This window comes from Streptomyces sp. R302, from assembly GCF_012927245.1.
Classification (GTDB): Bacteria; Actinomycetota; Actinomycetes; order Streptomycetales; family Streptomycetaceae; genus Streptomyces.
Genome location: NZ_JABBGE010000013.1, coordinates 1 through 57,671, shown reverse-complemented (window position 1 = coordinate 57,671; position 57,671 = coordinate 1). Strand labels below are relative to the sequence as shown.

The 57,671-nt window shown below is 73.6% G+C and carries 44 protein-coding genes, 5 tRNA genes, 3 pseudogenes and 1 riboswitch (1 of these 53 running past the window's edge); of the genes and pseudogenes, 33 read left to right on the top strand and 19 right to left on the bottom strand.

Annotated elements, in window-relative coordinates:
• Positions 1 to 3,883, bottom strand: partial view of an ATP-dependent RNA helicase HrpA gene (gene hrpA, locus HHL19_RS32185; RefSeq protein ID WP_169093921.1) — the 5' portion only. It extends 125 nt beyond the left edge of the window; the window shows 3,883 of its 4,008 coding nt (coding positions 1–3,883); the start codon lies at positions 3,881 to 3,883; the stop codon falls past the left edge of the window.
• Positions 3,884 to 3,995: 112 nt separating this feature from the next.
• Between hrpA and HHL19_RS32180 the strand changes: the two genes are divergently transcribed.
• Genes HHL19_RS32180 through HHL19_RS32170 form a run of 3 tightly spaced genes read left to right on the top strand, consistent with a single transcriptional unit; the run spans position 3,996 to position 6,052 of the window.
• Positions 3,996 to 4,352 carry a hypothetical protein gene (locus HHL19_RS32180; RefSeq protein WP_169093920.1) on the top strand — a complete coding sequence of 119 codons (357 nt, stop codon included), beginning with the start codon at positions 3,996 to 3,998 and terminating at the stop codon, positions 4,350 to 4,352.
• Between the two features lie 60 nt (positions 4,353 to 4,412).
• A complete protein-coding gene (locus HHL19_RS32175; protein ID WP_169093919.1) occupies positions 4,413 to 5,216 on the top strand; it encodes a thioredoxin domain-containing protein in 804 nt (267 codons plus the stop codon).
• Positions 5,213 to 6,052 (top strand): cytochrome c biogenesis CcdA family protein, encoded by an 840-nt coding sequence (locus HHL19_RS32170; protein ID WP_169093918.1) that lies wholly within the window; start codon positions 5,213 to 5,215, stop codon positions 6,050 to 6,052. Before HHL19_RS32175 ends, HHL19_RS32170 begins: the two co-directional genes overlap by 4 nt.
• 40 nt (positions 6,053 to 6,092) lie before the next feature.
• On the opposite strand, the gene HHL19_RS32165 is transcribed toward HHL19_RS32170, so the two are convergent.
• From HHL19_RS32165 to HHL19_RS32155, 3 genes are all read right to left on the bottom strand, one after another.
• Positions 6,093 to 6,166 (bottom strand) — tRNA-Phe (locus tag HHL19_RS32165).
• A gap of 22 nt (positions 6,167 to 6,188) precedes the next feature.
• Positions 6,189 to 6,262: transfer RNA gene (locus HHL19_RS32160), tRNA-Asp, on the bottom strand.
• A 40-nt stretch (positions 6,263 to 6,302) separates the two neighbouring features.
• Positions 6,303 to 6,375, bottom strand: a tRNA-Glu gene (locus HHL19_RS32155).
• Positions 6,376 to 6,479: 104 nt separating this feature from the next.
• On the opposite strand from HHL19_RS32155, the gene HHL19_RS32150 reads away from it, so the two are divergent.
• From HHL19_RS32150 to HHL19_RS32130, 5 genes are all read left to right on the top strand, one after another.
• Positions 6,480 to 6,830 (top strand): metallopeptidase family protein, encoded by a 351-nt coding sequence (locus HHL19_RS32150; RefSeq protein WP_030496497.1) that lies wholly within the window; start codon positions 6,480 to 6,482, stop codon positions 6,828 to 6,830.
• Between the two features lie 151 nt (positions 6,831 to 6,981).
• Positions 6,982 to 7,734, top strand: coding sequence for a hypothetical protein (locus HHL19_RS36900; RefSeq protein ID WP_206325613.1), 753 nt, complete (start codon positions 6,982 to 6,984; stop codon positions 7,732 to 7,734).
• Positions 7,735 to 7,948: 214 nt separating this feature from the next.
• On the top strand, positions 7,949 to 10,276 hold the full coding sequence (locus HHL19_RS32140; protein WP_169093917.1) for a DEAD/DEAH box helicase: 2,328 nt from the start codon (positions 7,949 to 7,951) through the stop codon (positions 10,274 to 10,276).
• 218 nt (positions 10,277 to 10,494) lie between these two features.
• Positions 10,495 to 13,662, top strand: a complete 3,168-nt coding sequence (locus HHL19_RS32135) for an FG-GAP-like repeat-containing protein (RefSeq protein ID WP_169093916.1) — start codon at positions 10,495 to 10,497, stop codon at positions 13,660 to 13,662.
• An 82-nt stretch (positions 13,663 to 13,744) separates the two neighbouring features.
• A tRNA-Lys gene (locus tag HHL19_RS32130) sits at positions 13,745 to 13,817 on the top strand.
• Between the two features lie 184 nt (positions 13,818 to 14,001).
• Here the strand turns inward: HHL19_RS32130 and HHL19_RS32125 are convergent.
• The 3 genes and pseudogenes from HHL19_RS32125 to HHL19_RS32115 form a co-directional block, all read right to left on the bottom strand.
• Entirely contained in the window at positions 14,002 to 14,481 is a 480-nt protein-coding gene (locus tag HHL19_RS32125; RefSeq protein WP_169093915.1) for a hypothetical protein, read from the bottom strand.
• Between the two features lie 137 nt (positions 14,482 to 14,618).
• Positions 14,619 to 15,149 carry a hypothetical protein gene (locus HHL19_RS32120; RefSeq protein ID WP_169093914.1) on the bottom strand — a complete coding sequence of 177 codons (531 nt, stop codon included), beginning with the start codon at positions 15,147 to 15,149 and terminating at the stop codon, positions 14,619 to 14,621.
• A gap of 499 nt (positions 15,150 to 15,648) precedes the next feature.
• Positions 15,649 to 15,900 (bottom strand): annotated as a pseudogene (locus HHL19_RS32115) (site-specific integrase); the annotation flags it as partial.
• A gap of 224 nt (positions 15,901 to 16,124) precedes the next feature.
• Here HHL19_RS32115 and HHL19_RS37900 point away from each other — a divergent pair.
• Positions 16,125 to 16,280: a helix-turn-helix transcriptional regulator gene (locus HHL19_RS37900; RefSeq protein WP_240982014.1), complete on the top strand. Its 156-nt coding sequence runs from the start codon at positions 16,125 to 16,127 to the stop codon at positions 16,278 to 16,280.
• 358 nt (positions 16,281 to 16,638) lie between these two features.
• Here the strand turns inward: HHL19_RS37900 and HHL19_RS32105 are convergent, their stop codons facing one another.
• Positions 16,639 to 16,902 (bottom strand): hypothetical protein, encoded by a 264-nt coding sequence (locus HHL19_RS32105; RefSeq protein WP_346768500.1) that lies wholly within the window; start codon positions 16,900 to 16,902, stop codon positions 16,639 to 16,641.
• 88 nt (positions 16,903 to 16,990) lie between these two features.
• Between HHL19_RS32105 and HHL19_RS37895 the strand changes: the two are divergent.
• The 5 genes and pseudogenes from HHL19_RS37895 to HHL19_RS32080 form a co-directional block, all read left to right on the top strand.
• Positions 16,991 to 17,198, top strand: a pseudogene (locus HHL19_RS37895) (tetratricopeptide repeat protein); the annotation flags it as partial.
• Positions 17,199 to 17,415: 217 nt separating this feature from the next.
• Positions 17,416 to 18,036, top strand: a complete 621-nt coding sequence (locus HHL19_RS32095; RefSeq protein ID WP_169093913.1) for an RNase A-like domain-containing protein — start codon at positions 17,416 to 17,418, stop codon at positions 18,034 to 18,036.
• A gap of 26 nt (positions 18,037 to 18,062) precedes the next feature.
• The gene (locus tag HHL19_RS32090; RefSeq protein WP_169093912.1) at positions 18,063 to 18,626 is read left to right on the top strand and encodes a hypothetical protein; all 564 of its coding nucleotides are present in this window, start codon (positions 18,063 to 18,065) and stop codon (positions 18,624 to 18,626) included.
• Positions 18,627 to 18,667: 41 nt separating this feature from the next.
• The gene (locus tag HHL19_RS32085; RefSeq protein ID WP_169093911.1) at positions 18,668 to 18,967 is read left to right on the top strand and encodes an RNase A-like domain-containing protein; all 300 of its coding nucleotides are present in this window, start codon (positions 18,668 to 18,670) and stop codon (positions 18,965 to 18,967) included.
• A gap of 13 nt (positions 18,968 to 18,980) precedes the next feature.
• Positions 18,981 to 19,637, top strand: coding sequence for a contact-dependent growth inhibition system immunity protein (locus HHL19_RS32080; protein WP_169093910.1), 657 nt, complete (start codon positions 18,981 to 18,983; stop codon positions 19,635 to 19,637).
• Positions 19,638 to 19,925: 288 nt separating this feature from the next.
• On the opposite strand, the gene HHL19_RS32075 is transcribed toward HHL19_RS32080, so the two are convergent.
• Positions 19,926 to 20,345 carry an RNHCP domain-containing protein gene (locus HHL19_RS32075; RefSeq protein ID WP_169093909.1) on the bottom strand — a complete coding sequence of 140 codons (420 nt, stop codon included), beginning with the start codon at positions 20,343 to 20,345 and terminating at the stop codon, positions 19,926 to 19,928.
• A 24-nt stretch (positions 20,346 to 20,369) separates the two neighbouring features.
• Positions 20,370 to 20,753: an RNHCP domain-containing protein gene (locus HHL19_RS32070; RefSeq protein WP_169093908.1), complete on the bottom strand. Its 384-nt coding sequence runs from the start codon at positions 20,751 to 20,753 to the stop codon at positions 20,370 to 20,372.
• Between the two features lie 440 nt (positions 20,754 to 21,193).
• Between HHL19_RS32070 and HHL19_RS32065 the strand changes: the two are divergent.
• The 4 genes and pseudogenes from HHL19_RS32065 to HHL19_RS32050 form a co-directional block, all read left to right on the top strand.
• Positions 21,194 to 21,643: pseudogene (locus tag HHL19_RS32065) on the top strand (IS5 family transposase); the annotation flags it as partial.
• Positions 21,644 to 21,678: 35 nt separating this feature from the next.
• Complete coding sequence (locus HHL19_RS32060) at positions 21,679 to 22,425, top strand: hypothetical protein (protein ID WP_169093907.1); 747 nt, start codon at positions 21,679 to 21,681, stop codon at positions 22,423 to 22,425.
• A gap of 462 nt (positions 22,426 to 22,887) precedes the next feature.
• Positions 22,888 to 24,369 (top strand): diacylglycerol kinase family protein, encoded by a 1,482-nt coding sequence (locus tag HHL19_RS32055; RefSeq protein ID WP_346768499.1) that lies wholly within the window; start codon positions 22,888 to 22,890, stop codon positions 24,367 to 24,369.
• Positions 24,366 to 25,034 carry a phosphatase PAP2 family protein gene (locus HHL19_RS32050; protein WP_169093906.1) on the top strand — a complete coding sequence of 223 codons (669 nt, stop codon included), beginning with the start codon at positions 24,366 to 24,368 and terminating at the stop codon, positions 25,032 to 25,034. Before HHL19_RS32055 ends, HHL19_RS32050 begins: the two co-directional genes overlap by 4 nt.
• Positions 25,035 to 25,048: 14 nt before the next feature.
• On the opposite strand, the gene HHL19_RS32045 is transcribed toward HHL19_RS32050, so the two are convergent.
• Positions 25,049 to 25,729, bottom strand: coding sequence for a class I SAM-dependent methyltransferase (locus HHL19_RS32045; RefSeq protein ID WP_169093905.1), 681 nt, complete (start codon positions 25,727 to 25,729; stop codon positions 25,049 to 25,051).
• 23 nt (positions 25,730 to 25,752) lie between these two features.
• Positions 25,753 to 26,655, bottom strand: coding sequence for a sigma-70 family RNA polymerase sigma factor (locus tag HHL19_RS32040; RefSeq protein ID WP_169094065.1), 903 nt, complete (start codon positions 26,653 to 26,655; stop codon positions 25,753 to 25,755).
• 720 nt (positions 26,656 to 27,375) lie between these two features.
• Between HHL19_RS32040 and HHL19_RS32035 the strand changes: the two genes are divergently transcribed.
• The 9 genes from HHL19_RS32035 to HHL19_RS31995 all read left to right on the top strand — a co-directional run bounded on the left by HHL19_RS32035 (position 27,376) and on the right by HHL19_RS31995 (position 35,946).
• Positions 27,376 to 27,879 carry a rhodanese-like domain-containing protein gene (locus HHL19_RS32035; RefSeq protein WP_169093904.1) on the top strand — a complete coding sequence of 168 codons (504 nt, stop codon included), beginning with the start codon at positions 27,376 to 27,378 and terminating at the stop codon, positions 27,877 to 27,879.
• A gap of 74 nt (positions 27,880 to 27,953) precedes the next feature.
• A tRNA-Met gene (locus tag HHL19_RS32030) sits at positions 27,954 to 28,027 on the top strand.
• Positions 28,028 to 28,148: 121 nt separating this feature from the next.
• The gene (locus HHL19_RS32025; RefSeq protein ID WP_169093903.1) at positions 28,149 to 28,889 is read left to right on the top strand and encodes a MerR family transcriptional regulator; all 741 of its coding nucleotides are present in this window, start codon (positions 28,149 to 28,151) and stop codon (positions 28,887 to 28,889) included.
• Between the two features lie 107 nt (positions 28,890 to 28,996).
• A complete protein-coding gene (locus HHL19_RS32020; RefSeq protein WP_169093902.1) occupies positions 28,997 to 29,419 on the top strand; it encodes a hypothetical protein in 423 nt (140 codons plus the stop codon).
• A gap of 80 nt (positions 29,420 to 29,499) precedes the next feature.
• Positions 29,500 to 30,639, top strand: coding sequence for a PLP-dependent cysteine synthase family protein (locus HHL19_RS32015; RefSeq protein ID WP_169093901.1), 1,140 nt, complete (start codon positions 29,500 to 29,502; stop codon positions 30,637 to 30,639).
• On the top strand, positions 30,636 to 31,883 hold the full coding sequence (locus tag HHL19_RS32010; RefSeq protein ID WP_346768498.1) for an MFS transporter: 1,248 nt from the start codon (positions 30,636 to 30,638) through the stop codon (positions 31,881 to 31,883). Before HHL19_RS32015 ends, HHL19_RS32010 begins: the two co-directional genes overlap by 4 nt.
• A 229-nt stretch (positions 31,884 to 32,112) precedes the next feature.
• Entirely contained in the window at positions 32,113 to 33,294 is a 1,182-nt protein-coding gene (locus tag HHL19_RS32005; protein ID WP_169094063.1) for a PP2C family protein-serine/threonine phosphatase, read from the top strand.
• A gap of 240 nt (positions 33,295 to 33,534) precedes the next feature.
• Positions 33,535 to 33,685, top strand: a riboswitch (cyclic di-AMP (ydaO/yuaA leader).
• Positions 33,686 to 33,696: 11 nt separating this feature from the next.
• Positions 33,697 to 34,911, top strand: coding sequence for a M23 family metallopeptidase (locus tag HHL19_RS32000; RefSeq protein ID WP_169093900.1), 1,215 nt, complete (start codon positions 33,697 to 33,699; stop codon positions 34,909 to 34,911).
• 81 nt (positions 34,912 to 34,992) lie between these two features.
• Positions 34,993 to 35,946, top strand: a complete 954-nt coding sequence (locus HHL19_RS31995; protein WP_169093899.1) for an aldo/keto reductase — start codon at positions 34,993 to 34,995, stop codon at positions 35,944 to 35,946.
• Positions 35,947 to 35,956: 10 nt separating this feature from the next.
• Here HHL19_RS31995 and HHL19_RS31990 read toward each other — a convergent pair whose 3' ends face one another.
• From HHL19_RS31990 to HHL19_RS31975, 4 genes are all read right to left on the bottom strand, one after another.
• Positions 35,957 to 37,255 carry a PrsW family intramembrane metalloprotease gene (locus tag HHL19_RS31990; RefSeq protein ID WP_346768507.1) on the bottom strand — a complete coding sequence of 433 codons (1,299 nt, stop codon included), beginning with the start codon at positions 37,253 to 37,255 and terminating at the stop codon, positions 35,957 to 35,959.
• A gap of 176 nt (positions 37,256 to 37,431) precedes the next feature.
• Complete coding sequence (gene trmB, locus HHL19_RS31985; RefSeq protein ID WP_240982022.1) at positions 37,432 to 38,151, bottom strand: tRNA (guanosine(46)-N7)-methyltransferase TrmB; 720 nt, start codon at positions 38,149 to 38,151, stop codon at positions 37,432 to 37,434.
• A gap of 619 nt (positions 38,152 to 38,770) precedes the next feature.
• Positions 38,771 to 39,955: an L-2-hydroxyglutarate oxidase gene (lhgO, locus tag HHL19_RS31980; RefSeq protein ID WP_169093897.1), complete on the bottom strand. Its 1,185-nt coding sequence runs from the start codon at positions 39,953 to 39,955 to the stop codon at positions 38,771 to 38,773.
• A 108-nt stretch (positions 39,956 to 40,063) separates the two neighbouring features.
• Positions 40,064 to 41,518, bottom strand: a complete 1,455-nt coding sequence (locus HHL19_RS31975; protein WP_169093896.1) for an MFS transporter — start codon at positions 41,516 to 41,518, stop codon at positions 40,064 to 40,066.
• Positions 41,519 to 42,272: 754 nt separating this feature from the next.
• On the opposite strand from HHL19_RS31975, the gene HHL19_RS31970 reads away from it, so the two are divergent.
• The 3 genes from HHL19_RS31970 to HHL19_RS31960 all read left to right on the top strand — a co-directional run bounded on the left by HHL19_RS31970 (position 42,273) and on the right by HHL19_RS31960 (position 48,765).
• Positions 42,273 to 44,480, top strand: a complete 2,208-nt coding sequence (locus HHL19_RS31970) for an asparagine synthase-related protein (RefSeq protein WP_169093895.1) — start codon at positions 42,273 to 42,275, stop codon at positions 44,478 to 44,480.
• 97 nt (positions 44,481 to 44,577) lie between these two features.
• Positions 44,578 to 45,174, top strand: coding sequence for a Uma2 family endonuclease (locus tag HHL19_RS31965; protein WP_169093894.1), 597 nt, complete (start codon positions 44,578 to 44,580; stop codon positions 45,172 to 45,174).
• A 72-nt stretch (positions 45,175 to 45,246) separates the two neighbouring features.
• Complete coding sequence (locus tag HHL19_RS31960) at positions 45,247 to 48,765, top strand: BTAD domain-containing putative transcriptional regulator (protein WP_169093893.1); 3,519 nt, start codon at positions 45,247 to 45,249, stop codon at positions 48,763 to 48,765.
• Here the strand turns inward: HHL19_RS31960 and HHL19_RS31955 are convergent.
• Positions 48,752 to 50,764: a sigma-70 family RNA polymerase sigma factor gene (locus HHL19_RS31955; RefSeq protein ID WP_169093892.1), complete on the bottom strand. Its 2,013-nt coding sequence runs from the start codon at positions 50,762 to 50,764 to the stop codon at positions 48,752 to 48,754. The genes HHL19_RS31960 and HHL19_RS31955 overlap by 14 nt on opposite strands.
• Before the next feature lie 230 nt (positions 50,765 to 50,994).
• Entirely contained in the window at positions 50,995 to 51,840 is an 846-nt protein-coding gene (locus HHL19_RS31950; RefSeq protein WP_169093891.1) for a TetR/AcrR family transcriptional regulator, read from the bottom strand.
• 323 nt (positions 51,841 to 52,163) lie between these two features.
• On the opposite strand from HHL19_RS31950, the gene HHL19_RS31945 reads away from it, so the two are divergent.
• On the top strand, positions 52,164 to 53,567 hold the full coding sequence (locus HHL19_RS31945) for an NAD(P)/FAD-dependent oxidoreductase (protein WP_206325611.1): 1,404 nt from the start codon (positions 52,164 to 52,166) through the stop codon (positions 53,565 to 53,567).
• Positions 53,568 to 53,673: 106 nt separating this feature from the next.
• Entirely contained in the window at positions 53,674 to 55,311 is a 1,638-nt protein-coding gene (locus HHL19_RS31940; protein ID WP_169093889.1) for a SpoIIE family protein phosphatase, read from the top strand.
• Positions 55,312 to 55,318: 7 nt separating this feature from the next.
• Here the strand turns inward: HHL19_RS31940 and HHL19_RS31935 are convergent, their stop codons facing one another.
• Positions 55,319 to 56,587, bottom strand: coding sequence for an MFS transporter (locus HHL19_RS31935; RefSeq protein ID WP_206325610.1), 1,269 nt, complete (start codon positions 56,585 to 56,587; stop codon positions 55,319 to 55,321).
• Positions 56,588 to 56,753: 166 nt separating this feature from the next.
• On the opposite strand from HHL19_RS31935, the gene HHL19_RS31930 reads away from it, so the two are divergent.
• Entirely contained in the window at positions 56,754 to 57,320 is a 567-nt protein-coding gene (locus HHL19_RS31930) for a MarR family transcriptional regulator (RefSeq protein ID WP_169093887.1), read from the top strand.
• The last annotated feature ends 351 nt before the right edge of the window (positions 57,321 to 57,671 follow it).

The following is a 57,671-nucleotide window of genomic DNA, read 5'->3' as shown; positions in this document are numbered from 1 at the left end:
TGTCCGTGACCTCCGCCGGCACCGGCCGGCCCTTCGGCAGCTGCTCCAGGAGCCACGCGTACTCGTCGAGCATCTCGTGGACCTTCTCCATCCGGGTGGTGTCCCGCTGGACCCCGGTCGGCATCTGCTGGAGCCGCCGGTCCACCGCCACCAGATAGCGCATCAGGTCCGGCAGCCGCTTCAGGCCCGTACGGGTGACGAAACCGGCCGGCATCAGCCAGTCCAGCTGCTTCCGCACGTCCTGGAGGTTCGGCAGCAGCGCGGGGCTCGTGGTGGCCTTCAGACGCCGCTCGCACGCCTGCCAGGCGGCCAGCACCTGCTGGACCTGGCCCACGGTCCGGATCGTCAGCTCGACGAGGTCGGCGCGGACCTTGTCGTACAGCTTCCGGAAGGACTCCTCGTCCCACACCGGGCCGCCGTGGTCCGCGATCAGCCGGTCGGCGGCGGCGGTGGCGCAGTCGTCGAACAGCGCCTGGATCGAGCCGTGCGGGTTCGCCGACAGGGCCAGCTTCTGCTGGTTGGTGAGCCGGTCGGAGGCGAACTTCGCCGGGTTCACCGGGATGTTCAGCATGATCAGCTTCCGGGTGCCCCGCCACATCGCCTGCGCCTGCTCGGCCTCCGAGTCGAAGAGCCGCACGGCGACGGTGTCGCCCTCGTCGACCAGCGCCGGGTACGCCTTCACCGGCTGCCCGCCCCGCTTGGTCTCGAAGACCCGCACGAGGCTGCCGATCGTCCAGTCCTTCAGGCCCGAGCGCTCCAGGGACGGCCCGGAGCCGTCCGGGCCCGCCGTGGCCGCCTGGGCGGCCTTGGAGAGCGCCTGACGGGCCTTGGGGCGCAGCTTCAGGCGCAGCGTCTCCAGGTCCTTGTCCTCGGCGAGCTTCCGGCGCCGCTCGTCGACGATCCGGAAGGTGATCTTGAGGTGCTCGGGGACCTTGCCCCAGTCGAAGTCCTCCGGCGTCAGCGGGACGCCGACCATCCGCTGGAGCTCGCGCGCGAGCGCCGTCGTCAGCGGCTCCTGGACCGGTACGACCGCGTCCAGGAAGCGGCCGGCGAAGTTCGGCGCGGGCACGTAGTGGCGGCGGATCGGCTTCGGCAGCGAGCGGATCAGCTCGGTGACGACCTCTTCCCGCAGACCCGGGATCTGCCAGTCGAAGCCCTCGTCCGTCACCTGGTTCAGGACCTGGAGCGGCACGTGGACGGTCACGCCGTCCGCGTCCGCACCCGGCTCGAACTGGTACGTCACCCGGAACTTGAGCGCGCCCTGCCGCCACGAGTCCGGGTAGTCGTCCTTGGTGACGGCCCCGGCCTTCTCGTTGATGAGCATCTCGCGCTCGAAGTCGAGGAACTCCGGCTCCTCGCGCCGCTTGTGCTTCCACCACGAGTCGAAGTGGGCGCCGGACACGACGTGTTCGGGGACCCGCCGGTCGTAGAAGTCGAAGAGCGTCTCGTCGTCGACGAGGATGTCCCGGCGCCGGGCCCGGTGCTCCAGCTCCTCGACCTCGGTGAGCAGCTTGCGGTTGTCGGCGAAGAACTTGTGGTGGGTGCGCCAGTCGCCCTCCACCAGGGCGTTGCGGATGAACAGCTCGCGGGAGACCTCGGGGTCGATCCGCCCGTAGTTGACCTTGCGGTCGGCGACGATCGGGACGCCGTACAGCGTCACCTTCTCGTACGCCATCACGGCCGCCTGGTCCTTCTCCCAGTGCGGTTCGCTGTACGTCTTCTTCACCAGGTGCTGGGCGAGCGGCTCGATCCACTCGGGCTCGATCCGGGCGTTCACCCGCGCCCAGAGCCGCGAGGTCTCCACCAGCTCGGCGGACATCACCATCCGCGGGGGCTTCTTGAAGAGCGCGGAGCCGGGGAAGATCGCGAACTTGGCGTTGCGGGCGCCCAGGTACTCGTTGCGGGTGCCCTCCCGCTTCTGGTCCCGGCCCTCCTTGGACTCCTTCACGTCCTTGAGGCCGACGTGGGAGAGGAGGCCGGAGAGGAGGGAGACGTGGATGGCCTGCTCGGGGAAGGTCTCGTCGTCCCGGGGCTCGGTGAGGTGTATCCCCATCTGCTTGGCGACCGTGCGCAGCTGGGCGTAGATGTCCTGCCACTCGCGGATGCGCAGGAAGTTCAGGTACTCCTGCTTGCACATCCGGCGGAAGGAGGACGAGCCGCGCTCCTTCTGCTGCTCGCGGACGTACCGCCACAGGTTGAGGAAGGCGAGGAAGTCGCTGGTCTCGTCCTTGAAGCGGGCGTGCTGCTGGTCGGCCTGGGCCTGCTTCTCGGAGGGCCGCTCGCGCGGGTCCTGGATGGAGAGCGCGGCGGCGATCACCATGACCTCGCGGGCGCAGCCGTTCTTGTCGGCCTCCAGGACCATGCGGGCGAGCCGGGGGTCGACGGGCAGCTGGGAGAGCTTCCGGCCGAGCTGGGTGAGCCGCTGCCTCTTCTTCCCCTCCTGGGGGGACTTCTCTTCGGGTTCGATGGCGCCGAGCTCCTGGAGGAGCTGGACGCCGTCCCGGATGTTGCGGTGGTCCGGCGGGTCGATGAAGGGGAACTTCTCGATCTCGCCGAGGCCGGCGGCGGTCATCTGGAGGATGACGGAGGCCAGGTTGGTGCGGAGGATCTCGGCGTCCGTGAACTCCGGCCGGGTGAGGAAGTCGTCCTCGGAGTACAGCCGGATGCAGATGCCGTCGCTCGTACGGCCGCAGCGGCCCTTGCGCTGGTTGGCGCTGGCCTGCGAGACCGCCTCGATGGGGAGGCGCTGGACTTTGGTGCGGTGGGAGTAGCGCGAGATGCGGGCGGTGCCCGGGTCGATCACGTACTTGATGCCGGGGACGGTCAGCGAGGTCTCGGCGACGTTGGTCGCGAGGACGATCCGGCGGCCGGCGTGCGCCTGGAAGACCCGGTGCTGCTCGGCGTGGGAGAGCCGGGCGTACAGCGGGAGGATCTCGGTGTCGAGGAGCTTCTTCTTCGTCAGCGCGTCCGCCGTGTCGCGGATCTCCCGCTCGCCGGAGAGGAAAACCAGGATGTCGCCCGGTCCCTCCTTCCGGAGCTCGTCGACGGCGTCGCAGATGGCGGTGATCTGGTCCCGGTCGGATTCCTCGGAGTCCTCTTCGAGGAGGGGCCGGTAGCGGACCTCGACGGGATACGTACGGCCGCTGACCTCGACGATCGGCGCGTCGCCGAAGTGGCGGGAGAAGCGCTCCGGGTCGATGGTCGCGGAGGTGATGACGACCTTGAGGTCGGGGCGCTTCGGGAGCAGCTGGGCCAGGTAGCCGAGCAGGAAGTCGATGTTGAGGGACCGCTCGTGGGCCTCGTCGATGATGATCGTGTCGTACGCGCGCAGCTCGCGGTCCGTCTGGATCTCGGCGAGCAGGATGCCGTCGGTCATCAGCTTCACGAAGGTCGCGTCGGGGTTCACCTGGTCGGTGAAGCGGACCTTCCAGCCGACGGCCTCGCCGAGCGGGGTCCTCAGCTCCTCGGCGACGCGCTCGGCGACCGTGCGGGCGGCGATCCGGCGCGGCTGGGTGTGCCCGATCATGCCCCGGACGCCCCGGCCCAGCTCCAGACAGATCTTCGGGATCTGGGTGGTCTTTCCGGAGCCGGTCTCACCGGCGACGATCACGACCTGGTGGTCGCGTATCGCCTCCAGGATCTCGTCCTTCTTCTGCGAGACCGGGAGCTGTTCGGGGTAGGTGACGGCGGGCACGCGGGCGGCGCGCCCGTCGACGCGCTCCTTGGCCTTGGCCGCCTCTGCGGCGATCTCGTCCAGGACGGCCTCGCGGGCCTCGGGCTTGCGGATGCGGCGGGCGCCTTCGAGACGGCGGCCGAGCTGGTGGGAGTCCCGCAGCGAGACCCCGGCCAGGACGGACTGGAGGGCGGCGAAGGAAGTAGACATACGGAATCCAGGATCGCACCTGCGGACGAGAAGCGGCGAACCGATTTACGAAGGGGGCCGACCGGTGGTGCGTAGTATTCCGGGCATCTGCCCCGGACCGGAGAGGTTTCGCATGTTCCGCACCACCCGCGCGTCGGCGGCGCTGACGGTGTTGGCGGCCGTGCTGCTGGGCCTGCTGGGCTGCGGGGCCTCCCACGCGTCGGGGGGTACGGCTCCGAGCGCGGCCCCGGTCGTCATGGGCGCCGCCGTGCCGGGGTGCGACCCGGGGCATCCGGCCGACCTGGGCGACGCGGGTCCCGTCGTACCGCCGAGGGCGTCCGGCTTCGCCGAGCTGCTGCCGGCGCTCGGCGCCGACCGGACGCTGTGCGGGGTCCGGCAGCCGGACCTCCGCGCCGCCGCCACGCCGCCGGGCCGGGAGCCGCCCGCGCGGGTGCCGACACCCGTGGAGCTGTCGGTCCTGAGGGTGTAGGAGGACGGCCGCCTCCGCCGTCCCTTGCCCTTCCCTCTCCTCCCTCAGGAGCGCTTCCGCATGTCCAAGTCCACGTCCAAGCCCGCTTCCAAGCCCGCTTCCAAGTCCAAGCCGATGGTGATCGTCGCCGGGGTGGCGGTCGCCGCCGCGCTGCTCGGCGTCGTCTCGTACACCGCCACCAAGCCCTCGTCCCCCGGCACCTCCGGCTCCTCCGCCGTCGCCGAGGTGTCCGCCGACCCGCAGGCCGGGGTGTACGCGGAGCTGGAGAAGTACGCCCGCCGGGACGCGTCCGACAAGCTCGCCCTGGGCCGCGCCGACGCGCCGGTCGTGCTGATCGAGTACGCCGACTTCAAGTGCGGCTACTGCGGGAAGTTCGCCCGGGACACCGAGCCGGCCCTGGTGGAGAAGTACGTCGAGAACGGCACCCTGCGCATCGAGTGGCGCAACTTCCCGATCTTCGGCGAGGAGTCCGAGGCGGTGGCCCGCGCCTCCTGGGCCGCCGGCCAGCAGGACCGTTTCTGGCAGTTCCACAAGGCGGCGTACGCGGACGGGGCCAAGGAGAAGGGCTTCGGCTCGGAGCGCCTTGCCGCCCTCGCGAAGGAGGCCGGGGTGCCGGACCTCGCCCGCTTCGCGAAGGACAGCGGGAGCGAGGCGGCCCGGGAGGCCGTACGGAAGGACCAGGAGCAGGGGTACGCGCTCGGCGCCTCCTCCACCCCCTCCTTCCTGATCAACGGGCGGCCGATCGCGGGCGCCCAGCCCCTGGAGACCTTCACGGAGGCGATCGAGGCGGCGGCGAAGTCGGCGGCGAAGTCGGCGAAGCCTTCCTCGGACAAGACGGCTCCTGAGAAGGCGGCCGGGCAGTGACCTCCGGGATCGGCTACTTCGCGGCCTTCCTCGGCGGCCTCCTCGCCCTCCTCAGCCCGTGCAGCGCCCTGCTGCTGCCGGCCTTCTTCGCGTACTCGATCGAGAACCGGGCGAAGCTGGTGGCGCGGACCGCGATCCTCTACGCGGGCCTCGCCACCACCCTCGTACCGCTGGGCGCGGCGGGCTCGCTCGCGGGCCGCTTCTTCTACGGGCACCGGGACCTGCTGGTCGCCGCCGGCGGCTGGCTGATCATCGGGCTCGGCGTCCTGCAGATCCTGGGCCTGGGCTTCGCCTCGCGCCGGATGTCGGAGGCGAGCGGCCGGATCCGCCCCACCTCGGCGGTCTCGGTCTACGCCCTGGGCCTCGTGTACGGCCTGGCGGGCTTCTGCGCGGGCCCGATCCTCGGCAGCGTCCTGACGGTGGCGGCGCTGAGCGGCAGCCCGGCGTACGGCGGTCTGCTGCTCGCGGTGTACGCGCTCGGGATGGCGGTGCCGCTGTTCGTGCTCGCGCTGCTGTGGGAGCGGTACGACCTGGGGCGGCGGCGCTGGCTGCGCGGCCGGCCGCTGCGCGCGGGCCGCTTCGAGGTCCACTCGACCTCGCTGGCGTCGGGCCTCTTCTTCATCGCCCTGGGCACGCTGTTCCTGGTCTTCGACGGGACGACGGCGCTGCCGGGGCTGCTCTCGGTGGACGACTCCTTCGCCGTGGAGCGGCGGGTCGCCGAGTGGGGCCGGGCGGTGCCGGACTGGGCGCTGCTCGTCGGCGTCGTGGCGGTGGTGGGTCTGGTGCTCGCGCTGCGGGGCCGGAACCGTACGCGGCGGGCGGAGCAGCCGGAATAGAGGAAGGGCCCCGTTCTCGCGAACGGGGCCCTTCTCCTTGTGGCTGGGGCCGGGGTCGAACCGGCGACCTATCGCTTTTCAGGCGATCGCTCGTACCAACTGAGCTACCCAGCCACGAAGCTGTTTCCAGCTTCAGCGACTCTGACGGGACTTGAACCCGCGACCTCCACCTTGACAGGGTGGCGAGCTAACCAACTGCTCCACAGAGCCTTGCTTGTGTACGAGCACTAGTCTCGCACACGGTTGTGCGTGCCCCCAACGGGATTCGAACCCGTGCTACCGCCTTGAAAGGGCGGCGTCCTGGGCCACTAGACGATGAGGGCTAACGGCCCCACCTGGCGCTTCTCAGCGCGTCGGGGACGTGAGAAGCATATGGGATGGCAGGCGGTATCGCCAAAACGGTTTCGGGGGAGGGGAGAATGGGCCCGTGCTGGAGATGACGCGCGAGGAGTTCGAGGAGCTTGTCGCCGAGGCCCTGGACCGGATCCCGCCGGAGCTGACGCGGCTGATGGACAACGTGGCGGTGTTCGTGGAGGACGAGCCCTCTCCGGACGACCCGGAGCTGCTCGGGCTCTACGAGGGGACGCCGCTGACCGAGCGGGGGGAGTGGTACGCGGGCGTGCTGCCCGACCGGATCACGATCTACCGGGGGCCGACGCTGCGGATGTGCGAGTCCCGCGAGGACGTCGTGGCCGAGACCGAGATCACCGTGGTCCACGAGATCGCCCACCACTTCGGCATCGACGACGAACGGCTGCACGCGCTGGGCTACGGCTGAGCCGGCTTCCCCGGGGAGGCGCGGGGTTCGGCCCGGGCCGGCCGATCGGGTCGAACAAGGGTGTCGCCGTGCCGTGTCCCTTGCGGCGGCTGGGGAGTTGGGCAGGGGGACGCGTTCCATTCCCCGCTTTCTGTGTCCTGGAGGTGCCTCCGTGCGCCCTTTCCCCACCCGCGTTCGATGGGCCGCCGCCGCCCTCGCGGTCGCCGCGTGCGCCGGTCTGAGCGGCTGTATGAGTGTCGGCGACGAGAGCGCCCGGCCGGCGCCCGGAGCGAGCGGGGGTGAGTCGGGGGCCTCGGCCGAGCCGGACGGGGGCGGCACCGGTGAGCCGGACGGGGGCGGCGGGGCGTACGACGGCGGCCGCGGCGGGCACGCAGGCGGCCCCGACGCGGCGGGCGGGGGCGGGAAGTCCCCGGTGCCGAGCGATTCGCCCTCCGCCTCCGCCTCCGCCTCGCCCTCCGGGGACGTGAAGCACCCGACGCCGGGCGAGCCCGGCGGTTCGCCGCCGTCCAGGACGCACCCCGCGGGCGGCGCGGCCGCCGGCGGCCAGGACGGGACGGGCGGCGCGGCCGGGAGCGCGGGCGGCGGGGAGGCGGGCGGTCCCGGCGGGAGCGCCGGGAGCGGCGACACCGGTGGGGGCGGCACGGACGGAGGGGGCGCGGGCGGGACCGGCGGCGAGGCCGGAGGCGCCCCGGGCGGGAGCGGGGGCACCCCTTCGCCGGAGCCCACGCCGACGCCGACCCCGACCCCGACGCCGACCCGGGAGCCGACGCCGGAGCCCACTCCGGAGCCGACGTCGAACCCGAGCGATCCGCCGACCGAGGGGCCCTCGGCGCAGCTGGGCGGGATGCGGGCGGCCGGGGCGGCCACCGAACCGGCGGCATCGCCGCAGGTCAGCCCGGCGTGAGACGGAGGTCACTCCGATCGGCTTGCCAGCGGTGGGGGAGGGTGCGTATGGTGGTAGATCGTTTGATCCCATTTGCCCGGCGCCACCATCGAAGAGCGCCGCGACTGGCGCGTACCTCTCCCCTTGCCGTGGCTGACCGCATTGAGGCGGTCTTTAAGGCGAAACACGGAGTTGACGGGCGCGTGCCGAGACTCCGGAAGGTTTCGCATTTCGCATGTCCATTTCCAGTTCTGACCACACCGTCATGCCCGAGAACGACGAGATCACCACGGTCTCCGAGATCACCGAGATCGCGGAAATCACCGAGATCGTCGAGCTGGCCGACGACGCGGAGATCACCGACGAGGCCACCGAGGCCCTCGACGACTCCGACCTGGCCGACGAGGCCGCCGACGCCGACGACGCCGACTCCGACGCGGCCCCCGAGATCACCTTCGGTGACCTGGGCCTGCCCGAGGGCGTCGTCCGCAAGCTCGCGCAGAACGGCGTGACCACCCCCTTCCCGATCCAGGCCGCGACCATCCCGGACGCCCTGGCCGGCAAGGACATCCTGGGCCGCGGCCGCACCGGCTCCGGCAAGACCCTCTCCTTCGGCCTCCCGCTGCTCGCCACCCTGGCCGGCGGCCAGACCGAGAAGAAGAAGCCCCGCGGCGTCATCCTCACCCCGACCCGTGAGCTCGCGATGCAGGTCGCGGACGCCCTCCAGCCGTACGGCGACGTGCTCGGCCTCCGCATGAAGGTCGTCTGCGGCGGTACGTCGATGGGCAACCAGATCTACGCCCTGGAGCGCGGCGTCGACATCCTCGTCGCCACCCCGGGCCGTCTGCGCGACATCATCAACCGCGGCGCCTGCTCCCTGGAGCAGGTCCAGATCGCCGTCCTCGACGAGGCCGACCAGATGGCCGACCTGGGCTTCCTGCCCGAGGTCACCGAGCTCCTCGACCAGGTCCCGGCCGGCGGCCAGCGCCTCCTCTTCTCCGCCACGCTGGAGAACGAGATCGACAGCCTGGTCAAGCGCTACCTGGTGAACCCGGTCACCCACGAGGTCGACCCGTCCGCCGGCGCCGTCACGACCATGACCCACCACGTCCTCGTCGTGAAGCCGAAGGACAAGGCCCCGGTCACCGCCGCGATCGCCGCCCGCAAGGGCCGCACCATCATCTTCGTCCGCACCCAGCTCGGTGCCGACCGCGTCGCCGAGCAGCTGCGCGAGTCCGGCGTGAAGGCCGACGCGCTGCACGGCGGCATGACCCAGGGCGCCCGTACCCGCACGCTCGCCGACTTCAAGGACGGTTACGTCAACGTCCTCGTCGCCACCGACGTCGCCGCCCGCGGCATCCACGTCGACGGCATCGACCTGGTCCTCAACGTGGACCCGGCCGGCGACCACAAGGACTACCTGCACCGCTCGGGCCGCACCGCCCGCGCCGGCCGCTCCGGCGTCGTGGTCTCCCTGGCCCTGCCGCACCAGCGCCGCCAGATCTTCCGCCTGATGGAGGACGCGGGCGTCGACGCCTCGCGCCACATCGTCGGCGGCGCCGGCGCCTTCGACCCCGAGGTCGCCGAGATCACCGGCGCCCGTTCGCTGACCGAGGTCCAGGCCGACTCGGCGAACAACTCGGCCAAGCAGGCCGAGCGCGAGGTCGTCGACCTGACCCGTCAGCTGGAGCGCCTGCAGCGCCGTGCCGTCGAGCTCCGCGAGGAGGCCGACCGCCTCGTCGCGCAGGCCGCCCGCGAGCGCGGCGAGGACCCGGAGACGGCCGTCGCCGCCGTCGCCGAGGCCGCCGAGGCCGAGGTCACCGCCGCCGCTGCCGAGGCCGAGCGCGCCGCCCGTGAGGAGCAGCGCCGCGAGGAGCGCCCGGCCCGTGACGAGCGCGGCAACTACGAGCGCCGTGACCGCGGTGGTTTCCGCCGCGACAACGACCGTCCGTCGTTCCGCGACCGTGACGACCGTGGTGGCGACCGTGGTGGTCGTTCGTTCGAGCGTCGTGACGACCGTCCGTCGGGTGGTTTCCGCCGCGACAACGACCGTCCGTCGTTCCGTGACCGCGATGACCGTGGTGGCGACCGTGGTGGTCGTTCGTTCGAGCGTCGTGACGACCGTCCGTCGGGTGGTTTCCGCCGCGACAACGACCGTCCGTCGGGCGGTGGCTTCCGTCGCGACAACGACCGTCCGTCCGGTGGTTTCCGCCGCGACAACGACCGTCCGTCGTTCCGTGACCGCGATGACCGTGGTGGCGACCGTGGTGGTCGTTCGTTCGAGCGTCGTGACGACCGTCCGTCGGGTGGTTTCCGCCGCGACAACGACCGTCCCTCGGGTGGCGGCTTCCGTCGCGACAACGACCGTCCGTCCGGTGGCTTCCGCCGCGACAACGACCGTCCGTTCAACCGCGACCGTCGCGACGACCGCCCCTCGGGCGGCGGCTTCCGCCGTGACGACCGCCCGTCCGGTGGCTTCCGCCGCGACGACCACCGCCCGTCCGGCTCCTCCTTCGGTGGTGGCCGCCGCGACGACAAGCCCCGCTGGAAGCGCAACGGCTGAGCCCGCGTGACCTGACCCACCGACGAACCCCCGTGACACCCGCTGTCACGGGGGTTCGTCGCGTCCGGCGTACAACCATCACGGCCCCCCGCCGGTCTCGTACACGGACACGTGCGAGGCTCGTACGTCCGATCACTCGTCACCCGTCACCGTCACTCGTCACCGCCACCCGTCACCGCCACTCGTCACCGCGCCGGAACACCCCGGGGAGGGCTCTCTTGTCTCGTACCGCACCCGCGCGTCGTGGGCGTACCCGCGCCGTCCTGCTCGCCGCCGTCCTCGCCGTCACCGGCGCGGGGCTCGCGCCGGGCGCCGTGGCCGCGCCCGGGACGCCGGTGGTCGGGATCGACCAGCTGGACGTGGAGCCCAGCTGGCGGGCGGAGCCCCGCGCGGAGATCGTGCTGGCCGCGGGCGCGGGCGGGTACGCGCATCGGACCGAGGGCTCCGGGGCGGGCGTGGAGTGGACGGACCTCGCGAGCGGCACCAGCCGGTCGCTGGGGGACGGAATCGCCTCCTTCGCGCGGTTCGGGACCGGCGGCCGGTACGCGTACGTGGCGCCGAACCCCGGTGCGCACGGGGTCCTGGACCTGGAGACCGGTACGACGACGGCCCTGACCATCCCCCAGGACGCCTCCTACCGGGGACTCGTCGGCGACCGGCTGCTCTTCCAGCAGTACGTGCCCGGCACCTCGTCCGGCTCCACCGGCGGATACTTCCTCCGGGCCGCGAGCGCCCCGAACGGCGCCTCCGTCCCCGTCACCGGCTGGCCCGTAGGCGCCGACCTCCACGGGGCGCGGCTGGTGGCCGGCGCGGAGGGCGTGGCCGTACTCCGGTTCACCGTCGGGACCTCGGGCGCGGACCGCGACTCGCTCCTCGGCCTGGTGGACCTGGCGACCGGGCGGATGCGGGTGCTGGCGGCGCCGACGGCGGCGGCGACGACGGCGGCGGACGGGGTGCTCGTCGCGGGCGTCGCCGTCACCGCCGAGCGGATCGCCTGGGTGGACCCCGACCGGAACGTGCACATCCGGCAGCGCGCCGACCTCGACGCACCGGGGACGACGTATCCGCTGCCGGCCGGACTGGACGCCGCCCGGATCGGGCTCGTCGGCGACTGGCTCCTGACCACGACCGAGTCCGCGACCGCGGGCGGCGCGCTCACCCGCCGCCTGGTCGCCGTGAGCCCGGCCGGCGTACGGCAGACGCTGCTCGCGGGGGCGCAGCAGGAGATCACGCAGATCGCGGACGGATCGGGCGTGGCCGTCACCGGCGGCACGTCCGCCACCGACTGGGCGGTGTTCAAGGCCGTACCCGGCAAGGGCGGCGCCGCCCCGGCCCTGGAGAAGCTGCGCCCGGTGGCGCCGCTTCCGGCCGAGGTCGAGTCCCTGGCGCTCGGCATGGGCCGGCTCACCACCCTGGAGCACGACGGGCCGAAGGGCGCCGGCTTCTACAGCCGTACGCTGTCGGCCGGGCCGCTCCACACCGGTCAGTCCGCGGCGGCGTGGGCCGGCGCCGAGACGGGGGCGGAGGCGTCCGAGCCGCCGCTCCTCGACGGCGGCGACGGGCGGGTCGTCTCCTTCCCGAGGATCCCGGGCACCGCGCGCGCGGTCGTCTCCCGCGGGACCACCGGCGCGAACGCCGGGCGGACCACCCGGGTGGCGGTCGACCGGGACGGCCGGATCGCCGACACCTTCGGCCGGTGGACGGTCTTCCAGACCGGCACTCCGGGCCGGCCCGGCGAACTCGTCGTCGGCGGCGAGACGCTCGTCCTCGACCTCGACGGCCAGAAGACCGTCTCCCGCCAGGCCCAGACCGCCGCGGCCGTCTGGGGCGACACCCTCTACACCGGCACCGGCAGCGCGGGTGACGTCGCCCGCAAGGACCTCGCCGGCGGCGGCGCCCTCAGCACGGTCGCGACCGGCGCCGGCTGCCCCCTCACCGAGCTGCAGACGGCCGGCCGCTGGCTCTACTGGGCGTGCGCGCGGTACGAGAAGCAGGGCGTCCTCGACCTCAGGAACCCGGCCGCGCCCGTCCGCATCGCCCTGCCGGCGGGCGCGTACCGGGGCGGACTCCTCGGCGACGGCTACTTCGTGGACCAGAGCTCCGGCTCGTACCTGCGCGTCACCCCCTTCCACACCGGGAAGGCCGGCACGCCCTTCGACCTGACCCGCGCCGAGACCGTCTCCGGCGAGCGCCGCGTCACCTGGACCGTCGACCGCTTCGGCGGCGCCGTCGCCTACCGGGGCGCCGACCAGCGGGTGCACGTCGTCTGGACCGGCGTCCCCACCTCCGACCTGAAGATCGCCGCCGCCTCGACCCCGGCCGGGCTGCGGATGCCCGGCACCTGGAAGGCGTCCTGGACGCTGTCGAAGCCCGCCTCGCAGTACGAGGTGAACGTGATCGACGCGTACAACTTCAAGCCCCTGCGGACCTTCCGCGGCACCGAGACCCGCGAGCGGATCGACGTCACCTGGGACGGGAAGAACGCGGCGGGCCTGCCCGCGCCGAACGGGCCGTACGCGTGGGTGGTGCGCGCCCTCACCGCCGACGGCAACGGCCGCGACCTGTACGCCTCTGGCCGGATCACCGTCTCCGGCAGCCGGCCCGCCTTCCGCGACCTCGTGGGCTCCGACGCCCAGGGCGAGCTGCTCGGCGTGAACACGTCCGGCGCCGTCTCCCTCTACCGGGGCAACGGCCTCGGCGGGCTCTCCGCCCGCACCACCGCCACCGGCGCCGCCTTCCCGGCCGGTACGCTCCTCGTGCCCTTCGGCGACGTGAACGGCGACAGCTGCGCCGACGTCCTCGGCCGCGTCGGCAACGAACTGCGGGCCTACCGGCCGGGCTGCGGCAAGGTCGTCACCGGCTCGTCCCCGTACACCGCCATCGGGTTCGGCTGGGCCCAGTACGACGTGCTCACCCCGCCCGGCGACGTCAACGCCGACGGCCACCAGGACCTGATCGCGCGCCAGACCACCACCGGCGACATGTACTTCTACGCCGGCACCGCCGGCCACCGCCTCGCGCCCCGCGTCCGGATCGGCACCAACTGGAAGCTGTACAAGCGCATCACCGGCGCCGGCGACCTCGACGGCGACGGCCGGGGCGACCTCCTCGGCATCGACGCCTCCGGCGTCCTCTGGGTCTACTTCGGCACCCCGACCGGCGGCGTCACCCCGCGCGCCCGCGTCGGCGGCGGCTGGCAGGTCTACACCGCCGTCCAAGGCACCGGCGACCTGAACGGCGACGGCACCGCCGACCTCGTCGCCCGCGACACCTCCGGCCGCCTCTACGCCTACTACGCCTTCGACCGCGGCCGCACCAACGCCCCCTACGCCCCCCGCGAGCTCATCGGCACCGGCGGCTGGAACACCTTCCGCACCCTCCACTGACCCGCCGCCCGGCGCGGCGGGTTCCGATACCCGATCGGTTCCCCGGGCCCGTCGGGCTATGCTGCACGGAGTGCTCGCACACGGGCCGTTAGCTCAATTGGCAGAGCAGTGGACTTTTAATCCATTGGTTGTGGGTTCGAGTCCCACACGGCCTACCGAGTGGTGGGGGAGGGAAGACCCTCCGACCTGCTGCGGAGCGCCCCGACCGGTTCGTTCCGGTCGGGGCGCTCTGTCGTTCGGGGGTGCTTGCGCGGGCGGTGCGTGAGCGGGTGGGTGGGAATCGGGTCCGGCCCGGTGTTCCTCGTGGACGTCCTCGTCGGGTGCGGGCCGTGAGAGGCGTCATCCGCTGACGGCCCGGATGACCAGGAGCGGGATGGAGAGGACCGCGGCGGCGACGAGCGGGCGGCGCCAATCCAGGGACGCGTGCAGACGGACAGGTCCTGCGCCGCTCCCGTCGCGGAGGGCGTCCCGGTGTGCCTCGCTCAGGATCCTGCGGGCTCTCTGATGGGTCGGGTACTTGGTGAACGCCCCGATCAACGAGCCGCCGAAGGCTATCGAACGGAGGATCCGTCCGTCCCTCAACCGGATGCTCAGCCCGTCGTCCGCAGTCACGCCGGCGACGTCCTTCCACGCGACCGTCGAGGTCACGAGAACGTTGGTGAGGGAGAGACGCGTCGCCGTGAAGCGGATGGCAGAGTTCCATCCCATCAGCCAGAAGAACAGGGTGAAGGCGGCGACGACCAGGGACGGCGCGAACTCATCCTGCTCGAAGGCGGCGAGCGCCATCGCGATCGCGTAGAACACCACCGCCGCTGTCATGGGGAACCAGGTGAAAGACCGCCGCCTGACCACCTCTGCCCGCACCCCCTTCTCGCGAGACGCTTTGAGCACAGCCCCTCCCGGCTCTGTCATTCGTCCGTCCGGGCCGTACGGCCGCCCGCTCCGTTCGCGTCCCGTCACGTCGAGGTCCCGAGGTCCGCGCGGCGCAACTCTCCGGCGGTCAGGGCGCCGTACGCGGCCCCGACGAAGAGCGTGGCTGGGATCGTGAACATGCTGCGCTGATCACTTTCCAGGACGACGACGTACTGGCTTCGGGAGACCTCGATCGTTCCGCGTTCATAGGGGGTCGTGTCGAAGGCGAAGTATCGGCCGTCTTTCGTCTCGGCCGCCTGCAAGTGCCCCTCACCCACCCCGCTCGGGATCGTCAGCACCACGCCCGAGAGGAACAGCGCTCCAAGCGCGACCTGTACCTTGCCCGGCAAGCACCGGAAGGCCAGCCACATGGTGCGTCGGTCTGCTCGCGCCAGCATGAGGCGTGCGAGGGCAGCGCCGAAGACCGGGAAGAGCGATACCGCGATCGCTGCTACCGGCCATCCCGATTCCGCCAGGGGCAACGTCCCCGGCAGCCATGTCAGTCCGGCAAGCACGAGAAGCGTCGCGCCCAACCCGGCTGCGAGGCCCCCGTGCAGTTTGAAGCTCCATCCCATGCACGCAAGGCTGACACAGGGATCGATCCTTGTAATTGCCGTCCCCCGGCAGAGTGTCGGCACCCCGCATTCCAGGCTGCGTCGATTCAGCGGGCCCCGGACTCGGCGAGCGAGCGTACTTGCCGTACCACGGAAGGGAACCGGAGCAGTGCGCGCGATGGTGGATTCGCAGGCCGGTAGGGATTGGGAAGGCCCGGGACCGGGCCATGCGTGCCGGCCCGGGCTTGGCGTCATTACACGGCCGGGGCGATCACGACCTCAAGTACTGACCCAGCCTTATGGCGACTACGGGTACGCCGCCATAGAAGGCGCACCGGGTCAAAGACCACGGATCGTCCAGGAACCGGCCGCCGATCCACCACACCGAGGTCGCGAAGAACCAGCTGGCAATCCAGAGGAGCCAGCTCGGTATTCGGCTCAACCAGTCGTCCACGGGATGAGGTTAGCCGTTCCCCCGAAACGGACGCGAGGGAGGTGACACAGAGGGAAAAGGGCGAACTCAGCCGGGCTCGGGTAGGAATTCGACCCTGCTCGCCCGGGGAACGAGTGCGGCGGCCGCTTCGGCCACGGCGCGGTCGACCTCCGGGAGGAGGCTCGTGCACGTGTCCGAGGCCGGGGTGATCGTGGAGTGGCGGAGGGTCTCCTTGATCGTGTGGATGTCGCAGCCGGCGCTGTGGGTGAGTGTGGCCGAGACGTGGTGGAGGTCCCGCAGGGGGATGGGCGGGAGGCCGGTGGTGGAAACCAGGTCACGGCGCACACCAGCTTCGCCGCTGTCCTCTCGTACCGCCTCGGACCAGGCTCTGCACGTCCCCGTGCATACCGAGGCAGAACCTGTCGAGGACCAGACCAGCGAAGACGAAGCGACCCATTAAGCAAGACCTCATTCCCGGCACGGAAGAACGAGGCACTACGCCGCATGCTGTCTCCGACGGCTTCGATCCCACCCGGCTGACCCAGGCGCGTCGGCTGGCGGAGATGACGAAGAAGGACGTGGCTGCCCAGCTAGGGGTGACTCCTGCCGCCGTGGGACAGTATGAGACCGGGGCGTCCAGGCCACGACCTGATTTGATCCCTGCTTGCGGAGATCCTCGGGGTTCCGGTTACGTTCTTCCTGCTGGGAAGGCTGGCTAATCGGCTCGACGCTTCCATGGCCCACCTCCGGAGCCTGCGTAGCACGCCGAAGTCCCAGCGAGAGCGGGCGCTTGCCTTCGCGGAGCAGGTCTGGGACTTTACGTACGCGCTGGAACAGCGGATTCAGTTGCCTCTGGTCGATCTGCCCGGCTTCGCCGGCGGGGAGGTCCACCCCGGCGAGGAGCTGTCCACCGCCCCGTGTCCGCCGCCCGAGAGCTCCGCAGGCGCGGGGCTTGCTACGCCACAGGTTTCCGGCATCAGATCAGTGGAACGTAGGGGCGTCATCAGGGCCGACTGGTCTCAGACTCGGCCCTGATAGCGCGTTGACGTGCTCCAAGGATCAGAGCGGTGACTCGACTCAGAGGCTTCCTGCGCTTATAACCCCCCGCAGTATGTGGGCGATCTCCTCGGGCTTTAGGTCGATGCCGGAGAGACCCTCCGCGGTCAGCGGGATCTCCTCCAGCGCGTATTCGCCGCGGCCCTCGGCGCTGAACTCGGGTCCGGTGCGGTCGTCGAAGGCCCAGGTGGCGATGCGGGCGAGGTAGAGGAGCTGGCGTTCGCCGGCGGTCTCCATCGTGTGGAGGAGGCGGACGATGTCGGGCCTTCCGCGCGATCTCCTCACGGATCTCCCGGTGGAGGGCCGCCTTCCGGGACTCGTCGCCGGGCTCGACACAGCCGCCGCCCAGGACGACGACCGCCGCATGGTCACCAAGCGCCTCGCCATGTCCGAGACCGCCATCGGCAAGCCGGCCGCCGCGCCCGGCGACTCCTGGGCCGCTCACTACTACCCTGGCCGCTGGGCCCACGAATCACGAATCCGGCATGATCCTCGCCTGCCTCGGCGACCTCGACGCCGCCGAGGAACACCGCCACCTCGCCCTCGACATCGACGGCCTCGACCGCCGCCGCACCCGCGCCGAGCGGTGTGGCGAGTGGGGGACAAGATGCGGAACGCCGATCTGGTGGTCGCGGAGGACGGCCTCACCAAGCTGGCGGACGATCTCGATGGGATGCAGCGGTATCTGGAACAGTAGATCCGCGCCATGGACGAGGTCGTCGACAGGACATCGACACCGCCAAGCTCAACCGGATCGTCGATACCTACACCGGCAGGCTGAGCGGTCTGACCGCCCGTATGGAGGCGCTGAAGGACAAGCTCGACGAGGCATACCTGAGCGCCCCCAAGTTCGAGGCTGGCGTCGCCCGCGCCCTGGAGGAGTTCAAGGACTCGAAGACCTGGCTGAAGATCGACTCCCAGGGCAACTACGACCTGAACCTCGCCGCCAACGAGTACACGTCGGGCGGTCACACCCTCGACAGGCACGTCGGCAAGACCGACGAGCAGCTCGCGCAGCGGCTGCGCGACCAGCAGGCGAACGGTCCGACACAGGCATGGCCGTACGGCAAGCCGGGGATCGGCGGTGCCTCCGCCTTCCCCACCTACCGGCGGGCCGAGGAACTGACCGAGTACAACCTGAACCGGAACAAAGCCGCGATCGACGCGTGGATCAAGGGACCGCCGCCGCCGGCGGATGGCGACGTCAAGTCGTTCTACGCGACGGCCCCCCACAACGAGACCAGCGGACGCAGCGTGAGCAAGCAGCCGGTGGACCCGAACGATCCGCTGTCCGGGTACAAGCAGGGCGGTCTGAACGCCAAGGGATACGACGTGAACGGCATCGACACGAGGATCCGGTACGACAGCGGCCGCACTCCGCCGTTCACCGTCATGACGTCGATGCCCTACAAGTCCTAGCGTCCAGCCGAGAAAGGCCAGCACCCATGTCCGTCGACCAAGCCTCTTGGGAAGCCGCGGTACGCCACCTGTTCGAGGACGCGTACCCGTACGACGCCACGGGCCCGCGCCGCCACGAGGACTGGGTCCTCGACGTCATCGCCCTGATGGCCCGGTCCGTCCCGGACCCCCGGGGCTGGGACGGTCTCGACGACGCGGCGCAGGCACCGGAGCGCGAGGGGTTCCCCACGTACCCCTTCGTCGTCCACCCTCCGGAGTACATCGCCACGCGCCTCAAGGAGATCGACCGGGACAGCGCCGAGAACCTGCTCCTGGCCCTCACGGACGACCGCTGCACCCTGTCGAACCTGAGGCGCTTCACGGAGAGCGAAGAGGAACTGCGGGCGATGGCGCGCACGATCCTCGCGCGGTACGGGGAGGCCGTCACCTTCCACACCAACGTCAACCGGCCCGGCCGCGTCCCCGGCACCCTCGACTTCTCAACGCCGGACTGGGGGTACAGCCCGCTCAGTGTCTACACGGAGGACTGCGGCCTGATCGTCGTCTCCGACATCGAGGTCGGCATGTTCTGGAACTTCTCCGACCACTGAGCCCCCCGCCCTCCGACCGGGCGATTTGAAAGGATGCCCCCGTGCTCACCCGCTCCGCCTCCTACCCCGACCGGGAGACCGCCCACTGGGCCACCCAGCAGGTGGTGACCGCCAACGAGCAGGCGATCCACCGCTGGCTCGCCCAGGGGACCCGGGCTCGGCTCACCATCGAGGCCGCCTGGCCCTCCCGCGAGGAGCCCGTGGGCCGGGTGCAGCTCGCGGCTGATCTGCTGGCCGGGCACGGTCCTGTCGATGTCCGCGCGGCACGCGTGGTGCTGAGCCGCGAACCGGCGAGCCCGCACGGCTTCGTCGTCCACACGACCGTCCCGTTCTACCTGTAGGGGCCGTACGCACATGTCCATGAAGCCGCTCGAACACGACCGCCGCTACGGCGAACTGGACCAGGTGATGCGGGCGTACCTGGGCCGGTCGGCCGACGACACCCCGGAGCGGCGCAGCGACGCGCTCGACGCCTATCTGCGCCACACCTGGCACACTCGCCCCTCGGCGATCGCGGAGGCGGAACGTCAGCTGCGCGCGTACAGCCGCAACCCTCCGGGCCGCCTCCGACATGAGCTGGGCGAGTTCTACGCGATTCCGGACACCGGGATGCCGCAGGCCGCGATCGGCGCTTGGCTGGGGGTGCTGGCCGACCACCTGAAGAGCAGCATCGAGGAGGGCGACGTGCCGGAGCCGTCGTCACCCCGGACCCACTGGGAGTGGCACGCGCGCTTCCCGGAGACCGCGCAGCTGCTGGGGGGCTGGTTCTCGCAGGACGTCGTCGACGAGTTCCCCGACCACGACGCAGCCGTCGCCGACTACGCCGCCACGACCCACCCCCAGCTGGTGGCCCGGCTCGTGGGCGAGCTCCACGAGCTGCTCGCCCTCCCCCTGGACGAGGGCGACTACGCCTTGGCGGCCGCCGAACTCGGCATGGAGGTCGGCCCACCTGACCCGTTCTCGTACGGCGCCTGGTTCCAGTCGGTGGCAACGATGCTGTCGAGCGCCTGACGCGGGAGCGACATCGACGGTGGGCCGCAGCGCCGTCCGTGCGTGAGCGATGCGTGAGTGGACGTTTCGGCACGGCCGGTTCCGTTCGGATCGGGCGGCACCGTTCACCCTGTCCCCGACCAGGCATCCTCGGACGGAGTGGCGCTTTTCGGCACCACCCGGTCGAATCCGGCCCAGGACTTTCAATCCATTGGTTGTGGGTTCGAGTCCCACACGGCCTACCACGAAGCACCCGCAGCCCCAGGTCACCGACCTGGGGCTGCGGCGTTCCCGGTTACTCCTTCCGGGTCACAGGGCGAGCAGGGCGCGGCCGGCGGCTCGGGGGTCGGTGAGGGGGCGGAGGGCCAGGCGGAGGAGGGCGAGCGGGTTGTCGTCGCCGGCGACGCGGTTGGCGCTGAGCTCGTCGCAGGTGGCGCACTGGTGGATGATCAGCCACTCGCCGTCCGGGCGGGCGGACATGCCCAGCGGCTCCATCCGGCCGTGGCAGTCCGCGGCGCGGTCGCCGGGGATCCTGCGGTCGACGTGCAGGCTGGCGAGGCAGTGGGGGCAGTGGTTGCGGTGCGCGGTGCCGGGGGCGACCAGGGAGACGTCGAGCCGGCAGGACGCGCACCGGAAGTGGTCGGCCCGGTGCCCGCCCCGGGTGTGCAGGACGTCCTTGTAGCGCTGCGGCCGGCGCCGGCCGTGGTTGTCGCGGTTGTTGCGCGGCATGGCGGTGTCCTTCCTGTCCGGCGCTCAGAGGGTTCCGAACGCTTCGAGCGGGAAGGGCGGTTGGGCCAGTGGGCGGACCGCCATGCGCATGAGGATGAGTTGGTTGTCGTCGACGCACACCGGGTTGGACGTGAGCTCGTCGCAGCGCACGCAGCGGTGGATCACCCTCCAGTCACCGGTCCGCAGGACGGCGATGGCGATCGGCGACATCCGCCCCTCGCAGTCGCTCGACCCGCCCTCGACGTGGTCGAGGACGTGCCGGGAGTGCAGACAGGACGGGCAGTGGTTGCGCGGCGCGCCGTCGGAGGCGTACGCGGACACGGTGAGCCCGCACCACGCGCAGGCGAAGGTGCTGAGACTGTGGGTGCTGTGGGTGCTGTGGGCGGGGTGGGAGGTGTGGTTGGACACCCGGTTGCTCCTTGCTGAGAAGTCGGTCGAGACAGCAAGAGCAGGCCGAGAGGCCTCGTCGGAAGGCAGCCCGATCGTCGCCACGGAACGGTGGCGTACAGGCAGGTCGAAGCACCGGAGAACACGTCCGGCAGCCACCCGGGGAAACGAGCGGCGAAAGGCGACGGACGGTTACGCGGTACGGCGAGGCGCACTCGGCGCGGGCCGGGGCATAAAACACCTTTTCCCAGGGCGCTCAGGCCCAGAACGAATCACAACGACCTCCGCAGGCTAACAAGGCGTCTGCCGGGGGCGTCAACGGATTATTCGTGTCCCGCACATGGGTGAATGCGTGGGGGCGGCGTTTGGGCTTGGCGGGGTGGGGCGCCTCGCCGGGAGGGTGGTCGTGGGGTGTTCCTCGTGCGGGTGCTGTGGACGTTTCTTCGGGGTCTTCCGGCCAGCCTTCGGTCGGCTCCTCGCCCGTCGACCGCGCTCGCCCCGGCTCCGAGCACCACCTGATCGTCGACCGCCACAGAACCCCGCTTGCGGTAACACTCACCGGCGGCAACCGGCACGACGTCACCCGGCTCCTGCCGCTGCTGGACGCTGTCCCGCCGATCCGGGGCCTTCGCGGACGCCCCCGCCGCAAGCCTCGGCGGCTGTACGCCGACCGGGGCTACGACTTCGACAAGTACCGGCGCCTGCTGTGGAAACGCGGCATCAAACCCGTGATCGTCCGACGCGGCGTCGCCCACGGTTCCGGACCGGGCAAGGCGCGGTGGGTGGTCGAGCGCGCCTTCGCCTGGCTGCACCAGTTCAAACGACTCCGCACTCGCTACGAACGACGCGCCGACCTCCACCAGAGACTGCTCGAACTGGCCTGCACGATCATCTGTTTGCGACGCCTTTGAAAGGCTCTCCGCCCCCAGCAGTAGGATCCCGGCGCATGACGTCCCCTGTGCACGGTGACTCCGAGTTGTCCCGTCAAGAACTTCCTGGCGAACCCGGTGCTGCCGAGGGCGACGACACGCTGATCGACATGCTGTGTACTCGCGCGTGGGACCCGGGCCGACGGTTCGACACGGCACCGGTCCCACGTGCGTGGATCGAGGAACACTTCGGCCCGGAGCATCCGGAGCACATTCGGAGCCAGACGGTCGGCTCCAGCAGCAACGGCGTGATCGTGCTCAAGTCGCAAACCGAGGAGGTGGCGGCCTACTTCGCTGACGTTCCGCGCGGACCGTTGTTTCCGCCGGTCACGCCATCTGAAGTCGAAGCCGCCGAGGACATCATCGGGCGTCCGCTGCCGACACTCCTCCGGAGGATCTACACCGAGGTCGGCGACGGCGGCTTCGGGCCTGACGGCGGTCTGGCCTCGCTCACCGACGGTCGGCGTGCTCCGGGGGACCTGATCGACTGGCCCTGTTCGGTCACCCGGCACGAACACGACTGCGCGGCGGGGCTGCCCGGATCATGGCTGTACCTGGCGTCGGGCGGCTGCACGATGCAGTGGCATCTGTCATTGCTCGCAGCCGGCAACCCCGTGCTGCTCTATGACGCAGACGGCTGGGTGCCAAGCTGGGGTGAGGGCCCCCATGACGGCCTGCGCCACGCGACCGGATCACTGGGGCAGTGGTTGTGGACCTGGGCCGATGGCGGCGATGTCTGGGCCGAGGCACTCAGCCTTCCGTAACCGATGCACAGAGCGGCACTCGGCTCTGCTCGGGACGCGGTTCGGCGTGTCGGCGCTCGTGGTCGCGGTGGCCGTCCTCGGAGCCGTACGGGCCGCGGCCGCCGCCCGGCTTTGGTGCGCGACCACCACGACGGCGGATCAGGGGTGTGGCCGGGGTGACCGGAGCGGGTGCCGGGGGGCTCTGCTCGGTCCTCGCCGCCGGGTCGCTCGGTGGCGTGCTCGGGCTGCCCATCGCCTGTACGGATGCCCTGCCCGGGCCGTGCGAGGCGTTCGCCCTGCTGCTCCTGCCCGCGGCTCGGCAGCCGCGAGGTGCTGCGGCGCGATCCGTATCCGACGGTCCGGGCGCGCACGGCTGGCATCGCCGGTCTCTCGGAATCAGGGAAGTGATCTTCCTTCGAACGGCTGCTGTCGTGGGGTGGTTCGGGGGAGGGTGGGGGAGGCTTGGAAGGTGGAGGTGGGGTCGTGGACGGGGATGTGCGGTGGTGGGGCGGCGGGGCCGGGGCGGGGGGTGCCCGGGAGTTGGCGCGGTGGGCGTTGGGGGCGGCCGCGGGGGCGGTGGTCGTGCTGCTCTCGGCGTTGGGGGGTGGCGGGCTGTATGTGCTGCTGAGCGGGGTCGTGGGGCTGGTCGCGGGGGCCGTGGGGCTGTGGTGGTTCGTGGCGCACCGGGGGGCGCTGCGGGTCGCGGGGGGTATGGTGGCGGTGGGGGCGCCGGTGGGTGTGCTCGTGCTGTACGTGATCGGAGGGTTGTGGCTGTTCGCGCTGGCCGCGCTCGGGTTGTGGGCGGTGGCGCTGGGGTGTGCGCGGGCGGCGCTGCGCCGGCCGGGTGAGGTGGTCGACGCGCCCGCGCCCGCCGTGGCCGCCGGGCGGCCCCGGCAACCGGTGCTGATCATGAATCCGAAGTCCGGGGGCGGGAAGGTCGAGCGGTTCGGGCTCGTCCGGAAGGCGGAGCGGCTCGGGGCGCGGGTCGTGGTGCTCGATCCGGCCGAGCCCGTGGACGTCACGGCGCTCGCCCGGAAGGCCGTCGCCGACGGCGCGGATCTGCTCGGGGTGGCCGGCGGGGACGGCACCCAGGCCCTCGTCGCGGCGGTGGCCGTCGAGCACGATCTGCCCTTCCTCGTGATCTCGGCCGGGACGCGGAACCACTTCGCCATGGACCTGGGGCTCGACCGGAACGATCCGGCGGCCTGCCTGGGCGCGCTCACCGACGGCGAGGAGCTCCGCGTCGACCTCGGCACGGTCGCCGGGCGGCCGTTCGTCAACACCGTCTCCTTCGGGGTGTACGCGGACGTGGTGCAACGGCCCGAGTACCGCGACGCCAAGGCCGAGACCGCCTTCGAGGCGCTGCCCGACCTGCTGCGGGGCGGCCTCGGCGACCGGCTCGACGCGACCGCCGACGCCACCCGGCTGCCGGGCCAGCAGGCCCTGCTCGTCAGCAACAACCCGTACGCCGCGCCCGATCCGTTCGGCGCGGGCGGCGGGCAGCGCCCCCGTCTGGACGGCGGGCGGCTCGGCGTCATCGGCATCCGCGTCGACGGCGCCGCGCACGCCGCCGAGCTGGCCGTCCTCGGCAACCGGTCCACCGCGCTCAACGTCCTGACCGCGCACCGCGTCGAAGTCCACGGAGGGGTCACCAACACCGGGGTGCCGAAGGGGGAGCGGACCCTGCCGGTGGCCGTGGACGGGGAGGCGCTCGTCCTGCCCACCCCGGTCGTCTGCGAACTGCGGCCGCGGGCGCTGCGCGTGCTGGTGCCGAGGGTCCGGCCGGGAGTGGTTCCGCCGCCCCCGCCGTTGGACTGGCGGAGGCTCGTACGGATCGCCTTCCCCGACCCGTACGGGTCCGGCCCCGTGAACAGCCCGGAGAACCTTCCGGCCAACCTTCCGGCCAACCGTCCGGTCAACCGTCCTCGGGCGTCGTCCGAGGACTCCTACAGGAGTGGCGCATGAGCAGCGAGGACGAGAGCAGGTACGACGAGGACGGGCGCGGCGGCACGCGGACCGCGCCCCCCGTGCGGCTGCGGGACCGGCCCCTGGCCGCCGTCTCCACCGCCCAGGCCGTCCTGCACGACCTGCGGGCGGTGGACGGGGCCGTGTACGGGGCGGTGGCCGCCACGCCCACGCCCGCCCTGGACGCCGGCCTGCGCCGCCTCTCGCACGCCGCCGACCACTCCAAGATCTCCTTCGCCGTCGCCGCCGGGCTCGCCCTCTTCCCGGGGCGGCCGCGCCGCGCCGCCGTCGCCGGTGTCGGCGCGATCGCGATCGCCTCGGCCACGGCCAACCTCCTCGGCAAGCGGCTGGTCCGCCGGCCGCGCCCGGACCGGGAGGCGGCCCGGGTGGTGGTGGGCCGGCACGTGCCGATGCCGGAGTCGGCCTCGTTCCCGTCCGGCCACACCGCCTCGGCGGTCGCCTTCGCCACCGCCGCCGGCGTGGCCCTGCCGCCCGCGGCGGTGCCGCTGGGGCTGCTCGCCTGGGCGGTCGGCTACTCCCGCGTCCACACCGGGGTCCACTACCCCGGCGACGTGGCCGCCGGCGCCGTCCTGGGCCTCGCCAGCGGCGCCGCCTCCCTGGCGGTCGGGGCCTCCCTCCTGAAGGCCCGCCAGGCGGCCGCGTAGGGGAAGGGGACGGTCTACGGGATCCGGGTCATCGTCACGCGCCAGAGGCGGCGCGGGAGTTCGCCCTCCTCGAAGGCGGTGACGTCGTCGAGCCGCCAGCCCTCGGCGGCCAGTTCCTCGACGAGCGCGCGGGAGAAGAAGTGCACGGCGAAGCCGCCGTGCTCGTGGATGTCGTCGCCGAGGTCGCGGCCCGTCCCGTAGTGGGCGTCCCCGGTGTGCCGGACGGTGAAGACGAACCGGCCGCCGGGGCGCAGCACCCGGCGCACCTCGGCGGTCAGGGCCCGGATCTCGGCCGTCGACAGGGCCATGCACATCAGCATGTGGGCGAAGACCGCGTCCGCGGAGCCGTCGGCGGCGGCCAGCGGCTCGCGCACGTCCTGGACCGCGGTGCCGATCCGGTCCGCGAGGCCGTGCTCCTCGGCCGCCGCCCTCAGCTGGGCCAGGCCGGTGGCGCTGAAGTCCGTCGCCCGTACGGAGAATCCCGTACGGGCGAAGTGGAGGGCGTCCCGGCCGTGCCCGGCGCCCAGCTCCAGGACGTCCCGGACGCCCGCCTCCCGGAAGAGCCCGGCGGCGTACCGGGCCGGGGCGGAGGGCTCGTCCCCGTACATGCCGGGGTGGGTGGCGTACGTGGACTGCCAGTGGTCCCGGTGGGCCGCGCCCGCCGGGTCGCCGCTCCGCGGTTCGTGGCTGCTCATGGGGCCGACGGTACGGCCCGGGGTCAGTCCGGGTACACGGCGCGGGCCAGGGCCTCCGCCGGGATGTCCAGGGCGGCGAGGCGCTCGGGGTCGGCCAGGACGTGCATCCGTACGATGCGGTCGCCGGCGATCGTGAAGGCGAGGAGCGAGGCCGGCCTGCCGTCGACGACCCCCAGGACGGCGGGGGAGCCGTTGACGACGAGCGGCAGCGCCGCGTTGCGGAAGCTCGCGTACATGAGGGCCTGGCGGACGATCGCCTCGGCGCCGCGCACCACCTTGGAGGCGCCGGCCAGGAGCGGGCCGCCGTCGGCGCGCAGCACCGCGTCCGGGTCCAGGACGGCGAGCAGACCCTCGAAGTCGCCGCCCTGGGAGGCGGCGAGGAAGGCGTCGGCGATCTCCCGCTGGCGGCGCGGGTCGGGGCCGGGGCCCGGGTCGGCGTCCTGGACGCGCCGCCGCGCCCGGCTCGCCAGCTGCCGGGTCGCCGCCGGCGTACGGTCCACGATCCGCGCGATCTCGTCGAAGGAGACGGCGAACATGTCGTGCAGCACGAAGGCGAGCCGCTCGGCCGGCGCCAGCGTCTCCAGGACGACGAGGAGCGCGAGGCCGACGGACTCGGTGAGCTCGGCGGTGTGCTCCGGGTCGCCGACGCCGGGGATGTGCACGACCGGGTCCGGTACGTAGGTGTCGAGCGGGTCCTCGCGCCGGGAGCCGCGCGAACGCAGCATGTCCAGGCAGACCCGGCCGATGACCGTGGTCAGCCAGCCGGTGAGGTTGGCGACCCCGCTCACGTCGGTGCGGCTGAGCTTGAACCAGGTCTCCTGGACCGCGTCCTCAGCCTCGCTCAGCGAGCCGAGCATGCGGTAGGCGACCGCCCGCAGATGGCGCCGGTCGGCGTCGAAGCGACGCGCCAGCGCGTCGGCGGCGATCGCGTCGCCCGCGTCGCCCGCGTCGACCGTGTCGCCGGGGGTGGGCGTGGGCGTGGGCGTGGTCGCGCCCGCGTCGCCGGTCGTGGTCTCCGGCTCGGACTCGGCGTCGACCGGGGTCCCGGTCCCCGTCCCGATTCCGGTGCCGGTCGCGGCTCCGGTCCCGGTCCCGGTCCCGGTTCCGGTCCCGGTCCCGGTTCCGGTTCCGGTCCCGGTTCCGGTTCCGGTCCCGGTTCCGGTCCCGGTTCCGGTCCCGGTTCCGGTTCCGGCCCCGGTTCCGGTTCCGGCTCCGGTCCCGGCCCCGGCCCCGCCTCCGGCTCCGGTCCCGGCCCCGGCCCCGCCTCCGGCTCCGGACCCGGCCCCGGCCCCGCCTCCGGCTCCGGACCCCGTTCCGGTCCCGGTTCCGGCTCCCGTCCCGGCTTCGGCCCCCGTCCCGGTTCCGGCCCCCGTCCCGGTCCGGGCGCCGGCGCCGCTCGCGGTCGTGCCGGCGTCCGTCGTGCCTTCGGTTCGTTTCGGTGTCGTCTCGTCCATCCGCCCGTGTCCCCCTTCGCGTCCCGTCATGCCTCCATGACGGATCAGGATCCCCGGATGTGATGCGCCGCCGTCTCGGGCCGTGAGATCCACGCCGTACGTGTGCGATCGCCAGGGTTTCCCCGGGCCAGGCAGCCGACCCCCGTGGAATGCCACTTCAGCGCGATGATCATCATCCGTAGATTGATCACCATGACGACGACAGACGACCAGGTCAAGCCCATCAACCCCGTCCTGCGCACCCCGCCGGCCTCCCCCGCCGCCGCGGCCGCGTACTTCTCCGCCAGCCTCGCCTTCCACGCGGACGTCTCCGACGTGGCCTCCGTCCTGGCCGGCGCCCGCGAGACCGGCGCCGACCCCGGCTTCGTCCTGATCGACACCCGCTCGACCGCCTCCTGGGACCAGGGGCACGTCCCCGGCGCCGTCCACCTCCCCACCGCGCTCATCCCCGAGCAGGCGGAGCGGATCCTCGACAAGGGCGTCCCGGTCGTCACCTACTGCTGGGGGCCCGGCTGCAACGGCGCCACGCGCGCCGCGCTCGCCCTCGCCGAGCTGGGCTTCCAGGTGAAGGAGATGCTCGGCGGCTTCGAGTACTGGGCGCGCGAAGGTTTCGCGTACGAGACCTGGGAGGGGCCGGCGCGGCGGACCGCCGACCCGCTGACGGCCCCGGTCGACGCGGAGGACTGCGGCTGCTGACCGGCTGCCGGGACTGGATCCTGGATATCGGATTTCGCATTCAGCCGTCCATGCCGTAAGGTCATATTCACCGACGCGGGGTGGAGCAGCTCGGTAGCTCGCTGGGCTCATAACCCAGAGGTCGCAGGTTCAAATCCTGTCCCCGCTACTCAGTAGCCCGAAGGCCCGGATCGTATCCATACGATCCGGGCCTTCGGCGTTCCGTCCCCGGGCACTTCGCGAGCGGCTGGCTTGACCTTTACGCAACGTCAAGTTCTACCGTTCTCGGCATGGAGTGGTCGATCCAGGAGATCGCCAGGAAGGCCGGCACCACCAGCCGCACGCTCCGCCACTACGGCGAGCTGGGGCTGCTGGAGCCGAGCCGGATCGGCGCGAACGGTTACCGGTACTACGACCAGGCGGCGCTCGTCCGGCTGCAGCGGATCCTGCTGCTGCGCGAGCTCGGGCTGTCGCTGCCCGCGATCGCCGAGGTCCTCGAAGGCCAGCGGGACACCTCGGCCGCCCTGCGCACGCATCTGGCCCTCCTCCAGCAGGAGCGCGAGCGCATCGGGCGGCAGATCGAGGCCGTGCGGACCACTCTCCACAAGACCGAGAGAGGAGAACGGCTCATGGCCGAGGAAGTCTTCGACGGCTTCGACCACACGCGGTACGAGGCGGAGGTCACCGAACGGTGGGGCCGCGACGCGTACGAGCGGGGCGACCGCTGGTGGCGCTCGCTGACCGAGGCCGAGAAGAAGGAGTTCATGGAGACGCAGGCGGCCATCGCCCGCGACTTCGGCGCCGCCGCCGCGGCCGGGCTCGCGGCGGACGCCGACGAGGTGCAGGCGCTGGCCCGGAGGCAGTACGAATGGCTGTCGGTCACCACCGCGCCGACGAAGGAGTACCTGATCGGGCTCGGCCAGATGTACGTGGACGATCCGAGGTTCACCAAGAACTACGACCGGCACGGCGAGGGCACCGCCGTCCTGGTGCGGGACGCCCTGACGGTGTGGGCCGAGCGGAACCTGTGAGGCCCGCGCGTCCCCGGCGCCCGAAGTAAACGGCGGCCGAAACCGTACCGCTCCGAGCCCCGCCTCTTTGCGCGGGCGCGAACGCGGAACGTAACGTCGCGAACGCCATGTGTGAGCAGGCCGTGACGGACGCGCGAGGAGCAGCAGGAGGACGGACGCCCGTCCTCCTGCTGCTCCTCGCGCTCCTCGCGCTCTTCGCCGGGCTCTGCCACGGCGTCCCCGGCCCCGCCGGGCCCGCCCTGCCGGGGCACCCGGCGACCGGCGCGGCCGTCGCCGTCGTCGGCCCCGCCCACGGCGCCGCCCCGCACGGCTGCGGGCAGGACGGCGAGGGGCACTCCGCCGAGGTGCCGCCGCCTGCGCAGACAGCCTCCGCCCCGCAGCCCGACCGGCCGGGGCCCGGCGCGGTCGTCACCGTCGGGCACACCACCCCGCTGCCGCCGGCGGCCGAGCTCCGGCACGTCCGCAGCCGGGAGGGGCCCTGCCCCGAGCCCGGACGGCTGCTCGTCTCCCTCGGAGTGGACCGGAACTGAGACCGCCCCCGTCGCGCCCCCGCGCGCGACGGCCCGGCCCTCTCCCTTCCGGAGCACCACCCCCTTCCGAGGACACAGCCATGCCTCCGCACGCTCCTCTGCTCTCCCCCGCGCACCCCACCGTCGGCAACACCCCCGTCCTGTGGACGGACGACGGCTACTGGGCCAAGCTCGAAGGCTTCAACGCCGGCGGCATCAAGGACCGCCCGGCGCTCCACATGGTCGAGGAGGCCCGCCGCCGCGGCGATCTGCGGCCCGGCGCGCCCATCGTCGAGTCGACCTCCGGCACCCTCGGCCTCGGGCTCGCCCTCGCCGGGGTCCTCCACGGCCACCCCGTGCACGTCGTCACCGACCCCGGCCTGGAGCCGATCGTCGAGCGCATGCTCGTCGCCCACGGCGCCACCGTGCACGTCGTCACCGAGCCCCGTCCGCGGGGCGGCTGGCAGCAGGCCCGCAAGGACCGGGTCGCCGAACTCCTCGACCTCCTCGACGGGGCCTGGTGGCCCGACCAGTACGGGAACCCCGACAACCCCGCCGCCTACGCCGGGCTGGCCGCCGAGCTCTCCGGGCAGCTCGACCGGATCGACGTGCTCGTCTGCGCCGTCGGCACCGGCGGCCACTCGGCCGGCATCGCCCGCGCGCTGCGCGCCACGAGCAGCCCCGCCCTGGAGCTCGTCGGCGTCGACTCGATCCGCTCCACCGTCTTCGGCCTGCCCGCCGGGGAACGGCTGATGCGCGGCCTCGGCTCCTCCATCCACCCCGCCAACGTCGACCACGCGGCCTTCGACGAGATCCACTGGGTCGCCCCGGCGGAAGCGGTCCGCTCGGCCCGCCGGCTCGCCGCCCGCCAGTACGCCACCGGCGGCTGGAGCGTCGGCGCGGTCGCCCTCGTCGCGGGCTGGCTCGCCCGCACCCGCCCGCGCGGCACCCGGATCGCCGCCGTCTTCCCCGACGGCCCGCAGCGCTACTTCGACACCGTCTTCAACGACGCCTACTGCGCCGCCCACGGCCTCCTCGACGGACCCGTACGGGACGAACCCGCGCCCTATCAGGGCCCGGAGGGGATCGAGGCGTGGACCCGCAGGGTCCTCGACCGCAGCGGGGCGCCGTCCGCGAGCGCGGAGACCGAGCAGGCCGGGTCCGGGAGCGGGACGGTGGCGGAGGCCGGGACGGTCGCGGCGGGCCGGATCACGGCCGGTGCGGAGGGCGGCGACCGGTGAGTACGAGCACCCCCACCACGCCCGCCCCGGCGGACCCGGCCCGCGGCGGGATCTGGAAGCGGAGCCGCGGCTTCGAACCGGCCGTCCGGCTGCTCTTCCTCAACCAGCTCACCATCAACCTCGGCTTCTACATGCTGATGCCCTACCTGGCCGCCCACCTGGCCGACGGGCTCGGCATGGCGGCCTGGGCGGTCGGGCTCGTCCTCGGTGCCCGGAACCTCTCCCAGCAGGGCATGTTCCTGGTCGGCGGGGCGCTCGCCGACCGGCTCGGCTTCAAGCCGCTCATCGTCGCCGGGTGCGCGCTGCGGACCGTCGGCTTCGGCGCGCTCGCCTTCGCCCAGTCGCTCCCCGTCCTCATCGCCGCCTCGCTCGCCACCGGCCTCGCGGGCGCGCTCTTCAACCCCGCCGTCCGCGCCTGCCTGGCGGCGGAGGCGGGGGAGCAGCGCAGGGTCGAGGCGTTCGCGCTGTTCAACATCTACTACCAGGCCGGCATCCTGCTCGGCCCGCTCGTCGGGGTCGCCCTGACCGGAGTGTCGTTCCGGCTGACGTGCCTGGTCGCGGCGGTGCTCTTCCTGGGCCTGACCCTGGTGCAGCTGCGGCACCTGCCGGTCTCCGCGGGCGGCGGCCGGCCGGAGCCGAAGGACGGCGCGGAGGACGGGACCCGGGGCCAGTTCCGTACCGTCCTCGGCAACCGCACCTTCTGGCTCTTCTCGCTCGCCATGACCGGCTCGTACGTCCTCTCCTTCCAGGTCTACCTGGCGTTGCCGCTCGCGGCGGGCGGCTCGGGCGTGACGACCGCGCTCTTCGTCGTCTCCGCGCTCGTCGCGCTCGCCGGGCAGCTGCGGATCACCGCCTGGTGCGCGGCCCGGCTCACCCGCGAGCGGAGCCTCGTCCTCGGACTCGCCCTGATGGGCGGCGCCTTCCTGCTGCTGGCGCTGCTCGGCCGGGGCGCGCCCGCGCTGCTGCTGTGCGCGGCGGTCCTCGCGGTGGCGAACGCGGTGCTCTACCCGTACGAGATGGACACCGTCGTCGCCCTCTCCCGGGGGCGCTGGGTGGCCACCCACTACGGGCTCTACAACACCGTGTGCGGGGTCGGCATCACCCTCGGGAACCTCGGTACGGGCGTGCTGCTCGACGCCACGGGCTGGACGGCCGTGCCCTGGCTGGCCCTGTGCGCCGTCGGGCTGGGGTGCGCGGCGGCGGTCGCTTTGCTGGGGAGGGGCGGACGACTGCGGACGGAGTAGCCGTACGCCCCCGGGGGCGTACGGGTGCCCTCCCCGGGGGTGTACGGGTGGGTTCCCCGGGCGTACGCCGGTCGGACCCCCGCCGGTCGCCGCGCGGCGGCGGGGCGGGGAGGCTTGAGGGGTGTGCGGTCGCGGGTCCCGGCCCCGGCCCGCACGGCCCGGTGGCGGGCCCCGACCGGTCAGGAGTTCTCAGGTGGCGCACCCTCGGGGCGAGGAGCCCGGCGGCCGTATGGCCGGGACCGGTGTGCCCCGGGGCCCCTACGGGGGCGAGCCGCCGCCCGTCGCCTTCGGGGCGACCCGGAGGTTCCTGCGGGCGCTGCCGCCGCTGATCATCGTGGGCGGGGTCCTCTTCGACCTGGCCACCCCGCCCTCGTACACGGCGTCGCCGCTCTTCTCCGCCGCGCCTCTGATCGCCGCGCCGTTCTTCTCCCGGCTCACGACCCTGCTGACCGGACTCGCGGCGATCCTCGCCTCCGTCGGGCTGCACACGTACAACGACACGCTCTCCGACATCCCCTCGCTCACCGAGACCCTCACCGTGGTGACCGTCTCCGCGCTCGCGATGGTGATCAACCTGGTGGTGCGGCGCAGCGGCGAGCGGCTCGCGTCGGCGCGGGTGATCGCGGAGGCGGCGCAGCGGGCGGTGCTGCCGATGCCGGCGGAGCGGATCGCGGGGCTCCAGTGCGCGGCGCGGTACGAGGCGGCGCAGGCGGACGCGTTCATCGGCGGCGACCTCTTCGCCGTGCAGGACACCCCGCACGGGGTGCGGCTCGTGGTCGGGGACGTGCGGGGCAAGGGGATGGACGCGGTGGAGGCGGTGGCCGTGGTGATCGGCGCCTTCCGGGAGGCGGCCGAGCAGGAGGCGGCCCTGGAGGGGGTGGCGGCGCGGCTCGAACGGGCGCTCACGAGGGAGGGGACGCGGCGTGAGGGCTTCGACGCCTTCGAGGGGTTCACCACGGCGGTGCTCGCCGAGATCCCGCACGAGGGCGGGGTCGTACGGATCGTGAACCGGGGGCATCCGCCGCCGCTGCTCCTGTACGGGGACGGGCGCCTGGAGCCGGTGGAGCCGGCCGAGGCGGCGCTGCCGCTCGGGATGGGGGAGCTGTCGGTGGGGCCCGACCGGGCCGACGAGCGGCCGTACCCGCCGGGCGCGACGCTGCTGTTCTACACGGACGGGCTGTCGGAGGCGCGGGACGGGCAGGGGGTCTTCTACGATCCGGCGGCCCGGCTCGCGGGGGCGGTCTTCCCGGGGCCCGAGGAGCTCCTCGACGCGCTCGTGGACGACGTGCGGCGGCACACCGGGGGCCGTTCGACGGACGACATGGCGCTGCTCGCGGTGAGCCGCCCGGCGGCGGGGGCGCCGGAGCGGCGGCGGACGATGCCGGTGGTGCCGCCGGAACCGGCGCACTGACGCGGGTACCCCGTGCCGGAGCCCGGTCACGGTCCGTGCTCGCGAGGTCTCACAGGGATAACAATTGACATAACGTCAGATTCGAGGGGTGGGGCGAAGGGCCGCTGAAGGGTGCTCAACTCGGGCGATTCCCTGTCAATTCAATGAATGATCAAGGGGAACGGCTTGGAATAGGAGCGCCGTGTCTATTAACGTTCGATAACGCAGCGCGGTCGTCCCAGCCGTCGCAAGAGACGGCTCCGTGCGCACGTGCCGAATCCCGCAAGGGAACCGGGGAACCAACCCTTGGGGTGAATCGGGCCCCTCGCACCTCCCCCGTGCGAAGAGCCCGTAGGAGACCTTCCTGCTCCGAACCCGTCAGCTAACCCGGTAGGCGAGAAGGAAGGAAAGGAGCGCGCCTCCGTGGCGTCCAACACCCCCGTACCCGAAGCCCCCTTCGAACCCTTCGGCGGCCCGGGTGCCGTCGGCGCGGACGACCCGGACGGCTTCGCGCCCGGCGCGTACGAGACGGCCTCCTTCACCCCCGCCCCCGGCGAGTGGAACCCGACCGAGGGCTCCCTGCGCGCCGAGAGCCGCTCCGGCGGCCGGCACCGGGTCGTGAAGCAGCGGTCCAACTTCGCCCGCTCCTCCACCGTCCTCGGCGTCGGCGTCATCGCCGCCGTCGGCGCGGGCGGCCTCGCCACCGCGCAGGAGAAGGCCCCCGTCGCCATCTCCCTCCCCGACCTGCCCGACCTGGGCCTGCCGGACGCCCACGACCTGCCCGGCGTCGGCGACCTCCTGCCCGGCGGCGACGAGGAGAAGGACACCGCCCCGGTCCGCGAGTCCGCGCCCGTCGCCGCCGGCGGTGCCGCCGCGAAGCCGCTGACCTCGGTCACGTACACCGCCCCGGCCGACACCACCGCCGGCACCGAGGCCGAGGAGCGCACCGCCACCACCGCCGACGCCGGCGAGGCCCTGCGCGCCCGCATCCTCCAGCAGGCCGAACAGCAGCAGCAGGCCGCCGTCGACGCCGAGAAGCTCGCCGCCGAGAAGGCCGCCGCGGAGAAGGCCGCGGCCGACGCCGCGGCGCAGGCCGAGGCCGCCGCGAAGGCGGAGGCCGACCGCATCGCCGCCGAGAAGGCCAAGGCGGAGGCGGAGCGGCTCGCCGCCGAGAAGGCCGAAGCCGAGCGCATCGCCGCCGAGAAGGCGGAGGCCGAGCGGCTCGCCCAGCTGGCCGCCAGCTACTCCATGCCGCTCTCCTCCTACACCCTCACCTCCACCTACATGCAGTCCGGCTCGATGTGGTCCTCCGGCTACCACACCGGCCTCGACTTCGCCGCCCCCACCGGCACCCCCCTCAAGGCGGTGCACGGCGGCACCATCAAGTCGGCCGGCTGGTCCGGCTCGTACGGCTACCGGATCGTGCTGGAGCTGGAGGACGGCACCGAGGTCTGGTACTGCCACCTCTCCTCGATGACCGTGGCCGTCGGCCAGACCGTCACCACCGGCGAGACCATCGGCCGCGTCGGCGCCACCGGCAACGTCACGGGACCCCACCTCCACATGGAGGTCCACACCCCCGACGGCTCGGGCATCGACCCGGCCGAGTGGCTGCGCTCCAAGGGCCTGTCGGTCTGACCCCCGACGCGTGAGCGTTCCGGTCGGGGTTCAGGCTCCTCGACCGGAATACGCCCGGCGGCGCAGGGGGTTGAGTACGTCATGTCCTCACCCCTGCGCCCGCTGGGCACCTCGGACCTGCACGTCTTCCCGCTCGCCCTCGGCGGCAACGTCTTCGGCTGGAGCGCCGACGAGCAGCAGTCCTTCGCCGTCCTCGACGCCTACGCCGCCGCCGGCGGCAACTTCCTGGACACCGCCGACGTCTACTCCGAGTGGGCCGAGGGCAATGAGGGCGGCGAGTCCGAGACCATCATCGGCCGCTGGATGGCCGCCCGCGGCAACCGCTCCGACGTCGTCGTCGCCACCAAGGTCGGCCACCACTCCCGCTTCAAGGGCCTGGCCGCCACCACCATCAAGGCCGGCGTGGAGGAGTCCCTGCGCCGCCTCGGCACCGACCACATCGACCTCTACTACACGCACTTCGACGACGAGTCGGTGCCGGTGGAGGAGATCGTCACCGCCCTCGACCAGCTCGTGAAGGACGGCAAGGTCCGGGCCGTCGCCGCCTCCAACATCTCCCCCGAGCGGCTGCGCGCCTCCCTCGACTTCGCCGAGGCCGAGGGCCTCACCCGGTACGTGGCGCTCCAGCCCGAGTACAACCTCGTCGCCCGCGAGAAGTACGAGGGCCCGCTCCTCGACACCGCCGCCGGGGCCGGCCTCGCCGCCGTCCCGTACTACGGCCTCGCCGCCGGCTTCCTCACCGGCAAGTACCGGCCGGGCCGGACCGTCGAGAGCGTCCGGGCCCGCGGCGCCTCCGCCCACGCCGGGACCGCCCGCGGCCAGGCCGTGCTCGCCGCGCTCGACGAGGTCGCCGAGGCCCACGGCGCCGAGCCCGCGACCGTCGCCCTCGCCTGGCTCGCCTCCCGCCCCACCGTCGCCGCGCCGATCGCCTCGGCCCGCACGGTCGAGCAGGTCCCGGCGCTGGTCGCGGTCGCCGACCTGAAGCTGACCGACGGCGAACTGGCCCGACTGACCGCCGCCTCCGAGAGGGCCTGAGGCCCGGAGGTCACCCCTTGTAGGGGTTGTAGCCGGCGTAGTCGAGGTACTGCGGCGGCACCCACACCCGGCCGGTGGCCCGCGCCGCGTACGAGAGCGCCGGCGCGGCCGTCGTCCGGCGCGCCCACAGGTGGTGCAGCAGCTCCTGCTCGCGGGCCGCGAAGTCCGGCACCGGGACCGTGCCCCGGCGGGCCCGCTCGCGCAGGAAGGCGAGGGTCGTGGCGAAGGACTCGTACTCGCCGACCGCCCGCGCGCCCGCCTTCCCGTACGTACGGGACGCCACCGAGCGCGCGGTGCGGCGGGCCCGCATCGAGGAGAGCGCCAGCGGCTCCTCCGGGGAGAGCCAGCCGGCCGCCGCGTACGCCGGGAGCACCCCGGCTATCGTGCGCAGCTCCTTCTGCCGGCTCCACACGGCGAGCCAGGTCAGCAGCCCGAAGGCCGGGACCATGAACATGCCGTAGACGGCGTAGAAGGCGAGCGGGCCGCCGAAGGTCGCCGAGCCGTTCCACAGGGCGTGGACGCCCATCGCGAGCAGCAGGCCCGTGAGCGGCAGCAGCACCTTGCGCGGTCTGCGCACCTTGCCGCGCGGGGCGAGCGCGGCCAGGCCGAAGCCGATGCCGGTGAGCACGGTGAAGAGCGGGTGCGCGAACGGCGACATCACGACGCGGACGAAGAAGGTGCCGGCGGTGACGGCGCCGATGCCGCCGTCGCCGAGGTCCTGGTCCTCGCCGAAGGCGGTGCCGAGGTAGAGGATGTTCTCGGTGAACGCGAAGCCGGTCGCGGTGAAACCGGCGATCACCACCCCGTCGACCAGGCTCCGGAAGTCCCGCCGCCGGAAGAGGAACAGCAGCAGGATCGCGGCGGCCTTCGCGGACTCCTCCACCACCGGGGCGATCACGGTCGCGCCCAGGTCGTCGGCCGAGCGCGGATCGGCGGTCGCCGTGGCGATCCAGCGGACGGCGAAGGAGTTCGCGAGGATCGCGACGAGGGCGGCGGCGAACGCGCCCCACGCGAACGCGAACAGCAGGTTCTTCCACGGCCCCGGCTCGACCCGGTCGAGCCAGCGGAACGCCGCCATCAGCAGCGGTACGGGAAACACCGCGAGGCCCAGGCCGACGAGGAAGCCCTCGGTGCCGGTCTGCTCGCGCACCAGCGCCAGGATCACCAGGGCGCAGAGCGCGAGCAGCGTGATCAGCGCGACGGCCCGGACGATCCGGCTCCGCCAGAACGCCCGCCGCGGCCGGTACCGCCACTGGCGCCGGTCGGCGGCCACGGCGAACGACGGCTCGTCCCCCTCGCGGACGGGCACGTGACTCTCCACCGCGGGCGCCCCGGCCTGCGCGGGCAGGAAGGCGGTCGCGGGGAGCGAGGCGGGCTCGGAGGTGGTGAACGGCTCGGGCGGCGTGGACGGCGGCAGGGGTGACGACACGTCTCGAACCCTAGCGACCGCCACCGACACGGGCGACGTACTTCCCGGGAGGGGCCTTACTTCCGGCGGAAGAGCAGGTCGTGCACGACGTGGCCCTTGTCCAGGCCCTGGCCCTCGAAGCGGGTGAGCGGCCGGAAGGCGGGGCGGGGGGCGTAGCCGCCGTCGGGGGCGGTGTTCTCGAAGTCGGGGTGCGCGGAGAGCACCTCCAGCATCTGCTCCGCGTACGGCTCCCAGTCCGTGGCGCAGTGCAGGACCCCGCCGGGCTTCAGCCGGGTCGCGAGCAGCGTCAGGAACTCGGGCTGGATCAGCCGCCGCTTGTGGTGCCGCTTCTTCGGCCACGGGTCCGGGAAGTAGACGCGGCAGCCGTCGAGGGCGGCGGGGTCGAGCATCTCGCGCAGCAGGATGATCGCGTCGCCGTTGGCGACGCGGATGTTGTCGAGCCCGTTGCGGTCGGCGAGGCCGAGGAGATTCCCCTGGCCCGGCGTGTGCACGTCGACGGCGAGGATGCCGGTGCCGGGGTCGGCGGCGGCCATCTGCGCGGTCGCCTCGCCCATCCCGAAGCCGATCTCCAGGACGACGGGCAGTCCGCCGAACAGCTCGTGGAGGTCGAGCACCCGCTTGCCGTCGATGTCCAGACCCCAGTCGGGCCACCGCTTCAGCATCGCCTCGGCCTGGCCGGCCGTCACGCGGCTCCGGCGCGGCTGGAAGCTCCGGATCCGCCGCTCGAAGTGCGCGCCGGCGGGGTCGGGGCTGGGGCCCTCCCCGGGCGCGAACATACGACTGCCCCGGCGGGCGACGGACTCGCTGTGATTCTCACGCTGCTCAGACACAATGCGCCCCATGGTACGGCGACCCACCACGCCACCACGGCCCCGCGGGGCCCCGCCGACCCGCCGCCGTTCCGCCGCACCCCTGGATCCGCTGGGGCGGTGCCCACCCACCACCGCCGTTCCCTTGCGGACCTACGTTCCGCCAGGGCGGTGCCCACCCGTCGCCGCCGTTTCGTTGTGGGCATACGTTCCGCTAGGGCGGAACGGGTGGGCACAACGGAACGGCACCTTCTGCGGGTGCTTCCGCTTCTGCGCCTGGACCCGCACCGGATGTGCGCCGCATACGGGGTGCGGGTTCAGGCCCGGAAAGCCGAGGCGCGGCAGGGGGGCGCCGTCCCTGTGCCCACCCGTCCCGCCCTAGCGGGACGTATGCCCACAGGGACGGCGGGTGCGGCCCCGCACCGGGGCCAGGCCCCGAGTCGTGCCTGAGGGTGGGCACCGCCCCAGCGGAACGCATGCCCACAGGGACGGCGGGCGCGGGCTCGCGCCAGGGCAGGGACGGCAGGTGCGGCGCGCGTCGGGTTAGGGACGGCGGGTGCGGGCTTGCGGCGGCGTGGGGGTGGTGTCAGAGGAGGCGCAGGGTGCGGTGGGCTATTTCTCGGCCGATGGGGAGGGACGCGGTCGCCGCGGGCGAGGGCGCGTTGAGGACGTGCACCGTGCGGACCCCCTCGCGGATGAGGAAGTCGTCCACCAGCGTCCCGTCCCGCAGCACCGCCTGCGCCCGCACCCCCGCAGCCGTAGGCCGCAGATCGGACTCGTCCACACCCGGCAGCAGCCGCCGCACGGACTCGGTGAAGGCCCGCTTCGAGAGGGAGCGGCGCAGTTCCCCCGCCCCGTACCGCCAGTGGCGGCGCGCGATGGTCCAGGAGCCGGGCCACGCGAGCGTGCCGCCGAGCTCGCCGGGCCGGACGACCCCCCAGTCGTACCCTTCGCGGGCGAGTGCCGGCACCGCGTTCGGCCCGACGTGCACGCTGCCGTCGATGCCCCGGGTGAGGTGCACCCCGAGGAACGGGAAGGCGGGGTCGGGCACGGGATAGACGAGGCCCCGCACCAGCGAGGGGTCGGCCAGTTCGTAGTACTCGCCGCGGAAGGGGACGATCCGCATGCCCGGGTCGTCCCCGGCGAGCCGCGCGATCCGGTCGCAGTGCAGCCCCGCGCAGTTCACGAGCACCTTGCCGCGCAGGATCCGCTGGTCGGCGGTGCGCACGGCGACGCCCCACGGGCGCCGGTCGATCGCCGTGACCTCCGCGCCGTAGAGGATCTCCGCTCCGGAGGCTTCGGCGAGCCGCCGCGCGACCGCCTGGTAGTCGACGATGCCGGTCGTGCCGACGTGGATAGCGGCGAGCCCCCGCACCCGGGGCTCGTACTCGGTGATCTGCGAGGGCCCGAGCTCGCGCACCGGGATGCCGTTCTCCCGCCCGCGCTGGACCAGCGCGTGCAGCCGGGGCAGCTCCTCGCGCTCGGTGGCGACGACGAGCTTGCCGGTCACCTGGTGCGGGATGTCCCATTCCGCGCAGAACTTGACCATTTCGGCGGCGCCTTCGACGGCGAACCGCGCCTTCAGGGACCCGGGCCGGTAGTAGAGGCCGCTGTGGATGACCCCGCTGTTGCGCCCGGTCTGGTGGCGCGCGGGGCCGTCCTCCTTCTCCAGGACGGCGACGCGGGTGCCGGGGGCGGCGCGCTGCAGCGCGTACGCCGTCGACAGACCGACGATCCCGCCGCCGATCACCAGCACGTCACAGTCAAACACCAGCGCCACCTCCCACCCCTGATAGTGCACTGGCCCACTGACAATCCCGCTAAACGCCCACGTCGTGGGATGCGCGTCACGCTTTCGCGCACGCCCCGCCGCACCCCGTCACGCCGGGGTGACCAGCAGCGGCCGGGCCCGTTCCCGCAGCTCCATGACCCTCGGCTCGTGCCCGTACGGCTCCAGGCGGTGCAGCAGGTCCCGTACGTACTCCGTGGTCCGCGCCGAGGAGATCCGGCCGGCCACCTCCACCGCGCGCGTGCCCGCCGCGCAGGCCGCGTCGAGGTTGCCGGACTCCAGCTCGGCGACGGCCGAGACGACGAGCCGCAGCCCGTGCGAGCGGACGAACTCCTCCGTCGGCCGGGACAGCGCCTGCTCGGTGAAGCGCCGCACCTCGCGCGGCATCCCGAGGTCCCGGTAGCACTCGGCGGCGTCCGCGCAGAACCGGTCGTACGAGTAGAAGCCCAGCCACGTCGGGTCGGCGTCGCCCTCCCGGGAGCGCTCCAGCCACCCCTCGGCGGACTTCAGCGCCGCGGCCGCCGCGGGCCCGTCGCCGGCCTTGGCGTGCGCGCGGGCCTCGACGAGCCGGAAGAAGGACATGGTGCGGGCGGTGGCGAGCCCCCGGTTCCGTTCGAGGGCGGCCTGCGCCAGGTCCACGCCCTCGTCGGCGAAGCCCCGGTAGGTGGCCTGGAGCGACATCGAGGCGAGGACGTACCCGCCGAGCGGCACGTCGGCGGCGGCCCGCGCGAGCCGCAGCGCCTGGATGTAGTACCGCTGGGCGGCCTCCTGCTGTCCGGTGTCGAAGGCCATCCACCCGGCCAGCCGGGTCAGTTCGGAGGTCGCGCCGAAGAGCGCCCTGCCGACCTCGTCCGAGTACGAGCCGAGCAGCAGCGGCGCCGCGTCCACCCTCAAGCACTCGGGCACCATCGAGGACCGCCAGTCGCCGCCGCCGTATTTGGAGTCCCACTTGCGCGCGTCCTCCGCCGCCTCGCGGAGCTTGGCGACGTCGCTGTGTCCCACGCGCGCGTGCTCCCCGGAATCGGGGGGTCCGTGACCGCTCGCGCCGCCGGCGCCGTGCCGGCCCGCCTCCCGCTCCACCGACGGGTCGGCGGGGGTGATCAGCCACCGGGAGGCCGGGGTCGCGTAGGCGCTGACCGAGAACGAGCCGGCCAGCGACTGCCAGATCCCGCCCCCGCCGGCCCGCCGGCCGGCGAGATCCAGCCGGTAGAGGTCGGTGGCGGCACGGACCGCCTCCCCGACGTCCCGGGGGAAGGCGAGCCCCACCTCGGGCGCCGGGTCGGCGTCCGCGAGCCCGATCTCGTGCAGCGGCACGGGCCGGCCCAGCTTCTGGCCGATCGCGGCGGCGATCAGGTGCGGCGCGGCGCCCTGCGGCACCATCCCCTTGGAGACCCAGCGGGCCACCGAGGTCTTGTCGTAGCGAAGGGTCAGCCCGCGCTGCGCACCGAGGTCGTTGACGCGCCGGGCGAGGCCGGCGTTGCTGATTCCCGCGAGGGCGAGAACGGCGCCGAGCTTCTCGTTCGGCCCGCGTTGCTCCCTGGACATGACGCCACCCCTCGACATCCAGACGGCCGCCGCGACGCCGGGCATAGGCAGGCGGCATTCGTAAACACAGCGTAGTTCGCCGCATCCCCACCGTTAAGGGGCAGAGTTCCGTATGGCGAGATTGTTGTGTGACCAGCCGACCGGAGGCGGCCGCCGCCCGGTCCGTGCTCCGCCCGTGGCGCCGTGCGCCCGGCCGTGCGCTCTCGCCGCCCGGGGGCGGCGCCGCTTCGATGGGTCCTGCGTGGGTCGGCCCGTCCGGCCGGGAGGCGGAACGCCTGGTGTTCCGGTTCCCGCACCGGTGGGCTGGGGGACACCGCCGCCCCATTCCCCGCGGGCGGCGGACGGCGCCGGGGGGCGGGTCGCCTCCCGGACTGCCGGGAGTCGACCCGCCGGCGAGGGTGCGGACGGGCGTGCGACAAGGGGCCCGGACGCCGTTCCCGTGATCCTCATCTGCGCCTGACGGCAGGTCAAACCTCTTGCCGAGGGCGAGAATCGGCCGATCTCGTGCCCGCGGACCATGATGCGCCGGAGGCCCGTCGGTGCGAACTCCTCGCCGCTTCCCGCCCCTCCGCGCCGCGCGCTCACCGCCGCCCCGCCTCCGGAGCCCCGCGCGCCGCGCCACCCCGCGTTCCCCCGGTGGTCAACTGACGCATGCCAGGGGCGCATTCGGCTTTCGGGCGCGTGCGCCCGGACCCCGCCCCGTGCGCCGTTGTCATGGCAGCATGGCCCCACCGAAACGGACGTGGAGGCGCCGATGCGATGGCTGGTGGGCTGGAGCAGTGTCGCCGCGAGGTACGCCACGACGACGGGGGCGCGCGCCGGAGTGAGCGACGGCGCCCACGGTGCGTACGGCGCGCCCGGCGCGTACGACCCCCACCTCCCGCCCCAAGGGCGCCCCTACGCCGAGAGCGGCGGGCACGTCGGGGGGCGCACGGTGCAGCCGGTGGGCGCACAGCTCCTGTGGGGCGACCCCGACCCACTGTGGGCGGTCGGCGACTGGCGCCCGGACGAGGTGCGGGTCGTCAGCCTCGACGACGGCACCCGGCTCGCCGTCCTCGGCTGCTGCGCCGCCGGCGACGACGAACTCCGCCGCGGCCTCGTCACCGCGCGCGGCGGCGCCCTGCGCCACCTGACCGCCTGGCCCGGCAGCTACACCGCCGTCGTCAAGGCCGGCCGCCGCGTCACGGTCACCGGCGACCTCGCGGGCGCCAGGCCCGTCTTCCACACCCCCTGGGAGGGCGGCACCGCCTACGCCACCGCCGCCCTGCCGCTCGCCGACCTCGTGGAGGCCCAGCTCGACATCGGCCACCTCGCCGCGCTGCTCGCCTGCCCCGAGTCCCCGGAGGCGCTGCGCGACTCCACCCCGTACGAGGGAGTCCGCCGCGTCCCGCCGGGTCACGCGCTCATCCTGCGCGAGGGCTCCCGCGAGATCACCGGGTACGAGACGGTGGCCTCGCTCGCCGTCGCCGCCCCGCAGGCCGAGCCCCGGCAGGCCGTCGAGGCGGTCAGGGACGCGCTGGTGGAGTCCGTACGGGCCCGGCTCACGGCCCCCCGGCACGCCCCCGAGGCGCCCCTGCCGGATCCCGGACCGGTCCCCGGGATGGGGCCCGCGGACCGGCGGGCCGCCCGCGGCGCCGGGCCCGTGCCCGGCATCGGCGCGGACCTGTCCGGCGGCAGCGCCTCCGCCACCCTCGCCCTGCTCGCCGCCGGGCTGCCCGGGGTGCCCGGCACGATCCTCGGCCACGGCGCGGACGCGGGGGAGCGGCTCCTCGCCGTCACCTTCAACGACCTGGCGGCCAAGCCGGGCCCGGGCAGGACGGCCGAACTGGAGCGGGCCCGCGAGCTGGCGGCCGACCCCCGACTGCGCCACGTGGTCGTCACGGCGGGCGAGGAGGCCCTCCCGTACGCCGCCCTCGACGGGCCGCTCACCGACGAGCCGGGACCCGCCCTCGTCACCGCCGAACGCCACCGCAGGCGCCTGGCGGGAGGCAGCGCCGACCACTTCACCGGGCTCGGCGCCCGGCAGGTCCTGGACGCCCACCCGGCGCGCCTCGCCGACCTCCTGATGGACCGCCGGCGCCGCTCCCTGGTGCGGCCCGTGACCGCCCTCGCCAAGGCGACCGGCCCGTCCGCGGGCGCCTTCCTGGTGCCGGTCACCGTCTACCGCGCGGCGCGCAGGCTCGCCCGTACGCCCTACCGGGCCGGTCTGGAGACCGCCGCCCGGCACGTCCTCGACGCCAACCGCGCCCCCGCCGACACCCACGGCCCGCTGGCCGCCTCGCTCTCCGCGCTCGCCTGGTCCCGGCCCGGTCCCGCGGCCCGCTGGCTGACGGGCGAGGCGCTCGCCGAGGTGTCCGCGCGCCTCAACCGGGCGGCCACCCTGCCGCCGGCCGTGCAGCGCCCGGGCGAGGCACGCGCGCGTGCCGCCCTCGCGCGGGCGGCGGCCGACCACCGGGTCCTGGAACAGGCCGCCGAGATCCGCGGCCAGCGGCTCCACGCGCCGTTCCTCGACAACCAGGTCGTCCGCGCCTGCCGCGACCTCCCCGAAGCGCTCCGCGTGCAGCCCGACGCGCGGGCCGGCGTCCTGCGCACCGTCCTCGCCGACACCGGCATCCGCGACCTGCCGCCCGGCTGGGGCGCCCCCTACCCCGCGGTCCCCGCCGGCACCGCCCGCGCGGGCCTGCGCGCCGCCCTCCCGACCCTGCTGGCCCTCTTCGAGGCACCCCTCCTCGCCGACGCGGGCCTCATCGAGGCGGGCACCGTCCGCGACGCCCTGCGCGCCGCCGCCGACGGCGCCCGCGTCCCCCTCGACGGCCTCGCCGACCTCGTCTCCACCGAACTCTGGCTCCACCGCCTCCTCGCCCGCCGCGGCTCCTGCTGGACCGACACGGCCACCGCCCGCGCCCCGCGCGCGGTCCAGGGACCGCTGATCCCGGCGTCCCGGTCGCTGACGGGGCGGTGAAACGTCACAGCACGCCCGTTCGAGTCAACCGGTTCCTGAACCGGCTCCGCAGCCCGTTCTAAGCTGAGAGCGTCGCACCGAGCGAAGGAGGTCCAGCATGGCCATGCCGCTGCCGACGCCCGAGGAGACATCTCCCGAGGAGCTGCCCGACGTCGACGACGCGAGTGTGCAGACGACCTTCGAGCTGTTCAGTGCCTCAGCCCCCAGGGGCTGGCGCGTGGAGCTGATCGAAGGGGAGATCTACGTGGTGCCTCCGGCCAACGGCGAGCACGAGGAGATCGTGTCGGAGCTGAGCGGTCAGGTCCGAGACCATGACAAGGGACTCGGGCGCTACACCGGCATCGGCCTCAGCCTCCCGGGGACGGACGACACCGTCCGGGTCATCCCGGATCTCGCGATCGCCCCCAAGGGAAGCTTCGGCGACAAGCAGGACTGGCACGCCCCCGACCCCGTCCTCCTCGTCGCCGAAGTCACCTCCACGTCGACCGCCGGCCGTGACCGGGGCCTGAAGATCAGGGCCTACGCGCGCGCGGCGATCCCCGTCTACCTGCTCATCGACCGCGAGGCCGGCGAGGCCGTCGTCTGCTCCGAGCCCGTCGGCGACGACTACACCCACAAGTCCATCCACAGGCTGGGGGCAGAGGTCCCGCTCCCCGCCCCCCTCGGCTTCACCCTGGACACCGCCGAATTCTGACCCCCGGCGCCGCTGTCCACAGTCCGGGGAAACCCCGAGGCGCCCCCGGCCCCCGGCGGCAAGAATGGGCCGGTGCGGTATCTCCTCCTCGGCACCACCGAGGCCCTCGGCCCCGACGGCACCCCCCTGCCCCTCGGCGGCGCCCGGCTGCGCGCGCTGCTCGCCGCGCTCGCGCTGCGCGGCGGACGGGCCGTCCCGGTCGGGGAGCTCGTCGACGACGTGTACGGGGACGAGCCGCCGCTCGACGCGACCGCCGCGCTCCAGGCCCTCGTCGGCCGGCTGCGCAGGGTCCTCGGCCGCGAGGCCGTCGCCGCCACGCCCGGACCCGGGTACCGGCTCGTCGCCGGGCGCGAGGACATCGACCTGTACGTGTTCGAGCGCCGCGCCGCGGAGGCCGGCGCCCGCCTCGACGCCGGCGACCCCGAGACGGCCGCCGCGCTCCTCAGGGACGCCCTGGGGCTCTTCCGCGGCCCCGCCCTGGCCGACCTGCCGGGACCGGCGGGCGTCCGCCCCGAGGCGCAGCGCCTCGCCGCCCTGCGCCGCCGCGTCGAGGCCGACCTGCGGCGCGGCGCCGTCGACGGGCTCGTACCGGAGCTGTCCGAGCTCACGGCCACGCACCCGTACGACGAGGGCTTCCACGCCCAGCTCATCCGCGCCCTGCGCGCCGAGGGCCGCCACGCCGACGCACTCGCCGCGTACGAGACGGCCCGCCGCACCCTCGCGGACGCCCTCGGCACCGACCCGGGCCCCGAACTGACCACCCTCCACCACGAACTGCTCGCCCCAGCCACCCACCCCACCCAGCCGGACCACCACCGCCCTGCGGGAAGCCCCGGCCCCGGCGGGCCCCCGGGCTCTGCGGGAAGCTCCGCCCCCGGCGGGCCCCCGCGCCCCGGTGCGTACTCCGTTCCCGCGGACCACCCGCGTCCTGCGGGAAGCTCCGCCCCCGGTGAGCCCTCGCGCCCCGGTGCGTACTCCTCCTCCGTACAACCCCCTCGCCCCGCCGCGTACTCCGCCCAGCCGGAGCCTCCGCGCCCCGCCACGTACCCCGCCCCCACCCCCCACCAACCGACCCCCGACGCCGCCGTCCTCCCCGGAGGTGGCAACATCCGCCCCCGCCTCACCTCCTTCGTCGGCCGGGAGCCCGAACTCGTGGCGCTGCGGGAGGATCTCGGGCGGTTTCGGCTGGTGACGCTGATCGGGCCCGGGGGGTCGGGGAAGACGCGGCTCGCGGAGGAGGTCGCGCGGCGGGCCGCCGGGCCCGACGCGTGGATCGTGGAGCTCGCGCCGCTCGACGACCCGGGCGCGCTGCCCGGCGCCGTCCTCTCCGCGCTCCGCCTCCGCGAGATCAACCTGATCACCCGGGACGGCACCGCGCTCCAGGACGACCCCACCGCCCACCTCGTCGAGCACCTCGCGCACCGCCCAGGCCTCCTCCTCGTCCTCGACAACTGCGAGCACGTCGTCGACGCCGCCGCGACCCTCACCGAGACCCTCCTCGCGCACTGCCCCGACCTGCGGATCCTCGCCACCAGCCGCGAACCGCTCGGCGTCCCCGGCGAGACCGTCCGCCCGGTCGAGCCGCTGCCGCCCGCCCCCGCGCACCGGCTCTTCGCCGAGCGGGCCCGGGCCGTGCGCCCCACCTTCGACCGGGACCACGCGCGCGAGGCGGGCGCCGCGGACGCCGTCGCGGAGATCTGCCGCCGCCTCGACGGCCTGCCCCTCGCCATCGAACTGGCCGCCGCCCGGCTGCGGCTGCTCACCCCGCGCCAGATCGCGGACCGGCTCGACGACCGCTTCCGGCTCCTCAGCTCCGGCGCCCGCACCCTGCTGCCCCGCCAGCAGACCCTCCGCGCGGTCGTCGACTGGTCCTGGGACCTGCTCGACCCGGCCGAGCGCACCCTCCTCCGCCGGGTCTCCGTCTTCACCGGCGGATGGGACCTCCAGGCGGCCGAGGCCGTCGACGACCCGACCACGGCCCTCGCCACTCTCGCCACCCTCGGCGCGCTCGTCGACAAGTCCCTCGTCATCGCCACCCCCACCGACGACGGCGCCATGCGCTACCGCCTCCTGGAGACCATCCACGAGTACGCCGCCGAGCGCGCCGCCGAGACCCCGGAGCTGCTCGCCGCCGCCGAGGCCGCTCACACCGCGCACTTCACGGCCCTCGCGGAGGAGGCCGAGCCGAGACTCCGCTCCGGGGAGCAGCTGCCCTGGATCGACCGGATCGAGCGGGACCTCGACAACATCCGGGCCGCCCTCCACCGGACCCTCGTCGCGGCCCCCGACGAGCCCGCCGGGCTGCGGCTGGTCTTCGCCATGGGCTGGTTCTGGTGGCTGCGCAACTACCGCCCGGAGGGCCTCGCCTGGACCCGGCGGGCGCTCGCCCTGGGGGAGGACCCGGACGACCGGGACGACCCCCGCCACTGGCCGCGCATGCACCTGCGGATGCTGTCGTTCTTCCTCGGCATGGAGGACGAGCACATGTACACCGGCGACCTCCGCGAGGACGCCGACGCGCTCGCGCTGGTCCGCCGCGTCCGGGACGCCTTCGCCGAGGACCCCGGCCCCGAGTCCGCCCGCTTCCCCGGCCTGCTCTGGCCGTTCACCGCGTACCTCACGGAGGAGCCGGCGACGGTCCGCGCCCTCCTCGACGCCGGGGTCGAGATCTGCCGCCGGTACGGCGGCGACTGGGAGATCGGGGTGAGCCTGATGTTCCGCACCCACATGGTCGTGGACATGCCCGGCGGCATGAAGGGCGTCGACGAGGACCTCGCCGAACTCCGCGTCCTCACCCGCCGCGTCGGCGACCGCTGGATGGGCGCCCAGGTCGCCTCCGCCGCCGCCGAGGCCAACATGATGCGGGGCCGCCGCGAGGAGGCCAGGGAGGCGTACGAGGAGGCCCTGGGGCTCGCCCGCGAGGTCGGCGCCCACGCCGAGGCCCCGTTCCTCGTCGCCCGGCTCGCCGAACTGGACTACCGCGACGGCGACTCGGCCGCCGCCGAGCGCGGCCTCGAAGAGGCCGCCCGGGAGTCCGAGCGGCTGCGCCTCCAGGACGCCCTCGCCTACGTGGACTTCATGCGCGCGGTCCTCGCCCTCGAACGGAACGACCCCGCACGCGCGCGTGCCGCGATCTCCTCGGCCGGCGCGCATGTCCGCGGCGGCACCCCGCCCCCGCACTTCACCATCGCCCTGGACGGCTTCGTCGCCCGCATCGAGGCCCAGGAGGGAGCGGGCGCGGCGGCCGTCACGACCGCCGCCGAGGTCCTGCGCTCCGCCCTCACCGGCCACTGCGCGGACATCATCGTGATCAGCCTCGGCGAGGGCCTCGTCTACGCCCTGCACCGGGCCGGCGACGCGGCCCGCTGCGCGCGCGTGGCCGCCGCCGTCGACACCTGGCGGCGGGACGTCCCCCGCTCGGTGCCCGAACGGCGCGAGGCCGAGGCGGTCGCCGCCGCCTGCCGGGCCGCGCTCGGCGAGGACGGCCTCGCCGCCGCCCGCGCGGCCGGCGCGGACCTCGGCCACGAGGCCGTGCTGGCCCTGGTCGAGCCGTACGCCGCCGGTGCCGGGGGCCCGGTCAGGAGCAACTGATCCGGGACTCCGCCCAGTCGGCGACGGCGGCGCGCCCGAAGGGCGTGTGCTCCTCCACCACGAGCCGCACCGTGGAGCGGCCGGTGATGTCCACGTGGACGGGGAGCGCCGGGTCGCCCGGCCGGACGACGGGGGAGCGCCAGAGCCGCTGCCCGTCGCCGTAGACGGAGAAGCGGACGCCGCCGGGGCCGAGCGGGGCGCTGAGGTCGTCGACGCCGACCATCGCGTCGTAGCTCGTGCACTGCCGGTTGAGGCGGATGAGCAGCGAGGACGGGGCGTGCACGCTGACGCCGTACGCGTACGTGGTGTCGCCGATCGACATGCCGTCGCGCGCCCACATCCAGGTGCCGCCCTCCTGGACGACCTCGGGTCTGCTGCCGTCGCCGAAGGCCTCGTACTTCAGCTCGTCGACCTGGTAGTAGGCGGGCGGGGGCGGCGGGGGAGGTGTCGTCGGCGGCGGGGTGGGGGTCGGTGTCGGCGTCGGCGTGGGGCTGGGCGGCGGGGGTGTCGGCGAGGGGTTCACCACCGGCTTCACGACCGGCTTCGGCTTCGGCTTCACGACGGGCTTCGGCGGCGGGGGCGTCGTCACCACCGGCTTCGGCTCGGGCTTCGGCGCGGGCGGCACCACCGGCTTGGGCTCGGGCTTCACCACGGGCGGCGGCGGGGGCGCGGGCGTCGTGGGGGCGGCGGTCGTCGGCAGCGGCTTCGGTGCGGCGACGGGCTGCGGGTCGCCGGTCATCGCCCAGACGAGCCCGGCCGCGGCGGCGACGGCCGCGGCGGCGGCGATCCCGGCCTTGGCGGGCGCGCCGAGTCCCTCGGCGGCGGCCCCGCCGGAGGCGGCGCCGGACGTCGTCCCGCCGGTGGCGGCCGCCGCGGCGCCCGCGCCGGCCGCGCCCACCGCGCCGCCGGCGACGATGCCGGCGGCCTTGAGGGAGTACCCGGCGGCGAACCAGCCGATGACGGCGATCGGGAGGAGCGCCGGGATCCCGGCGTTGACGTGGGCGAGTTCGCCGGCGGCGACCCGGCACTTGGCGCACTCGTCGAGGTGCTTGCGCAGGCCGCGCTCGGCCCGCATCCGCAGTCCGCCGCGCGCGTAGGCGCCGAGCCGGTCGGCGTACCGGGCGCAGTCGCCGCCGGCGGTGAGCGCCTGGCTGACGTGCGCCTGGAGGTAGGCCTGCTTGAGGCCCTCGCGGGCGCGGCTGGCGAGGACGGCGGTGGCGTTGGCGGTGAGGCCGAAGAGGGGGGCGACCTCGCTGGGCGACTCCTCCTCGACGGTGGTGTGCCACAGGACGGCCTGCCAGCGCTCGGGCAGCGAGCGGAACGCCTGCATGGCCAGCGACTGTTCGGCCTCCTGCATGGCCCGGACCTCGGCGCCGAGGTCCATGGTGTCCTGGTCGGAGACCTCCGAGGAGCGGGCGGCGTCGGCGGCGAAGACGGCGAAGTCCTCGACGAGGTGCTCGCGCTTCTGGGTCTTGACCCAGGCCGCGCCGACCCGCCGGACGGTGGTCATCAGATAGGCGCGGACGGCCTGTTCGGGCCCGGCACCGCCGCGCACGGCCTGGAGGGTGCGGGCGAAGACCTCGGCGGTGAGGTCGTCGGCGGTGTGCGCGTCCCGGCAGCAGGTCCTGGCGTAGCGGCGTACGGCCTCCGAGTGGCGGCGGAACAGCTCCTCGTACGCGGAGTCGTCGCCGTCCCGCATGCGCTGGATCAGATCGGCGTCGGAGGGTGCGGTCTCCCGGGGCGGCGGCAGCAGCCCCTCGCCGTCGTCCGGCGGGTCCCCGTCGGGTACGCCGTCGGTTCCGGGAGCCGGTACGGCGACGGGCGCGGCGCCCGGGGAGCGCGCCTCGCGCTGCTGCGGCACGCTCGGTTCGCCCGGTCCGTGCGGTGCTCCCGGGGAGCCGCCGGGGCCTCCCTGGCTCGGTACGTGCCCGGCGGGCGGGCCCGGGGTCTCCGTGGAGCCGCCGCCACTCAGCGGATCGTCCCGACCGTCACCGCTCATCGCGGAAGCCCCCGTACGCCTGCGCAGACCCGAACACCGGGCAAGAGTGCCACACGACGCGGGCATGCCGAAGCGTCGCGTCCACTTACCACTCGTCCGGGGCGATTTCCCGCATCGCCGCGTAACCGCTCACGCGTTCGTGTCATGCTCCTTGGCCCGCCCGGCCCAGAGCGTCCGCCCGGCCCGGAGCGCCCGCCCGGCCCGGAGGCCCGGCGGGCGGCCGGATCGTGTCACCGGGAGCGCAGGCCCTCCAGGAGGATGTCCAGAAGGCGGGCCGAGGCCGCCGCCTGCTGGGCCGCGTCCGGCAGCGCCGGGGCCGAGGTGGCGATGACCAGCAGGACGTCGGCCACGGTCACGTCCGTCCGCAGCTCGCCCGCCTCACGGGCCCGGTCGACGAGCCGGCCGACGACCTCCAGGAGCTCCGCCGCACCGGCGTCGTCCCGCTCGCCCGCCGGAACCGCCCGGGGCGCCACCACGCGCGCGTCGGCCTGCTCGCCGAGCCCCCGCTGGTACGGCACCCGGGCCCCGCCCTCGGCGTCGTCCACCGGCAGCACCGGCTCGTCCACACCGACCCGCAGCACCTGCGGCGGCAGCAGCCGCCCGGCACCCGAGGCCACCGACGTCCGCAGGAAGCGCGAGAGCGCCGACCACGGCTCGTCCTCCTGACCGAGGGCGGCCCGCGCCTGCTCGGTCAGCCGCGCGGTCTCCTCCTCGGCTATCCGCCGCACCAGCACGTCCTTGCTGGGGAAGCGCCGGTACACGGTGCCCACGCCCACGCGGGCGCGCCGCGCCACGTCCTCCATCGGCGCCCCGTAACCGAGTTCGCCGAAGACCTCGCGCGCCGCGCGGAGCACGTGCTCCAGATTGCGCTGCGCGTCGACCCGCAGCGGCGCCGCGCGGCCACCCGAACCCGGGCCGTTCACGACCGTGCCCGCGCCCGCGACGGTGCCGCCGGCCAGCGCGCCACCGGCCGTCGGCACGGAGGCCACGGCCCCCGCACCCCTGTCGTCGCGCTCGGCGCCGACGACGGACTGCCAACGAGAATCCTGAATCTGCATAAGCGTTCCCCCGCTCATGATGTCTCCCCCCGGAGACTCCCCGCCCTGATACGGGGCTCCCGGCCGATGTGCGCAAGCGGTCCGCGCGCACGCCGACCCGACACCCCGACGAACTACGAACATAGTTGAGTCCGGGTCAATTCAGAAGGGGGAGCTCCGGATGGTGCGCCCCCCGATCGGAGCAAAGCGCCGGAGCCGCCCGATTCGCACCACCCTGCTCACCACCCACGCCCGCCGTGACCTGCGCCGTTGCACTCGGTCGCCCCGCGCGCGCCACCCCGCGCCTCCGTACCCCTCCGGTCACACAATTCGTCGGGCCTGTGGACAAACCCCGGACGGCGATGCCTCATGGGACGGTGACCGAACCTGCGCGCATTCTCGTGGTCGGCGGTGGCTACGTCGGCATGTACACCGCGCTGCGCCTCCAGCGGCAGCTCAGGACGGAGCTCGGCGGCGGCTCCGCCGAGATCGTGGTGGTCACCCCCGACCCGTACATGACGTACCAGCCGTTCCTCCCCGAGGCCGCCGCCGGCTCGCTCTCGCCGCGCCACGTCGTCGTCCCGCTCCGCCGCGTCCTGGACCGCTGCCGCCTCCTCATCGGAGAGGTCGAGTCCATCGACCACGCCAAGCGCACCGCGATCCTCACCACCCTCGCCACCGACGAGGAGGGCGCCGGCCCGGTCGCCCTCACCTACGACGAACTCGTCCTCGCCCCCGGCTCGGTCTCCCGCACCCTCCCGGTCCCCGGCCTCGCCGAACACGGCATCGGCTTCAAGACCGTCGAGGAGGCGATCGGCCTGCGCAACCACGTCCTGGAACAGCTCGACATCGCCTCCTCCACCCGCGACCCCGCCCTCCGCGACGCCGCCCTCACCTTCGTCTTCGTCGGCGGCGGGTACGCGGGCGTGGAGGCCCTCGCCGAGCTGGAGGACATGGCCCGGTACGCCACCCGCTACTACCACAACGTCAAGCCCGAGGACCTGAGATGGGTCCTCGTCGAGGCCGCCGGCCGGATCCTCCCCGAGGTCGGCGAGGAGATGGGCGGCTACGCGATCCGCGAGCTCCGCGGCCGGAACATCGACGTCCGCCTGAACACCCGCCTCGACGGCTGCGAGGACCGCGTCGCCGTCCTCAGCGACGGCACCCGCCTGCCCACCCGCACCGTCGTCTGGACCGCCGGCGTCAGACCCGCCCCCGTCCTCGCCGCCACCGACCTCCCCCGCGACGAGCGCGGCCGGATCCGCTGCACCCCCCACCTCACCGTCGCGGACACCCCGCACGCGTGGGCGGCCGGCGACGCCGCCACCGTCCCCGACCTCACCGCGAAGGACCCCGGCACCCCCTGCGCGCCCAACGCCCAGCACGCCGTCCGCCAGGCCAAGGTCCTCGCCGAGAACCTCGCCGCCTCCCTCCACGGCCGCCCGCTCAAGGAGTACACGCACGCGTACGCCGGCTCCGTCGCCTCCCTCGGCCTCCACAAGGGCGTCGCCCACGTGTACGGACGCAAACTCAAGGGATATCCGGCCTGGCTCATGCACCGCGCCTACCACCTCAGCCGGATGCCCACCGCCAACCGCAAGGCCCGCGTCCTCGCCGAATGGACCCTCTCCGGCCTCTTCAAGCGCGAGATCGTCTCCCTCGGCTCCCTGGAACACCCCAGAGCCGAATTCGAACTCGCGGCCGCACCACCCCCGCCCCCACCCCCCGGCCCCCGCCCCGAAGGGAAAGACGGGGCGTCCTCCTGACATCACTGTCAGTGCACTCGTCCACACTGGACGTGTGACCATAGGTGGGCTCACACCTGCACAGCGTGACTCCGCACGGCACCGACACCACGAGGCATACAGATCCGTGAACTTCACCCGTTGGAGCGCCCGGCTCCCCGGCACGCAGCGCCGCGCGGCCCGGGGGACCGAAGGCTCCGTGCCCGCAGCCCGCGGTGAGTACGGTCCGCAGGCGGAGCACCCCGCCGAGGACGCCGACCCCGGTGACGTCCCCGCCCTGGAGGACTTCTCCGTAAGGGACCTCCTCGGCCGGCTCCCCGGCCTCGTCGCCCTCGTGTACGGCCCCGAGCACCGCATCGCGTACGTCAACGAGGCGTACGCCTCCGCCTTCGGCCCCCGCACCCCGGGCGCCACCGTCGCCGCCACCTGCCCCGAGGCCGAGGAGCTCGGCCTGCTGCCCCTCCTCGACCAGGTCCTGCGCAGCGGCAAGCCCCGCACCGTGAAGTCCCGCCGCACCACCGACGGCGGCTCGTACACCGTCACCTGCCTCCCCGTCGACAGCCCGCACCTCGACGGCGCCGGCGTCCTCGTCCACGCCGCCGACGTCACCGACCACGCCGAGGCCGCCGAGCGGCTCCGCGCCAGCGAGCGCCGCCACCGCGAGACCGCCGTCACCCTCCAGCGCTCCCTCCTCCCGCAGGAGCTGGAGCAGCCCGACGACCTGCGGATCGCCGCCACCTACCAGCCCGGCGTCGCCGACGCCGCCGTCGGCGGCGACTGGTACGACGTCATCACCCTCGGCGCCGGCCGCACCGCCCTCGTCATCGGAGACGTCATGGGCCGGGGCGTCCGCGCCGCCGCCGTCATGGGCCAGCTCCGCACCGCCGTCCGCGCCTACGCCCGCCTGGACCTGCCCCCGCACGAGGTCCTGCAGCTCCTCGACGGCCTCGCCGCCGAGATCGACGCCAGCCAGATCGCCACCTGCGTCTACGCCGTCCACGACCCCAACGAGGGCAAGCTCGTCTACGCCTCCGCCGGCCACCTCCCGATCCTCGTCCGCGACGAGGACGGCACCGTCCGCAAGGCCGGCGACCCCACCGGACCCCCGCTCGGCACCGGCGGCTGGCTGCACACCTCCGGCTCCATCGCCCTGCCCCCCGGATCCACCGCCGTCCTCTACACCGACGGCCTGGTCGAGCGCCGCCGCGAGGACATCGACGAGGGCGTCGACGCCCTCGCCCGCGCGCTCGCCGGCGCCGGCGGCACCCCCCAGGTGATCTGCGGCCGGCTGCTCCGCGCCCTCGGCGTCACCGCCGAACACGACGACGACGTCGCCGTCCTCGTCGTCCAGCACCCCGCCCGCGACGGCGCCGACGCCGAGCTCTTCCACAACGCGGCCCTGGAACTCCTCGGCGGCGTCGAGGCCGCCCCACGCGCGCGTGCCTTCGCCTCCGGAGTCCTCTCCTCCTGGCGCTTCCCCGTCGAACTCCGCGACCTCGGCGTCCTCGCCACCAGCGAACTCGTCGCCAACAGCCTCCAGCACGGCACCCCGCCCATGCGCCTGCGGCTGCGCCGCACCGACCGCCGCCTGATCATCGAGGTCACCGACGGCGACGACCACCTCCCGCGCCGCCGCAGGGCGGAAACGGAGGACGAGGCGGGCCGCGGGATCTCCATCATCGCGACGATCGCCTCGTCCTGGGGCAGCCGCCGCACTCCCGGCGGCGGCAAAGCGGTGTGGTGCGAATTCGCCCTCCGCGACTGAAACGCGCCTACGCGGCGGCTGTCTCCCGCTCGGGCTGGTGCTGAGCCACCACCCGAGAGGGCTTCACAGCCGTCGCCGGCTGGTTCTGCACCGGCGTGAGCTGCCGGCCGAGCCGCACCGCGAGCACCGTGACGAGCAGCGAGAACAGCACGAAGGTCACGATGTACGGACCGTGCAGCGACGCCCCCATCGGACCGCCCACCGCCGGACCGACCGCCAGCGCCAGCTGCTTCACCAGGGCGAAGGCCGAGTTGTACGAGCCCACCATCGACTCCGGCGCCAGATCGGCGACCAGCGGCGCCACGGTCGGCGACAGCATCGCCTCGCCCAGACCGAACAGCGCGTACGTGGACACGAACGCGGCCGTCGCCATCGCCTGGCTGCCGTGCCCGAGGCCCGCGTACCCGGCGATGAGCCACGCCACCGCCCAGATCAGACCCACGGTCGCGATCACCCGGGTGCGCTTGCGGCGCTCCACGAACTTCAGCACCAGGAACTGCGCGAGGACGATCACCGCCGTGTTGGCGGCGAGCGCGACGCCGAGCGTCGACGGCGCGATGCCCGCGGCCTCGGTGCCGTACGCGGCAAGACCCGACTCGAACTGTCCGTAGCAGGCGAAGAAGAGGACGAAGCCGAGCACGCACAGCTGGACCATCGCCTTGTGGCCGAGGAGCGCCCGCATCCCGCCGCCCGTGCCGCCGCCGGCGGGCCGCGCGCCCTGGAGCGCCGGCGAACCGGCCATCCGCACGGTGCCCACCACCGCGGCGAGGACCAGGAACATCACGGCCTCGATCGAGAACAGCAGCAGGAAGCTGTCGGGCCGGCTCACGTCGACCAGCTGGCCGCCGATCAGACCGCCGACACCCAGACCGAGGTTCTGCAGGAAGAACTGGAGCGCGAAGGCACGGGTCCGCCGGGCGGGCTCGGAGCACCACACGATCATCGTGGCGAGCGCCGGCTGGAGCACCGCCGTTCCCGCACCGAGCAGCGCGGCGGCACCCACCGCCGCCGGCACGCTCGACGCGAGCCCCATTCCCACGGCACCGACCGCGGCCAGACCGGAGGCGACGAGCAGCACGGGCACGGGCCCGCGCCGGTCGATCGCCCGCCCGCTGAACGGCAGCACCACGAGCGCGGCCATGGCGAAGACGGCCAGCACCACACCCGCGGTCGTCGCGCCCAGATCCCGCACCTGCGCCACGTACACATAGAGGTACGGCACGGTGAAGCCGAGTCCGAACGCACTCAGCGCGCTGCCTGCCTGAATCCGGCGCATCGCCGCGCCCCTCGCCTTGGTCACACTCACCCACTTCGGTCGCGGGTCCGGCCCGGGTTCACCCCTGTACGCCTGAACCCTGAAGACTTAAACCCTAAAGTTCGATCCTTAACAGTACACATGGAAGGACTTCAACGCCAACGAGGACCGTGGGATACTCGCCCCCATGTCCGACACCCCGGAACGGTCCGCCTCGCACGAGGCGCAGGAGCCGACGCTCGACGAGCAGATCGCCGCCTATCAGCGCGAGTACCGCGACCTGGACCCCCAGGTGGAGAAGGTGGTCTCCGCGCTCGGCCGGCTGAACCGCCGGATGAACGTGGCGTACGGCCGCCAGCTCGCCGACCTCGGCATCAGCAACGCCGAGTGGGAGGTCCTCAAGACCCTCGTCCTCTCCGGCGCCCCCTACCGGCTGGGCCCCGGCGAGCTGGCGAAGCGCCTCGGCCTCACGCCCGCCGCCATGACCCACCGCATCGACCGCATGGCCGGCGAGGGCCTGGTCACGCGCGACCGCGACGAGAACAACCGCGTCCGCGTGATCGTCGAACTCACGGACGAGGGCCGTACGAAGTGGCTGGAGGCGATGCGCATGGCCACCGACTTCGAGGAGAAGCTCCTCCAGGACCTCGAACCCGAGGAGCGGGGCGTCCTCGGCGACGCCCTCATCCGCCTCCTGCGCAGGGTGGAACTGACCCAGCCGGACGCGGGCGGCCGGCTGTCGGACCTGGACTGAGACCTCCGCCGGACGCCCCTGGGGGAGGGTTGACACCCCCCTGGGGGACGCGTAGTGTTCTCCGAGTTGTCACGGAGCCGGAACGGTTCTGCGACAGCCATCCCGCCGCGATGGCGGCACCTCAACCCAGCACGGTCTCCCTCACGGGATGAATTTCGGCGTGCCGAAATTCAATTCGAACGACTCGATTATGAGCCGCCGAAGGAATCCGCTAAGGTTTGAGACGTCGGAACGGCCCAACAGCCCGGAAGACAAACCCCGCTGACTGGGAATCAGACGCCGAAAGGATCTGATAGAGTCGGAAACGCCGGAAGGGCCCGGAGCGAAAGCGAAAGGGACCGGAAAGCACCG

Coding starts and splice junctions, on each gene's coding strand:
- HHL19_RS32180 (WP_169093920.1), top strand. CDS start 3,996: ATGTTCCGCACCACCCGCGCGTCGGCGGCGCTGACGGTGTTGGCGGCC.
- HHL19_RS32175 (WP_169093919.1), top strand. CDS start 4,413: ATGTCCAAGTCCACGTCCAAGCCCGCTTCCAAGCCCGCTTCCAAGTCC.
- HHL19_RS32140 (WP_169093917.1), top strand. CDS start 7,949: ATGTCCATTTCCAGTTCTGACCACACCGTCATGCCCGAGAACGACGAG.
- HHL19_RS32125 (WP_169093915.1), bottom strand. CDS start 14,481: ATGACAGCGGCGGTGGTGTTCTACGCGATCGCGATGGCGCTCGCCGCC.
- HHL19_RS32120 (WP_169093914.1), bottom strand. CDS start 15,149: ATGGGATGGAGCTTCAAACTGCACGGGGGCCTCGCAGCCGGGTTGGGC.
- HHL19_RS37900 (WP_240982014.1), top strand. CDS start 16,125: ATGACGAAGAAGGACGTGGCTGCCCAGCTAGGGGTGACTCCTGCCGCC.
- HHL19_RS32095 (WP_169093913.1), top strand. CDS start 17,416: ATGGAGGCGCTGAAGGACAAGCTCGACGAGGCATACCTGAGCGCCCCC.
- HHL19_RS32090 (WP_169093912.1), top strand. CDS start 18,063: ATGTCCGTCGACCAAGCCTCTTGGGAAGCCGCGGTACGCCACCTGTTC.
- HHL19_RS32080 (WP_169093910.1), top strand. CDS start 18,981: ATGTCCATGAAGCCGCTCGAACACGACCGCCGCTACGGCGAACTGGAC.
- HHL19_RS32075 (WP_169093909.1), bottom strand. CDS start 20,345: ATGCCGCGCAACAACCGCGACAACCACGGCCGGCGCCGGCCGCAGCGC.
- HHL19_RS32060 (WP_169093907.1), top strand. CDS start 21,679: ATGACGTCCCCTGTGCACGGTGACTCCGAGTTGTCCCGTCAAGAACTT.
- HHL19_RS32050 (WP_169093906.1), top strand. CDS start 24,366: ATGAGCAGCGAGGACGAGAGCAGGTACGACGAGGACGGGCGCGGCGGC.
- HHL19_RS32045 (WP_169093905.1), bottom strand. CDS start 25,729: ATGAGCAGCCACGAACCGCGGAGCGGCGACCCGGCGGGCGCGGCCCAC.
- HHL19_RS32035 (WP_169093904.1), top strand. CDS start 27,376: ATGACGACGACAGACGACCAGGTCAAGCCCATCAACCCCGTCCTGCGC.
- HHL19_RS32025 (WP_169093903.1), top strand. CDS start 28,149: ATGGAGTGGTCGATCCAGGAGATCGCCAGGAAGGCCGGCACCACCAGC.
- HHL19_RS32020 (WP_169093902.1), top strand. CDS start 28,997: ATGTGTGAGCAGGCCGTGACGGACGCGCGAGGAGCAGCAGGAGGACGG.
- HHL19_RS32015 (WP_169093901.1), top strand. CDS start 29,500: ATGCCTCCGCACGCTCCTCTGCTCTCCCCCGCGCACCCCACCGTCGGC.
- HHL19_RS32005 (WP_169094063.1), top strand. CDS start 32,113: ATGGCCGGGACCGGTGTGCCCCGGGGCCCCTACGGGGGCGAGCCGCCG.
- HHL19_RS31995 (WP_169093899.1), top strand. CDS start 34,993: ATGTCCTCACCCCTGCGCCCGCTGGGCACCTCGGACCTGCACGTCTTC.
- trmB (WP_240982022.1), bottom strand. CDS start 38,151: ATGTTCGCGCCCGGGGAGGGCCCCAGCCCCGACCCCGCCGGCGCGCAC.
- HHL19_RS31975 (WP_169093896.1), bottom strand. CDS start 41,518: ATGTCCAGGGAGCAACGCGGGCCGAACGAGAAGCTCGGCGCCGTTCTC.
- HHL19_RS31970 (WP_169093895.1), top strand. CDS start 42,273: ATGCGATGGCTGGTGGGCTGGAGCAGTGTCGCCGCGAGGTACGCCACG.
- HHL19_RS31965 (WP_169093894.1), top strand. CDS start 44,578: ATGGCCATGCCGCTGCCGACGCCCGAGGAGACATCTCCCGAGGAGCTG.
- HHL19_RS31955 (WP_169093892.1), bottom strand. CDS start 50,764: ATGAGCGGTGACGGTCGGGACGATCCGCTGAGTGGCGGCGGCTCCACG.
- HHL19_RS31950 (WP_169093891.1), bottom strand. CDS start 51,840: ATGAGCGGGGGAACGCTTATGCAGATTCAGGATTCTCGTTGGCAGTCC.
- HHL19_RS31945 (WP_206325611.1), top strand. CDS start 52,164: ATGCCTCATGGGACGGTGACCGAACCTGCGCGCATTCTCGTGGTCGGC.
- HHL19_RS31935 (WP_206325610.1), bottom strand. CDS start 56,587: ATGCGCCGGATTCAGGCAGGCAGCGCGCTGAGTGCGTTCGGACTCGGC.
- HHL19_RS31930 (WP_169093887.1), top strand. CDS start 56,754: ATGTCCGACACCCCGGAACGGTCCGCCTCGCACGAGGCGCAGGAGCCG.